The following is a 57671-nucleotide window of genomic DNA, read 5'->3' as shown; positions in this document are numbered from 1 at the left end:
CCTGCCCGCCGTGCTGACGAGGCCGCCGTGGTCCCGGCCCCGCACCCCGGTGAAGGAAGTGGTCGTGACGGGTCCTGCCGCCGTGTCCGAGCCCTCGCTGGAGTGGCTGCCCGAGGAGCGGGCCGCATGGGCGGCCACCTCCTCCTGGTACACGGCCGCCCGCGGCCGCGACGACTGGGAGAAGGACACCGCGGCCCTGCGCCACGAAGTGAGCATGGGCGATCTGCGGCCGGCCCGGATCTTCGTCCACGGGCCCGAGGAGGTGGTCGCCCCGCTCCTGCCCGCCTGGGATCCGACCGACCTCTGGGACGGCCTGGACACCCTCAAGCCGGTCGCCGCACGGTTCGGCCTCGCCGCGTTGCCGCTGCTGTTGCGCGCCGTGCCCCGGCAGCCCAGCGCGCTCGCCCCGCTGCTGCTCCCGTTCGTCGACGTGCAGGTCGCCCGGCACATGGCGGACTGGGCGGTACGGCTCAAGTCCACCGCCACGACGGTTCGTTCCTGGTTCACCCGGCACGGTGCCGCGGCCGCCCCGCTCCTGGTGCCGGACGCCGTGGGCAGGAAGGGCGCCGCGCGGCGCGCCGCCGAGCAGGCACTGACGCTGATCGCCACGGTGCACGGCGACGCCGTGGTGCGCGACGCCGCACGGGTGTACGGGGCCCAGGCGGAGGCCGCGGTGGAGGTGCTGCTGTCCGTGGACCCGCTGGAGCGGGGACTGCCGGCCAGAATGCCGGTGCTGCCGGGCTGGGCGGAACCCGCCGTGCTGCCCCAGATCACGGTCCGGTCCGGCGGTGCGCTGCCGGTGCAGTCGGTGCGCCATGTCCTGACGATGCTGGCGTTGTCGAAGCCCGGCGAGGTGTACCCGGGGATCGCCCGACTCGTGGAGACGGCCGATGCCGCCTCGCTCGCCGATTTCGCCTGGGCCGTGTTCGAGCAGTGGCAGCTGGCCAGTCTGCCCGCGAAGGAGTCGTGGGCGCTGCACGCGCTGGGACTGCTGGGCGATGACGGAACGGTCCGCCGGCTCACCCCCGTGATCCGGTCCTGGCCCGGCGATGGCGCGCACCACCGGGCCGTGGAGGGACTCGATGTGCTGGCGTCCATCGGCACCGATGTCGCTCTCCTGCATCTGCACGGCATCTCGCAGCGGGTGAAGTTCAAGGCGCTGAAGGCACGGGCCCAGGAGAAGATCGCCGAGGTCGCCGCGGGGCTGGGGCTGACCGGGGAGCAGCTCTCCGACCGTCTGGTGCCGGACCTCGGCCTTGACGAGGACGGTTCGACGGTCGTGGACTACGGCACCCGTTCGTTCACGGTCGGCTTCGACGAGCAGTTGCGGCCCTATGTGCTGGACGCTGACGGCAAGCGTCGCAAGGATGTGCCGCAGCCGGGTGTCCGGGACGACGCGGAGCTCGCCCCGGCCGAGCGCAAGCGATTCATGGCGCTCAAGAAGGACGTCCGGACGATCGCCTCCGACCAGGTGCGCAGGCTGGAGGCCGCGATGGTGTCCGGACGTCCCTGGACGGCCCGGGAGTTCCAGGAGTTGTTCGTCGGTCATCCGCTGCTGTGGCATCTGGTGCGCCGGCTGGTATGGCTCAGCGAGGCCGACGACGGTGTGCGCACCGCCTTCCGGGTCGCCGAGGACCGTACGTTCGCCGACGCCCGGGACGATGCCTTCGCCCTGGCCGACGACACGACCGTGCGGCTCGCGCACCCGCTGGATCTCGGTGACGAACTGACCGTCTGGTCGGAGGTGTTCGCCGACCACGAGATCCTGCAGCCGTTCGCGCAGCTGGGGCGCGCCGTGTACGAGCTGTCCGAGGAGGAGGGCGCGGGTTACCGGCTCACCCGGTTCGAGGGGCTCAAGGTGCCGACCGGAAAGGTCCTCGGGCTGCAGCGGCGCGGCTGGGAGCGCGGGGCACCGCAGGACGCCGGAGTGGAACGCTGGATCTCCAAGCGGCTGGCCGACGACTGTTATCTGGTGATCGCGCTGCACGAGGGCATCGCGGTCGGGGTGGTCGACATGTTCCCCGAGCAGCTCCTCGAAACGGTCTGGCTCGACGCCCGGCCCAATGATCACTGGGCCGGCCACACCCACCCGCACCGATTCACCGATCTGGACACGGTGACCGTGTCCGAGCTCCTCGCCGACCTGGAGGAACTCACCGAGGGCGTCGCCTCATGACCGTACGGAACGAAACACGTGCCGGGACGCCGGACGGCGGCCCGGCCGCGGTGCAGCGGCCACCGGCCGAGGTGCGGTACGCCGAGGAGCTGGCCGCGCTGCGGTCCGACGACCGCGATCCGCGACCGCCGGGCTGGGAGCTGAGCCTGCGCGCGGCCCGCCGTTTCGTCATCGGCGACACGGAAGCGGGGGTCGGCCGGAAGTTCGTCGGCAACCCCTCGCTGGTGGACCGGGCGCCGGTGACGCTGGCGACGAACCGCGGGCTGATGCTGGTCGGGGAGCCGGGCACCGCCAAGTCGCTGCTCTCGGAACTGATCGCGGCCGCCGTCAGCGGCGACTCGACGCTGACGGTGCAGGGCGGCGCGGCCACCGCCGAGGACCAGATCAAGTACGGCTGGAACTACGCGCTGCTGGTCGCCGAGGGGCCCTCCACCCGGTCGCTGGTCCCGGCGCCGATGCTGCGCGGCATGGCCGAGGGCAGGCTCGTACGGTTCGAGGAGATCACCCGCTGTCCGCTGGAGGTGCAGGACTCGCTGCTGTCGCTGCTCTCCGCACGGGTGGTGGCCGTCTCCGAGCTCGCCGGACGGGACGGCATGGTCTTCGCTCGGCAGGGCTTCAACGTCATCGCCACGGCCAACACCCGCGACCGGGGAGTCAACGAGATGAGCGCGGCGCTCAAGCTGCGGTTCAATTTCGAGACGGTGTTCCCGATCCCCGACCTGGACACCGAACTGGCGCTCGTCGAGGCGGAGGTGACGGCCCTGCTGCAACGATCGGGGGTGGAACCGCCGCCGGACCGGGATGTGCTGGAGGTCCTGGTCGCTACGTTCCGGGAGCTCCGCGCGGGGGCCGGTGAGAAGGGCGGGCCGGGTGGCGGCTCGGGCGTTTCCTCGGCGGTGATGAGCACCGCGGAGGCGGTCTCGGTCGCCCATGCCGTGGGTGTGCGCGGCTGGTTCCTGCGTGGCGAGCCGGGCAGTGCCGCACTACCAGCCCGCCGAACGCCGTCTTCTCATCGAGCGCGCCCACTTCCACTCCCGTACGCAGCGCCATGTGACGCAGTGGCAGCTGATCCTGCTGGTCGACCAGTCGGGTTCGATGGCCGGATCGGTCATCCACTCCGCGGTGACCGCCGCGTGTCTGTGGGGCCTGCCCGGTCTCAAGACGCACCTGGTCGCCTTCGACACCCAGGTGGTGGACCTGACCTCGGAGGTGACCGGCCCGGTGGAGCTGCTGATGCGGGGGCAACTGGGCGGCGGCACCGACATCGCGCGGGCCGTGGAGTACGGCGCGGGCCTGGTGGAGAATCCGCAGCGCACGATCGTCGCGCTGGTCACCGACTTCTACGAGGGCGGTGACCCCTAACGGCTGCTGCGCACGGTACGGGGGCTGGTGGAGCAGGGCAGCACCGTGCTGGGGCTGGCCGTGCTCGACGAGGACGCCAACCCCGACTACGACCGTCAGCTGGCCGGGCGGCTCGCCGCGGCCGGCGCGCACATCGGGGCGATGACACCCGGTCACCTCGCCGAGTTCGTCGCCGAGAGGCTGGGCCGATGACCGGGACGCCGGGCGGCGTCGCACGCCCCGACCTGCTCGCCCTGACCCCGGACACGCTCGCGGCACTGGCCAACCGGGGACTGGTCAAGCGAGCCACGAAGGAATTGGACACGGGCACGGCGCCCGCTCTCACCACGGACCCGATCCGCTGTCCGCGGTGCTGGACGAGGCGATGTCCGCCATGTCGGCCGTGCCGCACTCCGGGCTGCGCCATCTGACGGCCCCTGCCCGCTCCCGTATCGACGAGGCGGCGACGGCGCTCTCGCGCACCGGTCCGACCCGTGCGGCCACGTTGTTGCGCGTCTTCGTCGACACCCTGGAGGGCAAAGCCGCGCTGGACAGGGACGGCCTCGCCGCCCTTTCCGGCGCCCGGCTCGACGCCCAGCTCCACCTCCTGGTCAGCAGCGAAGTGCGGTCCTCCCGGACCGACTTCACGAACGGCCCTCAGGCCCGGTTCAGGTAGGCGAGGCCGGGATGCACCTTCAGGTACCCGTCGAGGAGGCGCCCGGCCACCGTCACGGAGTCGACCAGCGGATGGAGCGCGAAGGCCTTCACGGCGGCGGCGCGCGAGCCGCTTTCCGCCGCGTCCAGCACCGCGCGTTCGACGGCCTTGACCGCGGTGACCAGTCCGACGGCATGGTACGGAAGGGGGTCGACGGCGACGGGTCGGGCGCCGTTGGCGTCGACCAGGCACGGCACCTCGATGACGGCGTCCGCGTCGAGCACGGAAAGCGTCGTGCGGTTGCGGACGTTGAGGATGAGCGAGGTCCGTTCGTTCCGGGCCACGGCCCGCATGAGGGCGAGCGCCACCTTCTCGTAGCCACCGGATTCCAGATCGCTCTCGTCCCGTTCGCCGACCCCGGCGACCTCCCGGTTCTCCGACATGTAGGTGGCTTCGCGTTCGGCGCGGGTGCGGTCCCAGGACTGCAGGGCGGGCGCGGCCGGGTCCTTCATCCGGGTGTAGAAACCCTCCTGCTGCTCGTGGAGGAAGGCGCCGCGGGTCTGCTCGGCCTCCTGGTAGGCGCGTACGGCTTCCCGGTTGAAGTAGTAGTAGTGCAGGTACTCGTTGGGGATGGCGCCCAGCGACCGCAGCCAGTCGGCTCCGAAGAGCCGGCCTTCCTCGAAGGAGCCGAGCAGGGCCGGGTCCGCCAGCAGGCGCGGGAGTTCGTCCCGGCCGTCGACGTACAGTGCGCGGACCCAGCCCAGGTGGTTGAGGCCGACGTAGTCGATCCGGGCCCGGTCGGGGTCGGCGCCCAGCACTCCGGCGATACGGCGGCCGAGGCCCACCGGGGAGTCGCAGATGCCGATGACCCGGTCGCCCAGGTGGCGGGACATGGCCTCGGTGACCAGGCCGGCCGGGTTGGTGAAGTTGATGACCCAGGCCCGCGGGGCGAGCCGGGCGATGCGCTGTGCGAGGTCGACGGCGACGGGTACGGTGCGCAGCCCGTACGCGATGCCGCCCGCCCCGACCGTCTCCTGGCCGAGCACACCTTCGTCGAGGGCGACCCGTTCGTCGACGGCCCGGCCTTCGAGACCGCCGACGCGGATCGCCGAGAAGACGAAGTCGGCGCCGCGCAGTGCCTCGTCGAGATCGGTGGTGGCGGTGACGGCGGGGGCGTCCGGCACGTTCTCGGCCTGTTCGCCGAGCACGCGGGCGACGGCGGTGAGCCGGTCGGCGTCGGTGTCGTAGAGGGTGACCGCGGACACGCGGCCCTCGGCGTGATCGGCGAGCAGTGCTCCGTACACGAGGGGAACCCGGAATCCGCCGCCGCCCAGAATTGTCAGCTTCACGCTTCCGCATGGTACGGGGACCGGCCGGGACGGGGTTCGAGCGACTCCGCACGGCCGGTCCCGCCGGCGTCCGGCCGGCCCGGTGGCGTGGGCCGTCGGGCCACGGCCGATGGGCCGCCGGCCGGTCGCGTCCTCGCGCCGACGGGCGAGTCGGATCAGTCGCCGCTCCACCAGCGCGAGACGACACGCCACAGCCTCGCGGGCGCGGTTCTGCCGCGCTGCTGCGGGATCCGGCCGACGGCGGGCGGATCGGCGGGCGTTCCCCGGGACTCCTCGGTGGCCGTCGCCATGGACATCGCGCCGGTCGTGGCGGGGGCCGGGGCCGGACCGGGCGCGCGTCCGGGCGTGGGGGCGGTGTGCCGGACCGTCGACTGCACGTCCCGGTCCTGGCGCTGCGGGTTCGGCCTCCCCATGGACGGCGGTTCCTTGTCGTCCTGCGGCAGGCGCGCGGCGAAGTCCGCCGGGAGCTGCACCAGATGCCGGCTCATGATGTTTCCGATCCAGCTCAGTTCGCTCTCGTCGACGGCGAGTTCGAGGTCGGGCAGCCGCATCAGCAGGGCATCGACGCCGACGTCCGCGATGGCGCGTCCGATGTCCTGCCCGGGGCATTCATGGGGGCCGCCGCTGAAGGCGAGGTGGGCCCGGTTGCCCGCCATGTCGGCGCCCAGGTCGGGCCGTACGACCGGATCGCTGTTGGCCGGCGCGATGCCCACGATCAGGGCGTCACCCGCCTTGATCTGCTTGCCGCCCAGTTCCGTGTCGCCGACCGCCCAGCGTCCGAAGACCGCGGTGAACGGCGGCTCGTCCCACAGCGTCTGCTCGACCGCCTCCGGCACCGTCATATGGCCGCCGCTGAGCCTGGCCCGGAAGCGGGGGTCGGTGAGCACCATGCGCAGGACGTTGGCGATCAGGTTGGCGGTCGACTCGTAGGCGGCGATGAGGAGCAGCCTCAGGTGCTCACTGACTTCCTGGTCGTTCAACGCCGCGGGATGCTCGACGAGCCAGGTGGCGAAGTCGTCCGCCGGTTCGCGGCGGCGGCGGCAGACGAGCCGGGTCAGCGCTTCGAGGACATAGGCGTTGCTCGCGACGGCGGTCGCCGTGCCCCGGGTCATGTCGCGGGCGGCCTGGACCATCCGGTCGTTGTACTCCTCCGGCATGCCGAGGATCGCGCACATCACCATCATCGGCAGCCGCTCGGCGAACTGGCTGACCAGGTCGACGCGGCCTTCCTGGCAGAAGTCGTTGACGAGCCGGTTGCTGTAGCGGTTGACGTGGCGGCGCACCCCGCGGGTGTCGATGCGGGCCATGCTGTCGGTGACCGCGCCGCGCTGGCGTTCATGGGTGGCGCCGTCGGCGAAGACACAGATCGGCTGCCAGGTGAAGATCGGTGCCAGGGGGTGGTCGGGGGCGACGGTGCCGTCCTGCAGGGCCCACCACCGCCGGGAGTCGCGGGAGAACTGCGAGGGGGTACGGGTCATGTGCAGGTTCTCGCTGTGCCCGAGGACCAGCCAGGCGGGTACGTCGCCGTGCAGCAGTACGGGAGCCACGGTGCCGTGCTCGGCACGCAGTTTGTCGTACAGCCCGTGGGGGTCGCGCTCGGCCTCCGGGCCGTAGAAGCGGCGCACGCCGCCGGGGCCGGTACCGAGACCGTGGGCCGGGCACTCGGGGGGCGGAACCGGCCCCCGGGCCGCTGCGGACTCGTAGGGGAATGGGGTTGTCATGATCGCTCCAGGATGAGGATTCCAAGGACCAGACGGATGGGACGCGCGGGGGGGGTGTGTACTGCGGTCAGGCGAGCGGCAGGGCCAGACTGTGCAGATAGCGCATCAGGGTCATCAGTACGTCGCGGCTGGAGGCGCGCAGCCGGGCGTCGCAGTCGATCATCGGAACCTCTTCGGGGAGGTCCAGGGCGCTCCGGAGCGCCTCGACAGGGTGTTTCGGTGCGCCGGGAAAGGTGTTGACGGCGACGACGAACGGCACGCCGCGCTCCTCCAGCCGCCCGATGACGTCGAAGCTGACTTCGAGGCGGCGGGTGTCGATGAGGACCACCGCGCCGAGGGCGCCTTCGAACAGGCCGTTCCACAGGAACCAGAACCGCTCCTGGCCCGGGGTGCCGAACAGATAGAGGATCAGTTCCTCACTGACGGAGATCCGGCCGAAGTCCATGGCGACGGTGGTGGCGGTCTTGCTCTCCACCCCGAAGTTGTCGTCCACGCCGACACCGGCCTGGGTCATGGTCTCTTCGGTGGTCAGCGGCCGGATCTCGCTGACGGAACCGACCATGGTCGTCTTGCCGACCCCGAAGCCACCGACGATCACGACCTTCACCGCGGCGGTCGCCGTGGTGGGCAGGACGTCCTCGCGCCGGGGGCCGGTGATCGTGTCAGAGTTTCTGAAGTCCATGCATCACCGCTTCGAGAAGGGACCTGTCCGGAAGAGTGGCGCGGGCGACGGGCGCGCGCGATTCGATGAGTTCGGTCACGAGGAGTTCCGTGAGGAGCGACGTCACCACGCTGAAGGGCAGACCCAGGTACGCCGAGATCTCGGCGACGGATAACGGCGCCTGGCAGAGCCTCAGGATCACTGCCTGCTCGGGCTGGACCGTCGGCGACGGCTGGGCCTTCGCGACGACCATGGTCACCAGGTCGAGCGGCGCCCGCTCGCTGCCGTCGGGATCGCCGGTGATCACGTACAGCCGTTCCGGATCGTTCGGCGCCGGATCGGCTTCTCGGCGTTCTCGTCGGGGAGAGTTCATCCGGCCTGCCCGTCGTGGCGGGGCGGACTCGTCAGATGGGCGCCGATCCTGACGACCATGTCCCGCATCCGTGACCCGACGAGCCCCGCGTCGACCGTCTCACCGGCCAGGACCGCGAGGTAGGCGCCGGTTCCGGCGGCCATCAAGTAGAAGAACCCGCCGGTGACTTCGATGACGACCAGCCGCATGAGGCCGTCGCTGTACGGGATCTCGGAGGCGACGGCGGCGGCCAGGCTCTGCAGTCCGGCACAGGCCGCCGCGAGACGGTCGGCGACATCGGGGTCGCCGCCGTGCCGGGCGATGCGCAGACCGTCGGCGGAAAGCACCACGATCTGATGGATGTCCGGCACGTCGTCGGCCAGTTCCTTGAGCATCCAGTCCATGTTTCCCCGCTGCTGGATCACTTCAGGTCTCCCTTGTCCCACGCGTCATCAGAGTCTTCGTCGGTCTTCGGCTCCTGCGGCACCCCGTTGACGGCGTTGGTGAAGGCCTCCAGCCAGAGACCCGGGGGCTGCTCCTTTCCGCTGTCGTGCCCCTGGCCGTGGCCGACGGGGTGGCCGTTGGTGTAGCCGTTGCGCTGTCCCGCGGCGGGGGCGGCGGGCTGTGCGGGAAGGTTGTGCGATCCCAGGGGCGCGCGGCCGCGGCTGCGGCGTTGCGGGAGCCCGCCCGCGGTCCACTCGGTCACCACGGGGACGTCGTCCTCCATGGCTGCGGTGGGGAGTACCGGCCGGGTGACGGGTGCGACCGGTCCGGTGGCGGGGCGCTCGGCCACGGGGCGGGGCTTGCGGCGTGCGGGCACGACGTGCTTCATCGCCTCCTGGTCGATGTCGCTGGTGGGCCTCGACGTGGCGCCGATGCCGTGGGCGATGCCGGGAGCGGGTCCGGTGGTGATCATGGCGCGGGGCACGATGAGTACGGCACGGACGCCGCCGTACGCGGACTGCCGCAGCGAGACCTGGAGGTCGTACATCCGCGAGAGCCGTCCGACGACGGCCATGCCCAGACGCGGGGACTCGCCGAGGTCGTTCATGCTGGAGCCGGCCTGGGCCCTGGCCAGCATGTTCTCGGCCCGTGCGCGAGCCTCCTCGCTGAGCGAGACGCCGCCGTCCTCGATCTCGATGGCGATGCCGGTCTGCACCTCGACGGCGGTGACGTGCACCCGGGTCTGCGGCGGGGAGTAGCGCGTGGCGTTGTCGAGGAGTTCGGCGCAGGCGTGGATGAGCGGTTCGACGGCCGTGCCGATGATGGCGACCTTGGCGATCGAGTGCAGATCGACCCGCGGGTACTCCAGGATCCGCGACATGGCGCCGCGCAGGACGCTGAACAGCGGTACGGGCTTAGGCCACTGGCGACTGGGCCGGGCGCCGCCGAGTACCGCGATGGAGTCGGCGAGCCGGCCGATCAGCGCGGTTCCGTGGTCGATGCGGAGCAGGTCGTCGAAGACGTCGGGGTTGCGCCCGTGGTGCTCCTCCATCTCCCGCAGTTCGCTCGCCTGTCGGTGGACGATCGCCTGGACGCGCCGGGCGACGTTGACGAAGGCGCGTTGCGCGGAGTCACGCATCGCCTCTTCGTTGTCGATGATGTTCAGCACGGTGTAGACGAGGGTGCGCTGGGCGTCCGGCAGGTCGCGGTACATCTCGTCCGCGTCCACCACGTCCCGGAGCACCTCTTCGGGCGAATTGCCGACGCGCAGCCGGTGGATGGCGGCAGGCAGGAGCTCCTTGCTGATCCGCACGGTCTCGTCGTCGTGCGTGGCGATGCGCCGTTCCAGGTCGGCGAAGCGCCGCTCGTACACCGTGCGCTGGGTGCGCAGATGGCGGGCCCTGCGGGCGAGTTGAACGGTGAGCGCGACGACCACGACGCTGGTGAGGGCGCCGCACCAGACGACTGGTATCCGCGCGGCCGGGGAGACCAGTGCCACCGCGGCTGCGGTCGCTCCGCCCGTCAGCAGCACGGGCAGCAACATGGCGCGAACGACGGGGATTCCTCGTTCGATCGGCGGTGATTCAACACGAACCATCTAGAACCTCTGGCGGTTGATTCGGGAGGTATACGCGTGTACGAGACACTCGGGAACAAGCGCTCGAATTCATATCAACTCGACTGCTCTGCGCGTGAGCTTAGTCAGATCGAATCAGTGCTTCGGCACATTCACCCAACCCCCTGCGCGAGCGATCCCACGGATATACACTCACGAGTTTTTGCACGCACCGCCTCCAAACGTGCACAAGGAGTGACGATCAAGGGGAATGGGCGACCGGAACCCTCTCACGTACCGCAGAGAGGTACACGACCACAGCCACCGAGACGGGCACGCCTCACTCCCGCCGCTCGAAGAAAGCCTTGGCCCAAGCAGGATCTGACAGATCAACACCAAGCGATACGTGTTCCATTCAGCAGAACGTCCCTCAGAATGGAACACGCGCACATGTGATCGAAGCGGATCGAAAGGTGCACATTCATGACTGAAGGGCGGGTGTACGGCGTGGTCACGTCGGTGACGCGGCACGGCTCATCGCCCCTGGTGCCACCGCGGACCCGCGCATCGGGGCCGCCCACGTCGTCGTCGGCAGCCGACGACGGTCCTGACCGTCACCCCGGATCATGTCCGGGTACGTCCCGTCGTGGGGCGCACCGGAAGCACGGAAGACGAGGAACGGACACTCCATGGGGCCGACGCGGGACTACACCATCGAATCGCTGGACACCGGGCTCCGGATGATGCAGCTGTTCCTCACCCATGACGCGCTGACGGTCTCCCGGGCCGCCGAGCTTCTCTCCGTCGGCCGGTCCACCGCCCACCGGGTGCTCAGCACCCTGGAGGGGCGCGGCTTCGCGACCCGGGACTCCACCGGCCGCGGCTATGCGGCCGGTCCCGAGCTGGTCCGGCTCGGCCGCCCGGCGGGTTTCGGCACGGCCGTCCGCGAACGGCTCGGGGCCGTACTGGACGACGCGGTGCGCCGCACCGGCGAGACCGTGCAGAGTGCCGCGCTGATCGGTGACCGGATCATCGTCACCGACGGCCGGGAATCGCCTCATCCGGTGCGGGTCGCGCTGGAGACGTGTCGCACGTACCCCGTCCACGCCACCTCGGGCGGCAAGCTGCTGCTCTCCCGCATGACGGCGGAACAGGTCCACGCCCTGTGCCCGCAGGAGGAGCTGTCGGCGCTCACGCCGAACACCCTCACCTCACGGTCCGCCCTGCTCGCGGAGCTCGACGTGATCCGTGCGCGCGGATACGCGCTCAGCCGAGGGGAGTCGGTCCCGGGCATGAACACCGTCGCCGTCCCGCTGGCCGGGGCGAGCTGGCGGGACCGGCTCACCTTGATGGCATCCTCACCCGCCGACCGCGGCAACGACGCCGAACTCGTCAGCCTCGCCGATGAACTGTGCCGCTCCGCCGCACTGCTGGACGCGGTCCGGGCTCACTGACCCCTCGAAGGGTTCAGCCCTTCCGCAGATGCGGCGCGAGTGCTGTCGTCCACGAGGCGCGTACGGCCTTCCACTCCTCGGAGCACCCCTTCGCCCGCTCGACGGGAAGGGTGTCCGGGCCCACCAGACCCGGGTGGCGGCCGGCAGCGGCGCCGTAGACGTAGCAGCGGTGGTTGACCGCACGCCGGCCGTCCGAGGAGTGCTCGTCGGGCCCTTCGTCGACATTCTCGTTCGTGACCTCGGACACCTGCCAGGCCTCGGCGGCCGCGAGCAACTGCGCTTCACCGACGGCGCCCTTGCGCAGCAGCATCAGGGCGGCGAACTGGTCGGCGAAATCCTCTTCCCGGCCCTGCACGCGCAGTTCGAGGACGTCCACGAGGGCGTGCGCCGTCTCGTGGAACAGCGTTTCCAGCATGACGGCCGCCACGTCGTCGTCCGCCCGCCGGGGCCCGGCCCGCCCGAAAAGCTCCCGCGTTTCGGAGACTTCGTCGTAGCAGACCTCCACGTGGGTCAGCTCGGGATCGTAGGAGGACCCTTCGCCGTCGCACGAGACCACGCCGACGGAAATCGGCCGGTCCACCTCGACCAGAGCGGCGACCGCCGACACGGCCTCCTCCACCACCTTCCGCCTGCGCAGGAACGCGGCGTCGTCCCGGTCGGAGCCCGTCGGCTTCTCGTAGCGGATCACGATGCCCGAGCCGGCCGCATCGGTACGGGAGGCATCCGGCTTCTGGCAGCCGGACGCGCCGGCGACCGCTGCCAGCACCATCCCCCCGAGGCACCCTGCGAACCGGCCCGCCGACCGCATCACCCCCACCCGCTTCCCCGCATATCGCCGCCACCGCCGTCCTGCCCCGGCGTCGGGGACCAACGGAACAGCCGCTGTCTACCCCATCTCCGATTTCGGTGCAAATCACCTCCGCCTTCCCGGATATCGGTCCTGGCCGGCGTGGGAAGGCCCCTCATACAGGCGGAATTCCATGTTTACGGGCGGCGGCCAGGGCGGCGAAGGCGAACGACGATCATCCCGGTCCCGGCGCCGATCAGGACGGCGGCCGGTACCGGTTCGGCGACACCGGGCAGGATGGCGACGGCCGGGCCGCACCGGTCCGGGCAGGTCCCGCGGACAGGCCGGGCCGCGCCCGGACCGTCCCGCCGGGGCCCCGGTCCCGGTTCAGTGCCGGGCGCCGCCGATACGTCCCTCCAGCTGCACCAGCAACTCGCTGAGCTGAGCGCTGAGTCGCGTGCGGGACTGCTCGTCGAGGCCGGACAGCACCGCGCGTTCGTACGCCAGCTGCCTCGGCAGCAGCCGGTCGACCAGCTCACGCCCCTCCTCGGTCAGGCGGACATGGGCGACACGACGGTCGCGGTCGTCGCTGCGGCGGTCGACCAGACCGCGTTCCTGAAGGACCCGCAGGCGCTTGGTGACGGCGGCACCGGAGGAGAAGGTCTCCCTGGCCAGCTCGCCCGGGGTGAGCTCGCGGTCGGTGCGGCGCACGGCACCGAGCAGATCGAACTCGGCGCGGGTCAGGCCGGCGGCTCGCAGGGGTGCGTCCTCCGCCTGCTGGAGCAGGGCCGCGCAGCGGTTGATGCGGCCGATGAGTTCCATCGGGCCGGTGTCCAGCTCCGGGTTGACGGCCTGCCACTGCCGTACCACCGAGGCGACGATGTCGTCGGTCACACCGCTCCGTTCTCCTGGGCGGAGGCGATCAGCCCCTGCCGTTTCGCTGTCGCCGCGAGCGTACGGTGTCCGGCCTGCTCGGCCGCGAGGACCTGCTCCTGGGGCAGGGCGCGCTGCCACCATTCGCCCGCCGCGGTGTCATCGGCCTCGCGCAGCTCGACGAGCGATCCCGTCAGCCTGCGACGCGCGGCGTCGAGGGCGGCGGGGGTGGGCTGCGGTGCGGCGAGCGCGTGTACGGCGTGGGCGCGGGCCCGGTCGGTGGCGTCCAGGGCCTTTTCGAGGCGTCCGGCGGCCCGCCGGTTGGTGACCAGCATGGCGGCGAGCATGCCCACGCCGGCGCCGATGAGGGTGTCCAGGACGCGGTCACCGATGAGTTCACCGGCCGGATGGGTGCCGCCGAACTCCAGGACCAGCAGGGCCATCGGGGTGACCGCGATCGAGCCGAGCCAGTAGTTGCGGGTGATCAGGGCCTCGGCCGCGAAACCGAAGAACAGACAGAAGCCGATCAGGGCCAGTGGCCCGGTACGGCTGACCGGAAGGACCGCGGCGAAGACGAGGACGCCGATCAGATTGCCCAGGGTGCGCTGGAGAGCCCGGTTCCAGGACAGGGTCACATTGGCCTGGTAGAGGGAGGCCGCGGTGACGATCGCCCAGTAGGGGCGGCCGACGCCGACCGCCTGGGAGGCGTATCCGGCCAGGGCGCAGCCGATGAGGGCGCGGGCGCCGATGGGCAGGAGCGGGGAGCCGGGGGTGAGGCCGCGCAGGAGTGCGCGGCGGCCGTCGCGACGGCTCACCGCGCGCCGGGCGGCCCGTTCGGCGTCGATGCCGAACAGTTCGTCGGACGTGCCCGGGGCGGGCGGCGGGGTGGGTACGGGGCCGCGGGCACGGGCCTGCCGGGCCCAGGCACGCAGCCGTTCGGGCTCGGCGGCACAGGCGGCCGAAGAGGTACCGGGGGCGCCCCCGGCAAGGACGGCTTCGGCGTGGACGACGAGGCGTTCGAGCGCCGCCCGTGCGGGGGTGGGGCGCCCCGCGGCGAGCAGGGTCTGCCAGGCCGCGTGCACGGCGGCGACCGCGGCGTGCCGGGTGCGGTGACCGGGGGCGTCGGCGTAGGCCGCGGCCGCGTCGAGCGCGCGGGCCGTCGCCCGGCGCTCGGGGCCCTCCCTGCGGATCACCGCGGGACCGACCGTGACCAGCCAGGAGATCGCGCCCGCTGCCAGCGTCAGCGCGAGATGGCCGGGCACCTGACCGAGGTGCTGCGGGGCGAAGAGCGCGGCCGAGGTGACGAACGTGAAGATCACCGGTCCGGGCGGGCCGATGCGGGTGGCGTCGCACAGCGTCTTCTGCACCGCGGCGAGCAGGGCGCCCACCGCGATCAGAACGGCGGTCGAGCCGGTGAGCGAGGCCGCGACCAGGGATGCCGCCATTCCGATGACCATGGAGACGACGACTCCGGCGACAGCTCGGGCCCGGCGCACGTAGGGCAGATTGTGGCCGTACAGCGCGCAGAGCGAACCGGCCATCGTGTACATCACGAGGTCCAGCCGGTCCATGGCGAACAGCACGAGATCCGGTATCGCGGTGGCGACGACGACGCTCAGTGCCGGCTTGAACCACATGTCCGAGGGCCGGGCGAGGCGCAGGGGCGCTGCCAGCGGGAGTCTGCGGACGGAGGGCTGCCTGGACAGGATGGTTGTATCGCTCACTCAAATACTTTAGCAGGTATTACACCTGTAAAACAGTTCCTCTCCGCCCACACCCTCGTCGCGGCACGGATGGCCGCCCCGGCCACGAGGACATAGCGTGCGACTGCACGAGGACGCACCGACCGACGGACAGACATGCGCCCACGTGCCCCCGCGTCCACGGAGGAAACCGAATGAAGCTCACCGAACCGGTGCCCAGCGGTCCCTGCTGGATCGAACTGAGCACCCTCGACATTCCGGCCGCCAAATCGTTCTACGCGGCGCTCTTCGGCTGGCGCTCCGAGACCGATCCGCGAGAGGAGGCGGGCGGCTACACCATGGCGCACCTCGGCGACGCCCGCGTGGCCGCGCTCAGTCCGATCTACCAGCCGGGCCGGCCGCCCGCCTGGACGGTCTCGTTCGCCAGCACGGACACGGACGCGACGGTCGAGAAGGTGAAGTCGGCGGGCGGATCGCTCCTGATCGGGCCGATGGACGTGTTCGACCAGGGCAGGTTCGCGGTGGTCGCGGATCCTTCGGGTGCGGTGTTCTCGCTGTGGCAGGGGCGCGCCTTCGCCGGTGCGGAGCGGCTGAACGAACCGGGCGCGCTCGGCTGGGTCGAACTCGTCACCCGCGAGGCCGATCCCGCGCTCGCTTTCTACCCCGCGGTCTTCGGGTGGACGGTGAACGCCGTGTCGGAGAGCTACACGCAGTGGGGCGTGGCGGGCGAGGACTTCGGCGGCATGCTGATCATGGACGAGAAGTTCCCGCCGGACGCGCCGCCGAACTGGCTGCCGTACTTCGCCGTGACGGACGTGGACGCGACGGCGGCCACCGCGCAGGGGGCGGGGGGTGAACTGCTGATGCCGCCGACGAGCATTCCGGACGGGCCGCGTATCGCGGTGGTACGTGATCCGCAGGGCGCGGTGTTCGGCATCCACCGGGCGGCCGACGAGGGCTAGTGCTGTGACCGGAAGGGTGCACCGGCTCGTGGCGTCCGGTGCGGCACCTCGCCGCGTTGTCGCATCACCCGAGCGTGTCCGGCGCGAGGGCGGTCCTACGCCTCGCGACGCAGCGCACCGGACGCCGCGAGCCTCCCACCAGACCTTTCCGGTCACAGCACCGGCGCTCGTCCGGATCACACCGATCGCGACACCCACGAGCCCGGCGTGCCCAGTGTTTCGACAGCCGCCCGCAGGGGGACGGCGAACGGTCTTCCTGGAGTTCAGCTGATGTACGAGAGCGATGCCGGACTGCTCGCCCCCGGGCGGGCAGGCTCCCCCGCCGAGACGGCCGGCGGCGACAGCGCCTTTCTGCAGGCGATGCTCGACGCCGAAGCCGCGCTGACCCGTGCCCAGTCGGGCTGCGGGCTCGCCCCCGCCGGGGCCGGGCGGGCGGTGACCGCGTCGGCCGATGCGCGCCGATTCGACGTACGGGACCTGGCGCTGCGCGCACGCGCGAGCGGCAATCCGGTCACCCCGTTGGTCTCCGACCTGGCCGCCCTCGTGGAACCGGACGCCCGGCCCTATGTCCACCGGGGCGCCACCAGCCAGGACATCCTCGACACCGCCGCCATGCTGGTCGCCGCGCGGACCCTGGCCCCGGTGCTCGACGACCTGGTGCGGGCCGCGGACGCGGTGGCACGGCTCGCCGTCGCGCATCGCAGCACCCCGATGGCCGGCCGCACACTCACCCAGCACGCCGTGCCGATCACCTTCGGACTGAAGGCAGCGGGCTGGCGGGCGCTCATCCTCGACGCACGGGACCGGCTGTCGGCCGTACGGGAGTCGCTGCCCGTACAACTCGGCGGCGCGGCGGGGACGCTGGCCGCCTTCAACGCCTTGACCCCGGTCGACGAGGCCGACGCGGCCGACGACTCCGTCGCCGGCATCGACGGCGACCGCCGTGGACTGGCCGTGCTCCAGGCGTTCGCGAACGAACTGGGTCTGGCCGAACCTCTGTTGCCGTGGCTCAGCCTGCGTACCCCGGTCGCCGACCTGGCGGGTGCACTGGCCTTCACCGCGGGCGCGCTCGGCAAGCTGGCCGCCGATGTGCTCATTCTGTCCCGCACCGAGATCGGCGAGGTCACCGAGGGCCAGGGCGGCGGTTCGTCCACCATGCCGCAGAAGGCCAACCCGGTGCGCGCCACGCTGATCGCGGCGGCGGCCCGTCGCGCCCCCGGCCTGGCGGCGACGCTGTACGGCTCGCTCGCCGCCGGGGACGAGCGGCCGGCCGGGGCGTGGCACGCCGAGTGGGAGCCGCTGCGTGAACTGCTGCGGCTCGTCGGCGGGGCCGCGCGCGATGCCGCCGAACTCACCGAGGGACTGCGCGTCGTCCCGTACGCCATGCGGGAGAACCTCCAGCTCACGGACGGGCTGATCGTCTCGGAACGGCTCGCCGCCGTGTTCGCCGAGCGGATCGGTCGCAAGCGTGCCAAGGAGGTCCTGGTGAACGCGGCCGCTCGGGCCCGTGCGGAGACCACGGATCTGGCCGACGTACTCGCCGATGTGCTCGACGAGGAGCCCGAACTCTCCGGCCTCGATCTGTCCGAGCTGACCGAGCCCGCCCGGTACACCGGCTGTGCGGGCCCCCTCACCGACCGAGCGCTGGACCGCGGATGACCTCACGCGCGGCCCGTGACGCGGTGGCGCCGCGCCTCCGCCGCGCTGGGTCCGGGCCGCTCGGGGACGAATGCGGAACGGGTCCGTCCGTCGGGCGTCACCGGCCTCTACGGTGGAGAGTCGGGCATCACCGGCCCCGACGGTGTCGGGCATCACGGGCCCCGACGGTGGAGAAAAGGGGCGGGCGGAGGTGGGAACGGCCTGCCGCGACCGGGGTCACCCCTGTGCGCCGTCCCCGCGGATCCGGGCATGGACGTGCATGTCGTGCCAGCCGTCGGCGTGCAGGTGTCCCCGGCGCAGGGTGCCCTCCAGGGTGAAGCCCGCCTTGGCCGCCACCCGGCAGGACGCCTCGTTCAGCACGGAGTGGTGGAGTTCGAGGCGCTCGAACCCGATCTCGTCGAAGGACCAGCGTGTCAGCGTCGAGAGGGCCCGGGGCGCGATGCCCCGTCCCCGGGCCGCCGGCAGCATCCAGTAGGCGCATTCGGCCTGACCGATGGCCGGTGTCAGCGAACGGAGCGAGATCCGGCCGAGCAGCTCCTCGGCACCGTCGGCCGTGTCCCCGGGGCGGACGACGGCCCAATGGGCCCCGGTCTCGCAGTACCAGGCGTTGCGCCACTGATCGATCCAGTCGCGTGCCTCGTCCTCGGTGTCCGCGCGGCGCAGATGCCAGCGCTGGATGGCCGGGTCGGCGAAGGCCGCGAGAACGGCCGGCGCGTCCCCGTACCGCCACGGTCGCAGGAGCAGGTCCTCGGCGACGGGAAGGGCCGGTTGCACGGAGTCCGCGAGGCGCCCGGGAGGAATATGGGGCGGCACCAGGTACGGCATGGGCGCATCATCGCACGGTGCGGGGAGCCGCCCCGCCCTTGGCCGCGGCGTGCGAGTGCCGTCCGCCGACCGGGGTGGCGCACTCCCCCGTCCGGAACCCTCCCACCCCTCATTGAAACTTCACACACCACGTACGATGGCGGGATGAACACGCCGAGCGAAGGGACGCGCCGACGACGGCAGGGCGCCCACGCGTCGGCCGTTCTCGGATGGCTGTTCGTACTGCTGGCCATGGTCTCGTGCTGCTCGATGGAGGCCCTGGGCTCGACGGCCCACGGGGCCGGCACACACGCCGCGGCCGCCGCCCGGGGCATGACACCGATCCATCCGGTGACCGTTCAGGCCGTGATCGCCCATGCCCCGGACGACCGGGGCACGGGCAGTACCTGCCACGGGACCTCCGAGCACACGACACCGGTCGTACTGCCCGGCCAGAGCGCACCCGTGGCCCTTCCCCGCACGACCGCCACCGCCCCCCTCGCCCCGCTCACCGGCGCCGCCGCGATCCGCGGTCCGTCCAACGACGCCGTACGGGAAGTCGACCATCTCCGTCTGCAGGTTCAACGGATCTAGAGGCAGGGCCCGTTCCTCGGGACTCCGAGGACGTACTCCCGCATGCCCTCGACCCCATCGATCACGTCGAACCGAAGGACTTCCATGGCTACCGCCAAGAAGCAGAACACCCCTGCCGCCGCGCGCCGCGCCAAGCTGGAGGAGGCCCGCCGCAAGGAGCGGGCCCGCGAGCGGCGCAGCCGCGTCATCGTCCTCACCGCCTCCGTCGCCGTGGTGGCCGCACTGGTCGCAGGCGGCGGCTATCTCATGTCCGCCGCCGACAAGAAGGAGAAGGCCGACGCCGAGGCCAAGTCCTCGCCCGTGAGCGGCGAGCGGACCTGGGACAAGCTTTCGCAGAACCACGTCGAGAAGAAGGTCGACTACCCCATGAACCCGCCGGTCGGCGGCGATCACAATCCGGTGTGGATGAACTGCGACGCCGATGTCTACACCAAGGCGATACCGAAGGAGAACGCCGTCCACTCCCTCGAACACGGCGCGGTCTGGGTCACGTACACGAGCAAGGCGAAGCCTGCCGACGTCGAGAAGTTCGGTGAGCGGGTCAGGACGACGCCCTACTCGCTGATGAGCCCGGTCGAGGACCAGGCCGCCCCGCTGATGCTCAGCGCGTGGGGCAAGCAGGTGACGGTGACGAGTGCCGCCGACCCACGCGTGGCGCAGTTCTTCACCAAGTACGTGCAGGGGCCGCAGACCCCCGAGCCGGGCGCGGCCTGCACCGGCGGGGTCGCCCAGTGACGTCCGCGACCCGCTCCTCGCGCGCGATGGTGGCGGCGGGCGGGGTGGTGCTGCTACTGGCCCTGGGCCTGGTCGCGCTGATGCTCGTACGGCCGTCCTCGTCCGCGGGCTCCGCCTCACCCGCGTCCGCCCCCTCGGACGCGTCGGTCGACGTCGGGTTCGCCCGCGACATGTCGATCCACCATCAGCAGGCGGTCGAGATGTCGTTCGTCGTGCGGGACCGTACGTCCGACGTGGAGGTGCGCCGGCTCGCGTACGACATCATCAACACGCAGGCCAACCAGCGCGGCATGATGCTCGGCTGGCTGGAGATGTGGGGCCGGGCGAAGTCGTCCGGTGCTCCCCCCATGAAGTGGATGGGGCACGCCTTCACGCCCAGGGGTGACGGTTCACTGATGCCGGGCATGGCGACCGACACCGAACTGGACGCGTTGCGGGCGGCGAAGGGCAAGGCCGCCGAGGTGCTGTACCTGAAGCTGATGACCGCCCATCACCGCGCCGGTGCGGAGATGGCGCAGGCGGCGGCCGACGCGGCCGGCACCGACGAGATCAGGAATCTGGCCGCGGGCATGGTCCGGGGCCAGCAGTCGGAGATCGGGCTGATGGCGGACATGCTCAAGGAGCGTGGTTCGACGACCTGAGCATCCGGCGTTCCGACGACCCGTGCGGCCATGTGCGCTCACGGGGTCGGCGGCGGCCCGTTCGCGGTGGTTTCCCGCCACCGCGGGCGGGCCGTCCCCGGTCGGGGGACGCGGCGGGCGGCCGCCGGGACCGGAGCCCGGAGGCGCACCGGCTCACCGGACGGACCGCACGGCCCATCGCATAGGCTCGGATCCGATATGAAGAGCAACCTCACTCCGCTGGGGCCCAAGGCCGACAAGGACACCGTGCGTCGGAGCAATCTCAGCCTGGTGCTGCGGGCCGTCCGCGACGAGGGCGAGGGCGAGGCGACCAGGGCCGGGGTCGCCGCGCGAGTGGGGCTGACCCGGGCCGCGGTGTCCTCGCTCGTCGAGCAGCTCCTCGACATCGGATTCCTCACCGAGTCCGGCAAGACCTTCAGTGGACAGGCGGGGCGCCCCGGGACCGCGCTCAAGGTGGCGCGCACGGGGCCCGCCGGGCTCGGCGTGGAGGTCAACATCGACTACGTGTCGGTGTGTGTCGTCGATCTGGCGGGCACCGGCCGGGTGCGGCTCACCGAGCACCTGGACAATCGCGGCGCGCCCCCCGCCGAGGTGCTGGCGCGGGCGGCCGAAATCGCCGCGCGCACCCTGGAGTCGGCACGCGAGCAGGAACTGTTCCCGGTCGGAGTGGTCCTCGCGCTTCCCGGTCTGGTCTCCGGCGGTACCGTGCGCCAGGCACCCAACCTGGGCTGGAACCGGGTTCCGGCCCAGGAGCTCTTCGCCGCGTCGCTCGCCGCCGAACGCCCCGGTCACCGGGCACTGCCGGTGGGTTCGGAGAACGAGGCGAATCTGGCGGCGCTGGCCGAGCTCTGGTTCGGCGGGCTCGACGCCGTCCGCAGCTTCCTCTATCTGACGGGCGAGATCGGTGTCGGTGGCGCACTGGTCATCGACGGTGAACTCCTGCGTGGGGCACACGGATTCGCCGGGGAGATCGGGCACGTGGTGGTGGACGCGGCGGGTCCGGAGTGCCGGTGCGGCTCGCGCGGCTGTTTGGAACAGTACGCGGGGCAGGCGGCGCTCCTGCGGGCCTCCGGGGTCGCGGAGTCCGGCAAGGGGGGCGGCGTCGCCGAGCTGGAGCGACGCGCCCGCGCCGGGGACGAGCGGGCGGTGGCCGCTGTCGCGGGGGCCGGCCGGATGCTGGGGCGGGTGCTGTCCGGGGCGGTGAATCTGCTCGACCCGGACGCGGTGGTGCTCGGCGGTGTCTACCGGAACCTGATGCCGTGGCTGTCACCGCCCGCCGACGAGGAGCTGACCGGTCGTGTGGTGTCGGGGCTCTGGTCCCGCGGGAGCGGCCGGCTGCGCGCCTCGTCCGTCGCGGGCGACGCCGCGCGGGGCGCTGCGGCGCTGGTGATGACGGAGGTTCTGGCCGACCCGGTGGCGCACGCGAGGAGCCGGGAACGCGGCTGATACGCCTTCGACCGCGGGCGCTCGGCGCGTACGGCCGGCCACCGAGCGGACGGGCGACCGGCCGGCCCGGCCCGATGGGCGTCGAGCGGCCGACCTCCCGGGCCGCCCGGGTCTCGACGGGACGGGCACCTGGCCGACCCGTCCCCCCTTCCCCGATCGGCGGCCGGACGACCGGTCCGACCGCCCCTGCGTCCCGGCCGGCCGTGCCATGGGGGTGGGCCGGACATCCGGCCCACCCCCATGGACCCGCGCCGCTGCGGCGGAGCTCAGCGGACCCCGAGCAGGTGGTCCATCGCCAGCTGGTCCAGGGCCTCGAACGCCATCCCTCGTTCCGCCGCCGCGTTCACGTCGAACTCCTCGAACGCCGTCCGGTCGGCCAGCAGCCCGGCCACGCCGTCCTCCGCGGTCGGACGGGCCAACTCGTCGAGCCGGGACGTGCGCAGCGCCTCCCGCACCTCGGGGTCGGCCCGGAAGGCGGCGGCACGCTCCTTGAGGATCAGGTAGTTGCGCATGCAGCCCGCGGCGGACGCCCAGACACCGTCGTTGTCCTCGGTCCGCGGAGGCTTGAAGTCGAAGTGCCGCGGTCCCTGGTATCCGGCCGTCTCCAGCAGGTCGACCAGCCAGAACGCCTGGCGCAGATCGCCCGCGCCGAAGCGCAGGTCCTGGTCGTACTTGATGCCGGACTGGCCGTTCAGGTCGATGTGGAAGAGCTTTCCCGCCCAGAGCGCCTGCGCGATGCCGTGCGGGAAGTTCAGCCCGGCCATCTGCTCATGCCCGGTCTCCGGGTTGACGCCGACCAGCTCCGGGCGCTCGAGACGCTCGATGAAGGCGAGGGCGTGTCCGATGGTCGGCAGCAGGATGTCGCCGCGCGGCTCGTTCGGCTTGGGCTCGATGGCGAACCTCAGGTCGTACCCCTGCTCGGTGACGTAGTCGCCGAGCAGGTCGAAGGCTTCCTTCATACGGTCGAGAGCGACCCGGATGTCCTTGGCGGCGCCGGATTCGGAGCCCTCGCGGCCGCCCCAGGCCACATAGGTGGTCGCGCCGAGCTCGACGGCGAGGTCGATGTTGCGCAGGGTCTTGCGCAGGGCGTAGCGGCGCACGTCCCGGTCGTTGGCGGTGAACGCGCCGTCCTTGAACACCGGGTGGGTGAAGAGGTTCGTCGTCGCCATGGGGACGACGAGTCCGGCCGCGTCCAGCGCCTGCCGGAACCGCTTCACGATCCCTTCGCGCTCGGTGTCCGTGGAGCCGAACGGAATCAGGTCGTCGTCGTGGAATGTCACACCGTACGCACCGAGCTCCGCGAGCCGCCGGACGGAGTCGACCGGGTCGATCGCCGTACGGGTCGCGTCACCGAAGGGGTCACGACCCTGCCAGCCCACGGTCCACAGTCCGAAGGTGAACTTGTCGTCGGGGGTGGGCGTGAAGCGTTCCGTCATCGTCTCCGCCTTCGGTGCCGAGGGGTTCCATGGCTGGTCGAGGCGACCAGACCCTATTTGTTCATTCTCATGACTAATCATGCACGCGACCCGTTCGACACGTAAACCCCTCATCGGCGAAATCGCCGATCGACCACTGTTCCGGCCACTGTTTCCGGCGGGACCGATCGCGTAATTTGTTTTCCGTACGATCAAATCAGGGGGTGGGCTTCTGCAGCCGTCCCCGAAGCGATGCACCCGCCGCAGCCGTCTCCCCCGCGCCCCGTCACCCGCAGCCCTGGAATGAGGTCGCCCATGCCGCCCCGCACCGTCGTCATCGGCGTGGACAGCTCCACGCAGTCCACCAAAGCCGCCTTCGTCGACTCCGGGACCGGCCGGCTGCTCTCCGTCGGCCGCGCACCGCATGTCGTCACCGGCGAGGCGGGGGCCCGGGAGAGCGACCCGGAGATGTGGTGGCGGGCGATGTGCGACGCGATCGCCGCCGGCCTGAAGGAGTCCGGCGTCGCCGCCTCCGCCGTGACCGGCATCGCGGTCGCCGGACAACAGCACGGCCTTGTGGTCCTCGGCCCCGGCGGACGCCCCCTGCGCCCCGCCATGCTCTGGAACGACACCCGCTCCGCCCCGCAGGCCACCGCCCTCACCGCGGCACTGGGCGGGGCCGCGGCCTGGACCGCACGGACCGGGTCGGTACCGGTGGCCGCCATCACCGCGTCCAAGTGGCAGTGGCTGCGGGAGAACGAGCCGAAGAACGCCGCCGCGACCGTGGCCGTCCGTCTCCCCCACGACTTCCTGACCGAACGGCTCGCGGGCGCCGCCGTCACCGACCCCGGTGACGCCTCGGGCACCGGCTGGTACTCCACGGCGATCGGCGCCTACGACCCCGGGCTGCTCGAACTCCTCGGCCTGGACGCCTCATTGCTGCCCGAGGTGGCACAGACGGGAGCGACCCGCATCGGCTCGCTGACGGCCGAGGCCGCCGAAGCGCTCGGCCTGCCCGCCTCGATCGCCGTGGCAGCGGGCACCGGGGACAACATGAGTGCCGCCGTCGGCCTCGGACTCGGCGGCGCCGGACTGCTGGACCATCCCGTCCTCAGCCTCGGCACCTCGGGAACGGTCTTCGCCGCCTCCCGGACCCGGCCCGCCTCGACGGCGCTCTCCGGCTTCGCCGCCACCGACGGTACGTATCTCCCGCTGGCCTGCACCCTCAACTGCACTCTCGCCGTGGACAAGATCGCCGCGCTGCTCGGCCTGGACCGCGAGGACGCGGCCCCCGGCGGCGAAGCGGTGCTCCTCCCCTACCTCGACGGCGAACGGACCCCCGATCTGCCCACCGCCGCCGGCCTGCTCACCGGACTCCGGCACGACACCACCCCGCAGCAACTCCTCGGCGCCGCCTACGAGGGCGCGGTGGTCACCGTGCTGCGGGCCCTCGACGAACTCCTCCGGGCCTGCGGTCTCGACCCCGCCGATCCCGAGACCGCGGTCCGGCCGCTGCGCCTGATCGGCGGCGGCGCTCGCGGGCGCGCCTGGGTGGAGACGGTACGGCGGCTCTCCGGGCGCCCGGTGATCGTGCCGGGCAGCGGCGAACTGGTGGCCCTGGGCGCGGCCGCACTCGCCGCCGCCACGGCCACCGGTGACGACCCGGTCGCGATCGCCACCGGCTGGGACACCGGCAAGGAGGTTCAACTCCCCGTCATGCAAAGGGACTCGGCCACCTGGGAGCGGGTCGGATCGGTTCTGGATCGGGCCATGACCCCCTTGCTGGGCGGAGCCTGACTCCCGTACACCCGACACACCCGGCACGGTGCGCTGACCAGTTGTCACTTCGTCCGAGCCGCCCGGGCGGCGGCCCCGCGGTCACCGTCGGACCGGTTTGGGGAAGCGAAGCGATCTTCAATAGTATCCGGCGATGATCATAAGAAGAAGGCTGACGGTCGGGGTGGGTATTCTGCTCGCCACCCTGACCGCCGGGCTCGGTACGGCACTTCCCGCCGCAGCCGATGAGACCCCCACCAAAGCCGCTCCCAAGGTCGAGCTGGTGCTCGACGTCAGTGGTTCGATGCGGACCCGTGACATCGACGGCCAGTCCCGGATGGCCGCGGCGAAGCACGCGTTCAACGAGGTCCTGGACGCGGTGCCCGAGCCGGTGGAGCTCGGTATCCGGACGCTCGGCGCCGACTACCCGGGCAATGACCGGAAGGTCGGTTGCAAGGACACCAAGCAGCTGTACCCGGTCGGCCCGCTGGACCGCACCGAGGCGAAGACCGCGGTCGCCACCCTGGCACCCACCGGCTGGACCCCGATCGGCCCGGCCCTGCTGGGCGCTGCCGACGACCTCAAAGGCGGTGACTCCACCCGCCGGATCGTGCTGATCACCGACGGCGAGGACACCTGCGGCCCGCTCGACCCGTGCGAGGTGGCACGTGACATCGCGGCCCGCGGCATCCACCTCGTCATCGACACGCTGGGCCTGGTGCCGAACGCGAAGATCCGTGAGCAGCTGACCTGCATCGCCGAGGCCACCGGCGGCACCTACACCGCCGTCCAGCACAGCGATGAACTCTCCGGGCGCGTCAAGCAGTTGGTCGACCGGGCGGCCGAGCCCGTCGTCACGCCGGTGGCGACCGAGGGAGCGGACCGCTGCTCCAAGGCTCCCGAGCTCAAGGCCGGCCTGTACACCGACCGGGAGAAGATCGGCGAGCACCGCTGGTACCGGGTGGACGTGCGCCCCGGTCAGGAGCTGCGCGCCTCGGTCAGCGTCTCGGCGGACCGTGCCGTGAACGACGACTACGGTGTGCTGCTGCGCGCGCTGACCGTGCACGGGCGGGAGATCGTCCGGGGCTCGGAGTCGGGCACCGGCCGCACCGACGCCATATCCTCCGGCCTGCGTTACCCGAAGCCGGAACAGGACGCCGCGGACGACGGCACCGAACCTCCCGCCGAGACCGTGTGCCTCCAGCTGAGCAACTCCTTCTCGGCACCGGCCTCGGTGAAGACCGAGCCCGGCATGCCGGTCGAGCTGACCGTGGACCTGGTGGACGCCCCGGACGAAGCGGCCGATGTCGCCGCGTTCGGTCTCGGCCACGGCTGGTGGCTGCTCGGCGTACTGGTGCTCACCGGGCTGGTCGCGGGCCTGCTGACCGGCTGGATCTCGCGCTGGCGCATCGCCGTCTGGAGGACCAACTGATGATGCGTACGACACGTGTGCTCGCGGGCGCGCTGCTGACCGGCCTCGCCCTGCTGACGTCGGCGGGCGCCGCCTCGGCCGACGATCCGTCGGCGAGCCCGGACCCGAGCGCCTCCGACAGCGCGTCCGGCCCCACCGAGGCCGGCACCACTTTCCGCACGGCCACGGCGGTCCAGCAGAACCAGCGCGCCACCGCCGGTGCCTCCACGGGCGACTACCTGTACTGGGTGTTCCCCGCCGACGCGGGCCAGCGCGCCACCGTCAAGGCCAAGATCACCCTGCCGGAGACCGCCACCCGGCACGGCGCGTCGACCTGGCAGGTCGATGTGTACGACGGGCTGCGGCGCCGTCAGGCCTGCATGTACGGCCGTCAGACCGGGAAGGCGGCCGCCGACGCGTCGACCGTCGAGCTGACCTGTGTGCTGCGGACCGTCCGCGCCTGGTCCGAGCCGTGGGCCGACGACCCGCTGCCGGGCAGCTACTACGTGCGCCTCACGGTCGTCGATCTGCCCTCCGCGGACCTCGGTCTCCCGGTGCAGACCGAGGTCGAGGTCACGTCGGCCGACAAGGGCGGCGCCGCGGACGTCGACGGCATGCTCGCCCGGCCGCTGGTCCCCGGTACGTCCGTCGTCTCACCGGCCTCGGACGCGTCGGAGTCACCGGCCACCGGTGGTGAGGACACGTCGGCCAAGGTCTCGCTCGGCAGCGAGCCCGAGGACGGCTGGGCCTCCGGCTGGTGGACCGACCGCTGGCTGTGGACGGTCGGCGGCGGCGTCCTGGGGGCGTTCGCGGCGGTCTTCGGCTACTCCCTCACCCGCGGCAGCGGCCGCCCGTCCCGGGTTCCGCCGGGCGTCTGACCCACGTCGCGGGTCGGGCTCCGGGCCGGGAGCCCTCCGACAGGTGTCGCCGGACGGGCTCGGGAACCGAGCCCGTCCGGCGACGGCTTACAGATCCCCCTCCGCTGCCCCGCCACCCGCGCGCTCCGGGCACCACGACGGCTACCCTCGACAACTCACGTACCGCACAAGGCCGATGAAACCTTCCACGCCGTGCGATACAGCTGACGTCAGGTCGCTGCGCACCCCGCCGGGTGCGTCACAAGGGAGCGGAGACTTTCATGTCCACGGAGACCGGCCCGGCCGTCGGCGCCGAACCGCGAGGCCACACGATCGCGCCCGGCCCGAAGGGGTTACCGTTCCTCGGCAGCCTGCCGTGGTTCGCGAAGAACCCCCTCGCCTTCTTCGAGCGGCTGCGCGGTCACGGGGACATGGTCGGCTGGCGATTCGGCCCCAACTCGTGCGTGTACATAGCCGATCCCGAGTGCATCGGCGAACTGCTCACCGAGACGGAACGCACCTTCGACCAGCCCGCACTCGGCATCGCGTTCCGCACGGTGATGGGCAACGGCGTGGTGGTGGCCCGCGGTACGGACTGGCGGCGGAAGCGGTCGCTGGTGCAGCCCTCCGTACGGCCCAAGCAGGTGCGCTCGTACGCGGCGACGATGGCGAGCAGCGCGGTGGAGCTGGCGGACACCTGGTCCGTCGGTGAACGCGTGGACGTCAAGCGGGAGATGGCGGCGCTGACGCAGCGGATCGCGGTCCGCACGATCTTCGGCGTGGACACCCCGGCCGACGCCGAGGCGATGGGCCGGGCCATGGATGTGGCACAGCAGGAGATCGGCAAGGAGTTCGCAGGTATCGGCGCGCTGCTGCCGGACTGGGTGCCGACTCCGGGCCGGGCCAGGATCAGGAGGGCCGCCGCGGTCATCGACGCCGAGGTGGGCCGGGTGGTCGCCCGGCACCGCGACGGCGGGGACGACCGCCCCGACCTGTTGAGCCGGCTCCTGACCGCGGTGGACGAGACGGGCGCGCACCTCACGGACCAGGAGATACGCGACGAGACGGTCACCTTGTACATCGGCGGACACGAGACGACCAGTTCCACGCTGGTGTGGGCCTGGTATCTGCTGTCCCGCGATCCCCGGGCGCGCGCCGCGCTCGACGAGGAACTGGACCGGGTCCTCGGCGACCGGGAGCCGGAGTTCGACGACTACGCCCGGCTGACGTACACCCAGTGCGTGGTCAAGGAGACCCTGCGTCTCTACCCGACGATCTGGCTGGTCACCGGCGTCGCCAAGGAGGGCGCGCGGATCGGCGGTGTCCCGATGCCGCGCGGCACCAGGGTGTGGACGAGCCAGTGGGCGACGCACCGTGATGAGCGCTGGTTTCCCGAGCCGGAGGAGTTCCGCCCCGAGCGTTGGGATCCGGAGGCGGGCGACGAGACGGCGGAGTACGCCTGGTTCCCGTTCGGGGGCGGCCCCAGGGTCTGTCTGGGGACGCGGTTCGCGATGGTCGAGGCGGTGCTGATCCTGGCCGTGCTGGCCCGCCGGTTCCGACTGGACGTGGACCCGGGCGTCGTCAACCCCGTACCGGCACTGACGCTCCAGCCCGACCGCGAGGTGAGAGCGACGCTCCGGGCACGATAGCGGCGCACGAGGCAGGGCGGCCGGGGAGGGCGCGGGCTCCGAGATCGGCTCCACAGCCGACATCCAGACAGCAACCGATCCAGATATATCGAACCGATATGTCCGATCTGTCGCGAGATTTGAGAGACGCAGGTCACACTGTCCATGGCGGCCCACCCGGCCGTCGGGCCGTCCGGCCGTATCCGCAGGCTGTCGATCCCGCAGGAGAAACACCATGCGCCTCCGCCCCTCCCCCGCTCCCGCACTCGCCGTCGCGGCCGCCCTGACACTGACCGCCGCCGCGGCGTCGGCCACGACCGGTGCGGCCCCCGCCCAGGCCGTCAGTCGTCCCGGGACCTGCCCCGAGCGAGCCCTGGAGGTGCGTGCCGCGCCCGGCGGACAGCGGAATGTCGCCCGTATCAGCGTCACCAACCGCGGCGACCGGACCTGCGTCGTGGACCGGATCCCGACGGTCACCTTCAGAAGCCTGGACGGTTCCGCCGAGCCCGTGCCACCCGTCGGGAGCGGCGCCTACACACTCTCCGCGGGCGAGCATGCGTACGCCGCCGTACGCACGGCGGACCCCGAGGCCACCGAAGGACATGTCGTCGACAGCCTGTCCGTGGCGGCCGACCCCTCCCACCGGGGCGTCACCTTCCGCGCGACCACCGTGGGCATGCCCGCGGGAGTCCATGTATGGATCCCGGTCACCACCCTGTGGCACGAGTCGCGCGCAGCGGCGGACAAGGCATTGGCGGACGCGCCGGGCTGACGGGCGGGAGAAACGGCCGCCGGGCCGGACGGAGCAAGCGAGCGGACCACGATCCGGATGGAGCAAGCGGGCAGGCCACCGGCTGGACGGAGCAAGCGGGCAGGCCACGGTCCGGACGACAGCACGACGTCCACTACGCACGGCGGCCGGGCCGAAGGCGTGCGGGGTGAGGCCGCCGAGCCAGTCGTGAAGCGTTGACATGTACCAGCCGAAGGTGAATTCTGATGCGCGAATCTCCAGCGTTCCAAGCATGTCTGCGCAGGCATCACCTATTTCACTGTTCGGTACGAACGGAGAACACTCCTTGCGGATCCTTCAGAACCGTCCCGGCCAGGCGGCGGTCGGCACGCTCTCGGTGATCGTCCTCGCGCTCACCGCGTTGACCGTGCCCGCCCCGGACGCTCAGGCCGCGGCCACGCCGTCCGGCACCCTCGACAGCACCACGAAGAATGTGACATGGCAGAGCCCGGTCTACGCCAAGGGGACCGTCGACTCGCCCACCAAGTGCGGTGCACCCGACGACGACCCGGACAATGCCGTCTGCGCCCGCTTCGACCTGACCGTGAACCCGCCCGCGGGGCAGTGGGACGACAACCCCGAGGGCGGTGTCCCCGTCTCCATCCAATGGGAGACGCCCACGGACGACTTCGACCTGTACATCTATGACTCGGCCGGCAAACAGGTGGCGTCCAGCGCGGGCACGGCCGACCCCGAGTCCACGGTGATCCCGAAGGCCTCCGGTACGTATCACGTGGTCGTCGTCCCCTACGACGTGCACAACAATTCCTTCAGCGGAAAGGCGTACCTCCCCGAGGCCACCGACGCCGGAGATCTCACCGGCTTCAGCGGCTCGGACGGCAGGTACGAGATCGAGGCGGGCGCTCTCAAGGCCCGCGCCGAGTTCTTCACCGACAGCACGCTGCGGCTGCAGGCATCCCCGGACGGCGTCCTCGCCGACCCCGAGGACAGCCACATGATCCGGCAGCGGCCCACGGCCCAACGGCACACCAAGTCCTTCGACGCGGGCACCTATTACGGCATCCGCTCCGGGAACGTGGTGATGCGCGTCTACAAGAGTCCGCTGCGCTTCGGCCTCTACAAGGCCGACAACCGCACGGCCATCTGGCAGGAGGCCGATCCACTGCGCTGGACCGGCGGCGGCATGCGGCAGAGTCTGGAGCGCCGTGCCACCGAGCAGTTCTTCGGCGGCGGTGAGCAGAACGGCAGCTTCTCGCACCGTGATCAGGTCAGACACGTCGGCAACAACACCAACTGGAACGAGGGCGGTTACAACAACTCCCAGCCGTTCTACATCTCCACCGCCGGATACGGCGTCTTCCGCAACACCATGACCCCCGGCACCTATGACTTCGGCTCACCCGTACGGACCGGACTGCAGGAACGACGGCTGGACGCCTACTACTTCACCGGTGACACCAAGACGGTCATCGGCAAGTACACCTCCCTGGTGGGCAAGCCGTTCATGCCGCCGGTGTACGGGCTGGAGCCCGGATCCGCCGACTGCTACCTCCACAACGCCAACCGGGGCGAGCGCCACACCCTGGACGCGCTGAAGGTCTCCGACGGCTATGTGCAGAACCAGATGCCGCTCGGCTGGATGCTCGTCAACGACGGCTACGGCTGCGGTTACGAGAAGCTTGTCGAGACGGGCGCGGGTCTCAACAAGAACCACGCCCAGCTCGGTCTCTGGACACAGAACGGTCTGCCGGACCAGGCCGAGGAGGCCAAGGCCGGCGTACGCGTCCGCAAGCTGGACGTGGCCTGGGTCGGTGGTGGCTACGGCTTCGCGCTGGACGCCTGTGACCGGGCCAAGGCCGGAATCGAGGACAACAGCGACGCCCGCGGCTTCGTGTGGCTGCCCGTCTCCTGGGCCGGAGCGCAGCGCTGCGGTGTGCTGTGGAGCGGTGACCAGAGTCTGTCCTGGGACTACATCCGCTGGCAGATTCCGACTTACGCCGGTGCGACCCTGTCCGGCATCGCGTACAACACGGGTGACGTCGGCAGCATCTACCGGCACGACGCCAAGATGTACACCCGTGACCTGCAGTGGAAGGCGTTCCTCCCGGCCATCATGACCATGGACGGCTGGGCGAGCGACCTCACCACCAAGAAGCCGCACGACCAGCAGCCGTGGCTGGACGGCGAGCCGTACACCTCCATCAACCGCAAGTACCTGCAGCTGAAGGAGCGGCTGCTGCCGTACATGTACACGCTGTCGAAGGACGCCACGAGGACCGGTGTCGGCGCGGTCCGGCCGCTCTCGCTGGAGTACCCCGACGACCCGGCGGCACTGGGCCCGAACGCGAAGTACGAGTTCCTGGCCGGACCGGACTTCCTGGTCGCACCGGTGTACAGCGACACGGACGTGCGTGACGGCATCTACCTGCCGAAGGGCACCTGGACCGATTACTGGACAGGCAGGACGTACCAGGGCCCGACCACGGTCAACGGCTACAAGGCACCGCTCGACACCCTGCCGCTGTTCGTCAAGGGCGGGTCGATCGTACCGATGTGGCCCAAGGGCACCCTGTCCTGGCAGTCGCGGGACAGGAACCGGCTCGACTACGACATCTACCCGCAGGGCACCACGGAGTACACGCTCTACGAGGACGACGGTGTGACGAGAAAGTTCGCCGAGGGCGCCTCGGCCACCCAGCAGGTGCGGGTGCGGGCACCCCTTCACGGCGACTCCGGCGACACCACCATCAAGGTCGGTGCGAGCGTGGGCAGTTACGAGGGCAAGCCGTCAGCCCGCTCGTACCGCTTCACGGTTCATGGCAAGGACACACCGACGCAGGTGGTCATGGGCGGTGACCGTCTGCGCCGCGTGGCCTCCTCGGACGCCCTGGCATCGGCCACGTCCGGTTGGTACACGGACCCGGCAACCGGAATCACGGAGATCAGGACATCGCCCGTGTCCACCGATCGCGGGTTCACCCTCGCTCTGCGCCGCCGATAGCACCGGGCACAGGACGACGAGTGCGGGAGTGGGGACCGTCTGCGAACGGTCCCCACGTCCGTCGTTCGGGCCGGCTCCGTTGCCGGCGGCTTCACCGACCGGCTGCGAGGGTGTCGAGGAGGGCGGCGGCGAACTCCTCGGGTCTGTCGATGTGGACGGCGTGGCCGGCGTCGGGGACGACGGTTTCGCGGACGGGGCCGCCGGCGGCGGCGTAGCGATCGAGTGCGTGGCGGGTCTGGGCGACCATGGGCTGGGCGGGGCAGTGCTCGGCGCCGGGCCAGCCGGGGACGGCGCCGAGGGCACCGAGGTGCGCGAGGTCGAAGAGGGAGGTGTCGGAGACGATCAGGTCGTCGCTGCCGCGGATCCAGCCGATGGGCGGTTTGGGGTCGATCCCGTGCAGGTCGTCGATGCGGAAGTGGGTGGGGGCCATGGCGTTGAGGACACCTCGGGAGCCGGGGGCGGTGCCGGGCCAGTGGTCGCTGGGACGGGTGTCGCCGGGGTAGTGGTCGTCTCCGGTGCGGGTGGAGAGCATGGCGTCGACGAAGGTGTCCTCAAGTGCGGGGCGGAGCGGCGGTTTGACGTAGCTGGAGCCGAGGACGGAGCGGGGGGAGAGCGGCGAGTCCTCGCTGCGGTCGCCTTCGGTGAGGCGCTGGACGAATTCGGTGTTGACGGTGCCTGCGCCGGAGCCGGCGCCGTCCCGGTTGTTGAGCCGGCCGTCCGGACCGTGGGTGCCGCCGAAGCCGTAGGGGGAGACGGGGTTGACGAGGGTGAGGCTGCGCACGGCAGTGGGCTGATCGCGCAGGTACTGGAGGGCGATGCCGCCCCCCATGCTCCAGCCGACGAGGTGGACGCGGTCGAGCGCGAGGGTGTCACGCAGCGCGCTGAGGTCGTCGCTGTAGTCCCGCAGGCCGCGGGTGGCGTCGACGGGGAGGGGATCGGTGTCGCCGAAGCCGCGGAGGTCGACGGCGAGGGGCCGGTAGGCGTGGGGAAGGTCGAGCATGGTCTGCTGCCAGAAGGTGGCGGCGGAGACGTTGCCGTGGACGAAGAGGACGGGTTCGCCGGTCCGGTCCCCGAGTTCGAGGAGATTGACCGTGAGCCGGGGGGTGGTGATGCGTCGGGCGTGGATGCCGGGGAGGAGTGCGGGCGGGGTCATGGTACGTCCTTCGGTGGGGCGGGGTCAGCCGAGCCAGGCGGCGATCTGGGCGCAGGCGGAGGAGTGCCAGCCGAGTTGGAGGTGGTTGGCGGTGGAGATGAGGGCGGTGCCGGCGACATTGGCGATGCCGGTACGGTCGAGTGCGCTGTCGACGAAGACCACGCCGTCGCTGGGTCCCCGGTTCTCGTTGTAGATGCCGAGGACGCTGGGAGAGCCACCGGCGAGAAGGTAGGTGGCGACGGTCCCGGGGATGCCTGCCTTGTGGAGGGGGGCGATCAGGGAACCGGCGTCGATCGCGGTCTGGATACCGGTGCCGGAGGTGTAGAAGCCCTGGCCGCCATGGTAGGTGGTGTACCAGTCCTGTTGGGTCATGTCGATGCCGTAGGTGGCGTCGAAGCGGGCGAGCATCTGGCGCTGTCCCGGATAGACGTCGTAGCCGTCGGTGGGGGTGAAGGCGAATTCGGGGTGGGCGGTGTAGGTGCCGTAGCAGGTCATGTAGAGGTGGGGCGAGGGTGCGTTGACGCTGCCGCCGCACTGCGGCCAGATGCTGAAGTCGTGGGCCCAGCCGTGGGCGAAGGGGTAGTCGTAGCCGCCGTTGGGGCCGCCGAGGGTGATGAGGCGGCGTACGTCTCCGGCGTAGGGGCGTCCCCAGGCCGGGCGCAGCGAGGAGACGTAGGCGCGGGTGGACATCTCCCCCTTGCTCCAGCCGACGAGGTCCACCTGACTGACGCCGAGCCGGTCCTTGATGACGGCGATGGCGTCGCCGACCTGCTGGGCCTGCATCAGGTTGTCGCCCTGCTTGTGGGCGAAGTTGACGGCGAAGACTCGGTATCCGCGGGCGGCGAGGTACTGCATGAGTCCGGTGCTGGGGCAGGAGACGGTACCGCAGCCGTAGCCACCGGCTTCACCGGGGTTGGCCCAGGCCCGGTCGGCGTTGTCGTTGGCGCCGTGGACGAGGAGGACGGGCGTCGATCGACTGCCGCTGTTCCAGCCGGGGGCGGAGTAGAGGAGGAAGCGGCCGGAGTAGGGCTGCTTGACGCCGCCGAAGAAGGTGCGTCGCTGACCGTCCTGGTCGCCACGGCCGTCCTGGGGGTACTGCTCGGCATGGAAGCCGCTGGTGGTGTCGAGGTAGCGGTCGACACGGTCCCAGCCGTTGGCGACCGTGGTGTAAGTGGCTTCGAGGCTGAGGTAGCCGGGTGGGGCGGCCTGGGCCGGTGTGGTGGCTGCTCCGAGGCTCAGCAGTGTGAGGAGCATGCCGAGCAAGGTGCTCGTTGCTCTGCGCATCGCGGCTCTCCCGTCCGGGGTGGGCTCGGTGGTCAAGATCCGCCACGGTAGGACGGTGCGGCGGACCTTCCCATGGGGTGGGCAGCCATAGGCACGGGGCACAGGGGTGTGTCGTGTCGCCATGTGCCGGCTCTCGGAACTCGGGTGTCGAGATCCGCGTTGCCGCACCTGCCCTCCTCGCTCCTTCGTGGACACGCACCAGGATCCTCGGCCGGGTCCTGAGCTTCGTTACCGGGGCGGCGGGACACGGGAGTCCAGCCGCAACGGCAGCCAGGGCGACGGCCGCGTGGAGGCCGCTGTCGCCGATCAGGCCGTCCATGTCCGGGACTCCGGAGACGTGAGCCGCCCGGCGTTCGCGGTCGGATGCGAGGGCCGGCGCCGGTTCGTACGGTATGCGGCGGAGGCCCGACGATGCGTGGGACCGGCCCGGTCCGAGCGCGGGCCGGGCCGGTCGGCATCGGGTCTCAGGTCAGAGTGTTACGCAGATGGGGGCCGAGGTATCCGACGTACACCAGGCCGGTCTGGGGCCCGTCGTCGTAGAAGTGCAGCCGGGGCGCGATGGTGTTGCCGGAGCCGATACGCAGGTGCGCCTGCATGAAGACCACCTTGTCGGGATGTACCTCCTTGGGCACGGGAAGCATGCGCTCGCGCCGGAGTCTGTCCTTGCGGGCTACGGTGTCCGACTCCCGCATCGCCACCTTGGCCGCCGGGAAGGGGTGGTCACGCGATTCCTCCCCCTTGCACCAGCTGAGAAAGTCGCCGCCGGCCGAACCGTTCGCAGACGCCTCGGCGAAGCAGTTCAGGGCGCGCAGAGCGTCCCATGCCACGCGAAGCCAGCTGTCCACGGACTGGCTGTCCAGATCACGGGTGATCTTCGCCTTGCCGGTGAAGGAGAGGTGCGGCAGCTCGCCGAGCCGGTCGAGCAGGTCGGAGAAGGTCCCCGGATAGTCGAGGTCAAGAGTCTCGGGGGTGGAGTAGGCGGCGTCGTACTGTCCGGCTTCCGCAAGCTTGTCCTGGAGGAACCGGACCTGGCGCTGCGCGGACCGGAACTGTTCGTACAGCTCCTCGTTCTCACCGCGAAGCTCGTGCGCGGTACGGTCCGCCTTGCCCAGGTCCGATTTGAGTTCGCTGATCTTCTGCGCCTGCGCACTCTCCGTCTCCTCGGCCTCGGCAAGCATCGCGTTCAGGGTCGCGTTCTCGCCGGTGAGCTTCTCGACGTTCGTGCCGTGCTCCTGCGGGCGCGGCCTCGTCCGCTGGATGGGCAGCGAATCCAGGGCACCCGGCAACGGCTGGTACAGGGCCAGCCGTTGCGGGAGCGAGGCGAGCGTGGAGGCGGCTCGGCGTACATCGGCCTCAATGGTCCGCCGGGACATCACCGGGTGCCGCTGTGCGTCGGGTTTCCAGGCGGGGTCGATTCCCGGGACGTACGTGCGGATGCCACCGCCGAACACCGGGTGGAACTCCAGGGCTTGGTTGAAGGCGGGTTGGGCCTCGGGAGACAGGACGTACAGCACGGCGAGACCGGAGAGACGACCGTACGCCTTCTCCACCGTCGAATCGGCCCAGACGTCGGGGTCGGCGCCGTAGGGAACGCTGGCGACGACGATCGGCAGCCGGCGCTCCGCGTCGCAGAGTTCCTCGATGACCTCGGGGACGTCCTCGGGTTCGATGAAGGCGGGCTTGGCCTTCACCTCGGCGAGGCCGTCCCGGGCGTCGAGCGAGTCCAGAAGCAGACGCGCGATACCGGGGGTCTTCGCACGTGTGGGCTGCTGGTCCGCGGCAGTGGGCCGGTGCTCGACATCGACCTGGATCCAGGTGCGGCGCTCGTCGTCCTGTGGGTCGTCCCGGACGACGAGAGTGGACTGCCACGTACCGATCTGCGGCGAGGGTGTCTCGCGCATACGCCAACGGGTGTACGCACCGTGCCGGCCGGACGACGAATCCCGGTCCAGGGTGACGTTGGGGGCGATGTCGTTGCGGCCCTCGTCCAGCGCCGAGGCGTCGTAGCGCTTCTGCCTCTCGAGCCAGGTGTAGAGCTGGCGCTCGGCGTGGGCGGAGGTGGTGACGAAGTCCTGCCGGGTCGATATCACCATGCGGTAGCCGCGAGGCTCCATCGGCAATCCTTTCATGGCGGCCGATCGCCTTCGACGGGCCGCCTGGGCTCTGAGCTGTGAGGGTCGGTGGGTCGGTTCTCGGGGGGTGGCGGGCGCCGGGGCCGGGGCGGTGAGGATGCGGATCCGGGACCTCTCGTTCGGACCGTGCCGGGCTCGGTCCGTACGAAACACCCTGGTTCTCACCGTCGGCCAGGGGGTTGTCCAGGGTAAGCCCGGCGGCAGCCGTGCGTCGTACTCGACGAGGATCAAGTCCCTTGTGCCGTAGGTGACTTACGCCTCGGTGTCCTGGTCGCGAGTGGCATCGCAGGTGGGCCGCGGGACAAGTCCGGGCAGGGACTCGCGGATGGAGCGGTGCTCCTCCGCGTCCGGACGGCGGCGGGCCGGGCGCAGCGGGCGTTGTGCCCGGCGGTCGCACCGGTTGACTATCGTGATACCGGGAGCGGGCCGGGCGGGCAGGGAGTGGACGGATGGGGTACGGACGGGCGGAGTGGGTGCGCGTGCCGGTGGGGGACGACGCGGCGCGATGGGCCACCCGGGCCGCGTGCCTGCGGGTCCTCGTCGTCGTGCACAACGTGACTGCCGCGACCCGGTTGCTCGATGTGCTTCCGCTGTTCGACGACGACCTGCGTGTCCAGCTGCTGGTGACCTGTACGGGCTCCTCGGCGTTCGCGGCCGGCACGGCCGAGTTGCTGGCCGACACCGGGGTGCCGGTCCTGCCGTGGGAACAGGCAGTCGAGACTCCGGTGGATCTCGCCGTCTCCGCGAGCTTCGGCGGTCAACTGGAGTCGTTTTCCGGGAGGTTGGCCATTCTCTCGCACGGCGTTGGATACACTAAGAGGCTGGCAGCACCGGACACCGGACACCGGACACCGGACACCGGACACCGGGTCGGGGTCGGGGTCGGCCGCGGCGCCCGCGCCCGTCTTCGGGCTTGCGCCGGAGTGGCTGCTGTCGCGGGGCAATCCCGTCGCGGACGCGCTCGTCCTCTCCCACCCCGAGCAGTACGAACGCTTGAGCGCCGCGTGCCCCGAGGCGGCACCGACCGCCGTTCTCGCGGGGGACCCCTGCTTCGACCGGATGCTCGCCGCGCGGCCCTACCGCGAGCGCTTCCGCCGTGCGCTGGCCGTGCGACCGGGACAGCGGCTCGTCCTGCTCAATTCGACCTGGAACTCCGATTCGCTTCTCGGTGACGGCGGAGCGGACAGGGGCGGCAACGGGAGCGATGCCGTGGCTGCGCTACTGGATCGCGTGGCTGCCGAGTTCCCCGTGGACGAGTATCGATTCGCCGCCGTACTGCACCCCAATGTCTGGCACGGCCACGGGCCCGGTCAGATCCGCGCCTGGCTCGATCGCGCGCGGCGCGGCGGGCTGACGCTGATCGATCCGCTGAAGGGGTGGCGGCAGGCCTTGCTGGCGGCCGATGCCGTGATCGGGGACCATGGTTCCGTCACGTACTACGCGGCCGCCCTCGGCACCCCTGTGCTCCTGGGAGCGGCGCCGCTCGACGCCCTCGATCCCGATGCGCCGATCTCCGCGTTCATGCGGGAGGCACCGCGACTCGACCCCACTGCCTCGCTGGCGGCACAGATCGAGCAACTCATCAGCCGCCACCGGCCGTCGGCGGGGCCTGCCGTGTTCACCACCTCCGTGCCGGGCGAATCCGCAGTCCGGTTGCGCAGACTCTTCTACTCGATGATGGGCGCGCCCGAACCCGGCCGGCCGGCCTCGCTCAAGCCGCTCCCGCTTCCCGATTACGAGCCCGGCACGGTCACCGTCCCCCTGCACGTCCTGACGCAGGTGCTCGGGCCGGGAAGGATCGCGCTCGGCCGCTGGACGGAGCCGCCGGGAGTGCGCTCGGACGAGGGCGGGGAAGCGCATGTCGCCGTGCACGAGGACACCCGTGACGTGGACCAGCTGGATCTGGCCGATGTCATCTTCCGGGACGGGGCACCCGACGATCCACGTTTCGGGTCCCCGTCGGTCTGGACCGCCGAGGTGCTCCGCCGCCATCACGGCTGTTCCCTGGCGGCCTACGTGACCGGGCCGTCCGAGTGTGTGGTCCGGGTGCGTGGTGAGGAGCCGCTCCGATTGGTGGCCGTGCCCGCCGCCGGTACGGAAGGGGTGTCCGGTGCGGACCCCGCCGCCGGTACGGAAGGCGTGTCCGGTGCGGACCCCGCCGCCTTCGCCTCCGCCCTGTACGCGTGGCTCGCCACCGGCAGCCATGACACCGTCGCGGCCGACGAGCGGCTCGCACGGGCGGTGGCCGACGGGCTCCGCGTGCGGACGGGCAGCCGCCTGCACGACGTGCGGGTCGCTCCTCTGCCCCCTCCGGAGTCTGTGGGGTGAGGGAGCCGGAACGGCGCCGAGCACGAGGCCCTTGGCACGGTGTTCAACCTCGTGGGGCGAGGCAGCGCTCCCGCATGCGCAGCAGGTGCGACAGGTGGTAGTCCGCACGCTGGCCGTCGAGCGTGGCGATCGCCTCGTCGATCAGGGGCAGCGCCGCCTCGGTGTCCTCACCGTCCAGCCAGGTCTCGGCCAGATCGGTGAGCGTGCGGGCCGTGTTGTACGTGTCGCCGCTCGCCCGGAAGTGACGCAGTGCGGTCCCCAGCCTCCCCCGGGCCTCCTCCAGCTCACCCAGCCCGCGGAGGGCCCGCCCGCGATGGCGTTGCAACAGCGCCCGGGCGCGGGGCAGGTCGGCGGTCCCGTCCTCGTGTGCGCCCATGGTGTTCAGGATGCCGTCCGCTTCGTCGAAGCACTCGTAAGCCTCCCGGTATCGCCACTGCCGCAGCCTGAGCAGACCCAGGAACTCCACGGCCGAGGCGTGGCCTCGTGTGTGGCCCGCCGACTCCTCGGCCCGCGCCGCCGCGAGGGACTCCGCATCCGCTTCTTCCCAGTTCCCCAACTCCGTCAAGGAGTGCGCCAATTGGGCGTGGAGCGCTCCGGCGTCGCTGCTTCCCGGACGATGAGCGTCGGCGAGACGGACCCCGATGCGGAGCGCCGGCACCAGCATCTCGTGGTGCCCCGCCTTGAGCTGCAACGGCCACAGGGAACGGCACAGGCGCAGGGCGATGTCGGGGTCGCCCGACTCCTCGGCGCAGCGAACGGCCTCGACGAGGTTGCCGGACTCCGCGAGCAGCGCCTCCAGGGCCGCGCCCCGGCCCTCGTAGCTCTGTCCGGTGCGGTCGTCGGCGGGTGCCGGGACGCGCCAGCTCTCCGGGAGCGCCTGATGCGCCGCCGAAGTCGCCAGGTCCGCGTAGGCGAGCAGGGTGCGGGCGAGAGCCGCGGAGCAGGCCGCGATTCCGTCCTCCCGGATCGCTGTCGTCTCGGCGTGTGCGCGGACGGCGGGGCGGTAGTGGTAGCGCCCGTCGCCGGTCCCGTCACCGCCGCGTTCCAGGAGCATCAGGTCGGCGAGGTCCGCGAGGAGCCCGGCGACGACCGACGGGTCCTGGCCCGTGGTCCGCCCGGCCGTCGCGGCGTCGAAGGCGGGCCAGCCGCGCAGCGCCATCAGCCGGTACAGCCTGGCGGTTTCCGGCTCCAGGAGCCGGTAGTTGTCCTCCGCCGCCCCGCGTACCGGGTCGTTCTCCGCCCCGGTCCGGTGGAGCGCGGGCGTCGGGGCGGACAGCCGGTCCGCCGCTGCGCGCAGGGCATACGGCGATCCGCCACAGCGTGCGAGCAGCGACGGCAGCGCGGCACGGGCCGCGGCAACGGTTGATTTGTCGGTGATGTCGGTGAGCAGACGCACCGCGTCCCGGTCCGCGAGCGGCCCGACCGGGACCCGTACGGCGTCGAGACCGGGGAACGGGGTCCGGGCGACGACGATGGTGAACACCCCCGGCGCCGACGTGAGGAACGGCCTCACCTGGGCTGCCGAATGCGCGTGGTCGAGCACGACCAGGAGCCGACGGTCCGACACGCACTGCCGGAAGAACTCGACGAGGCGGTCGGTGGCGGGCGGCATCTCCTCGTCCCGCACTCCGAGTTGGCGGAGCAGGGCCCGGAGCGAGGTTCCGGCGTCGCGTGCGCTCCCGGCGCCCCGACCGCCGAGGTCGGCGTAGATCCGGCCGTCGGGGAAGAGACGGGTCGGCGTGGATCCGAAGTGCACGGCGAGGCTGCTGGAACCCATGCCGTCAGGGCCGTGCACCAGTGCCAGCCGGGGCCGCCCGTCCGGGCGCCGGGATGCCTCGCGCCGCAGCCGCCTCATCGCCTCCCTGCGATCCGTGAAGAACCTGATGGAGGCGGGGAGGTGTGACTGCGCGGCTCGGGCCGGAACCGGTCCGCCTGGCAATCGTGCCGCGAAGGCACGCCAGGATTGCGCCAGTTGGGGGTCGGCACGGAGCCGTTCGTGGATCATGCGGGCCACGGCGTCCTGTTCACCCGGACCGACGGGCGCGGGGACCTCCCGGCCGATGATGCGCCGCACGACACCGCCGGTCGATTCCCAGGCCCACTTGCCGGCCTCGTTGGCCATTCCTGAACCAACCGCGCCGAGTACCGCCGAAATGGCCGCCACCGAAGTGGGATCCAGCATGTCGCGCACTCCTCGTTCCCGGTGTTCCGCGCGGTGCGCCCTCCCCGGCACCGCCGCTGCCACCGTGCGGATCAACGTTAGCGTCCGACAGGTCAATATCCCCTGAACACGGGGAGGATGACCGTCTCGATCCGACACGGGAATCCACGCCGGCACCGGCCGTCGCCCTCGCCGACGGCATCAGCGGACCACCGCTCCCCCGGCACAGCCGCGGCCCGGTGCCGTCGTCCGTGACCACGGCCCTCGGCAGCCGAGGAGTCCCGCCCCTGCCCGTGCAGCACCGCGCGAAGCGCAAGTGGGCGGCGCCCCGTGCGGCGGGCACATCCGTCGAACCTCTCGGCCGGGGGCCCGGGTGCCCATGACATGGCCGACCGCATTGAGATGGTCCGGCGGAGTGACTATCTTCGTGGGGTGAGTGAGCGCGTGATGCAAGAGCCCACCGTGATGGTGTTGACAGCCCTCGCGGACGCACCCCGGCACGGCTATGCCATCGCACAGGAGGTCAAGGCGATGACCGGCGGCCGTGTCGTGCTGCGCACGGGCGCCCTCTACGGAGCCCTGGACCGCCTGCTGGCCGACGGCCTGATCGACGTCGAACGCGAGGAGGTCGTCGATGGCCGGGCCCGGCGGGTCTTCACCTTGTCCTCGTCGGGGCGGGAGCGACTGACGGCGGAGGCCGAGCGCCTGGCCGCGACGGCAAGGGAGGCCACCCGCCGGCTGTCCGTCACGCGGCCGTCCGCGGCCGCCACATGATCGAGCACGTGCTGCGGCTGTATCCCGCCGCCTACCGACGGGCCCACGGCGGGGAGATCACTGCGACCTACCGCGAAATGACCGCGGGCGAGCCGCTGAGCGCGCGGCTGCAAGAAGGCGCAGGTCTGGCGGCGCACGCGATGAGGATGCGGATCGGGCTGGGGTCGGCCGCTCCTGTCTCGCAGGTTCTCGCTGCGGCGTATCCCTTCGCCCTGGCCGTCTCGGCCGCCGCTTGCGGCCTGCACCTCCTGCGCTGGTACGTCAGCCTTGTTTCCTCACCCACCCCGTTGGGGGTGCAGCTCGGAGTCGACCTGTCGGGGGCGTGGGGCGTGTTGCTCGTCTCGTCGCTGATCGTGTGCGCGGGAGCGGCGTCGGCACTGTCCGGCCGGTGGCGCGTGGGGGTGCCCTGCACGGTGGCCGGGCTGCTCTCCTTCGCGGCGGCCGCGGTGGTCAGCGGGCCGGCGTTCGGCGACCCGGTCGTCACCCCGGCCGCGATGGCGCTGGCGGCGGTCGTGGTCCTCGCATGCCCGCCGGACCGGCGCCTGGAGAGCATCGCGGCGGGGCGGGCACGGCCGGTGCCGTGATCGCGCTCGTGGTCGTGCCACGGGCGGCCATCGACGCGCACGCGGTGCCGTGGGTCAGCACCGACTACGGGTGCTGGCCGCTGCTCGTCCTCGCCGCGACCGGTGCCGCGCTGACCTGGCGCAGCGGATCACGAGGCGTCCGCGAGTGGGGGGCAATGATCCTGGCATCCCCGCCTCTGCTCGCCCACACCTACACCACGGCGCGGGGCGAGACGGCCGTTGTCGCGTGTCTGGCAGCCGTATCGACGGCCACCGCTGCGATCACCTTTCTCGCCCGTCACCTGGGGCGAACCGGACGCACCTTCCTCTGAGCGGCCCACCACGGCCGAACGTCCAAGCGGGGCGCATCGACGTCCATCGCCCGCTCATTAGTCCGTTTGACGTAGCATTCCGTTCGACGGACTATCGGGTTCGTGCGAGAGGATGCTCATGCCGTTCACCCTGTCCCACCCCGCGGCCGTACTGCCGTTGATGCGACGGCCCTTCGGCCGGGCCGCGCTGGTCGCCGGAGCCGTCGCACCGGACATGCCGTACTTCGTCGTGACCACGGGACTGCCCGTCAGCGCCCAGTCCTGGTACGAACCGTTCGTCAACGCCACGACCTCGCACACCGCTCCCGGCGCTGTCACCGTCGCCCTGCCGTACGCCCTCACGCTGTGGGGAATGTTCCGGGTCGGCCGTCGCCCGCTGGCGTCCCTGCTGCCCGTACCCGCCGCCCCGTCGCCGCCCCGGACGGCCGGCACGCTGATACGGCGAGCCGGGTGGATCACGCTCTCCGCCCTGATCGGCATCGCGACGCATCTGGTCTGGGATGCCTTCACCCACCACGACGGCTTCGTGGTCACCCGTGCGCCCTGGCTCGACTCCGCACCGGCGGGCGGTCTCACCTGGGCACGGGCACTGCAGCACACGAGCACGATCGGCGGCCTGGCCGCCACCGCGGTGTACGTACGGCGCAGGCGCACCCGCCTCCTTGCCGGCAAGGGCCGCACCGGACCCAGCAGCGCCACGCGGCGCCGTGTCCTTCTCTCGATGGCCCTGTTCACGGCCGTCGGAGCCGTTGCCCATGCCTGGTGGTGGCTCGCAGGCCCGGAAGCGGCGACCACCGGGCTGCCGTTGAGCGTGGTGATCGAAGGGGTGCTGTCCGACGCGGCGAAAGGCGCGGGCGCCGGCCTGATCGCCACCCTGGCCCTGTACGTCATCGTGTGGTGGGCCTGGCGCGCCGTCACGGCAACCCGCCCCCGCGGGAGCGGAGCCGGCGCCGCGCACGACGATGTCCCGCAGGCCGGCACCACCGCCTGACGCGCCACCATCGAGGCCCCGGGCCGCTGCACCCAGGGCCTCGTTGTCATCCTGGAGCCCCGGACACCCGCGGCTCCGACACAGCTTCTCAGGGCGCCTTGAAGAGCCTCGGGAAGCGCGGGGCGAGCCAGGGCTTGCGGCCCCAGGCGAGGACATGGCCGCGGGCCATGGCTCCCCAGGGATCATTGCGGCCAAGTGCCATCAGGAGGAAGGCGACCGGCTCGGTGAGGATGGTGCAGTCCGGGCGGGTCGGCGGCTGCGGGGAGACGGTTGCCGCGCCCTCGGCGAACGTGACGCCGAAGCGGGCGCCGCCCCGCAGACGGACCGTGTAGCGGGCGGTCAGCCGGGCGGCGGCTGCGGCATCGACCACCCGCGGCATCGCGGTGATCAGGAAGGGGAGCGAGAGCTCGACGCGGGTGCGGTCGACCATGTGCGGGCGGCCCAGCGCACGGGCCAGGTCGTAACCGTGACCGAGCATGTGTGTCAGCAGGTACGAGCCCAGCACCGCCCGGCTCATCGGACCCAACGGGGTGACCACGCTCCCGTCGCCGTCCGTCGTGCACCGGTCCACCGCCGAGAGGTACGCCTTCGCGTGCGTCACGATCAACCCGGCCAGCGGATCTGCGTCCCGTTCCCCGAAGGCGGCGAGCGCGCGCTCGTTGGCCGCGGCCAGACTCTGCGGCGTTCCGTCGCCGTAGCTGCGCTCCTGCCCGGCCGCGATGTCCGCCATCAGCTCGTTGGCCTGCGCCAGATGTGCCGCCGCCTGCCCGACGGTCCACTCCGAACGGGGCACGGGAACGCTCGTGTCGGCAACCCCGCGCAGCAGTGCGGCGATGTCCTCGGCGGTGCCGCGTATCGCCTCGCCGAGCCCCTCGGGCAGCGTGCCCCGTGCATCGTGTCCGGTCACCGACTCACCACTTCTCCCCCGCCGGGACCGCGTCTGCGCGCCGGCCACCGGTGGACCTCGTTGTCACGGACACCCCACGGCGCCCGCGGTACACAAGACCAGTCGGCGGGGCCCACGGCAAGATCGGGGCCACCGGGATCCACCGCGTCTCCACAGCCCGGACGGCGGCGGACCCGGAACCGGACGCGCCCCGGACGACGGCGCCCCTCGTCCTCGGCGAGGCAGTCGTCGCTCACCCGTGTTCCCTCTCCGATCCGGTGTCCGCGGCTCCAGCCCATGGGCCGGTGGTCCGTTCCACGGTGAACCCGGCGGTCCGGCGCCACGAGTGGCGCGCGCGGCCTCCTCTACGATCGTCCGCGTGTGCGCAAACGTCATAGTCGCCGAAGACGACGAGAAACAGGCCGAACTCGTACGCCGTTACCTCGAACACGAGGGTCACACGGTCACGGTCGTCGGGGACGGCCTCGCGGTTCTCGCCGAGGTCCGGCACCGGGAGCCCGATCTGCTGGTGCTCGATGTGATGATGCCGCGGGCCGACGGGCTGGACGTGATACGGGTGCTGCGTGCCGAGCGGCGGGAGGTACCGGTGCTGATGCTGACGGCCCGCAGCACCGAGGACGATCTGCTGCTCGGTCTGGATCTGGGCGCGGACGACTACATGACGAAGCCGTACAGTCCGCGCGAGTTGATGGCGCGTGTCCGGACGCTGCTGCGCCGCACCCGGCGGGTCGCGACCGCCGAACCTGCCGAGGACCAGGCGCTGAGGGTCGGCGCGTTGACGGTCGACCCGGTACGGCACGAGGTGGCGGTCGGCGGCCGGTCCGTGGAGTGCACCCCCGGTGAGTTCCGCATTCTCGCCGCCATGGCGGCCGAGCCGGAGCGGGTCTTCACGCGGCAGCGGCTGCTGGAGGAGCTGCACGGCTTCGACCGGTATGTCAGTTTCCGCACCGTCGACGTACACATCATGAACCTGCGGAAGAAGATCGAGCCCGCGCCGCGTCGGCCCGCCCTGCTCCTCACTGTCTTCGGTGTGGGCTACAAACTGACGGACCCGGCGAGGAACGCCGCGCGTGCGTCGTCGTAGCGGAGTGCACGGGGTGGACGTGTCCCCTCGCCGTGAACGGCGGGCACGGCTTGGCGGTGAGCACCGGACCGGTCGTCGGGAGCGGGCCCGACTGCCGCTCCGCAGGAGCCTGTTCGGCCGTCTGCTCGCGGTGTCGGCGCTGGTGGCGGCATGTTCGGTGGCCGCGACCGCCTGGCTCGCCGTGCAGACCACCTCCGGCGCCATCAAGCAGGAGCAGGGGCAGAATCTCACCGCCGACGCCCGGATCTACAACACACTGCTCGGATACGCGGCAACCCATCCCACCTGGGACGGCGTCGACAGCACCGTGCGCGATCTGGCGCGGCGGTCCGGCCGTCGGATCGCCCTCACCACCGAGCAGCGGCGGCCCCTCGCCGATTCCGCTGACCGGCCGTCCCCGCCCGCACCCGCGCTGCCGCCGCAGGCGTCGGCGATCGTCGATCCGCTGTCCATGGACACGGCCCTGTCCCAGACGGTGGGCCGCACGGGTGCGACGGCCGACCGTGTCGACCCGCGCGCGGTCGGTCCGTTCCGGCTGCCCGCGGCCGAACGCAAGGCGTTGCGGCGTGCCGCCCAGCAGAGTGTGGCGTGTCTGAGCCGGTCCGGGGTGGCGGCGGACGCGGTCGAGGGACCGAGCGGTCGCCCACGCATCGAAGTCGTCGGCAACGATCCCGACCGGATGGACGGCACCCGGTGCGCGGGCGACGACCTGGCCCTACCGACCGCGACCGAGCGCAAGGCGCTGAAGGCACTCAACCAACTGGCCAACGCCTGCCTGAAACGACAGGGCCGCGCGGGCGTGCAGCTCAATCTGGACCTGTCCTGGGGTACGGGTACGCACTCCGAACCGGCGCCGGCCGCACCTGGGAATGCCCGGGTGGTCACCCCCGTACCGAGCGTCCGGACCGGCGACGACGACCGGGCCACCGCCTCCTGCGTGGGCACGGCCCGTCGCGAACAGCTCAGTTCCTATGTCGCCTCGCCCGCGCTGCTGTTCATCGGCGACGAGAGCAGTACGACCGTGCCCGGCTTCGATCTCTCCCCGGCGAACACCGCGAAGATCGCGGGTGCCGCGGCGCTCGTCCTGGCGCTCACGGTCGGGGCCACGGTGCTGGCCGGGGCCCGGCTGGTGCGGCCGCTGCACGCCCTCACCGGTGCGGCACAGCGGATGCGGGACGGGGACGACTCCGCGCCCGTGCGGGTCACCGACGACAGCGAGATCGGGCGGCTCGCCGCGGCCTTCAACGACATGGCCGCCCACCGTGCCCGTCTCGAAGGGCAGCGCAAGGACATGGTCAGCGATGTCGCCCATGAACTGCGCACCCCGCTGAGCAACATCCGCGGCTGGCTGGAGGCGGCGCAGGACGGACTGGCGGAACCCGACCCGGCGTTCATCTCGTCGCTGCACACGGAGGCCGTGCAGTTGCAGCACATCATCGACGACCTCCAGGATCTGGCCGCGGCCGACGCGGGTGCGTTGCGACTGCATCCCGAGCCGGTGCGTGCCGAGGAGGTGCTGGGCCAGGTCGCCGCGGCCCACCAGGCGCGGGCCGAGACCGCGGGGGTCACGCTGACGGTCCTCACGCCGGAGGCCGGCGCGCCCACTGCCGAGCTGACGGCCGACCCGGTCCGGCTGCGCCAGGCCATCGGCAATCTGGTCTCCAACGCGATACGTCACACCCCGGCGGGTGGAAATGTCACGTTGCACGCCTACGTCGCCGGATCCGCGACGGGCGAGGTGACGGCGCGTGAAGTCGCAGCGGGCGGAGTCGTAGCAGGCGGAGTCGTAGCGGCGGACGGTGCGGTGAGCGACGCGATGACCGGCGACGTGATCGTGGACGTCACCGACACGGGCAGCGGCATCTCGGCCGATGATCTGCCCCATGTGTTCGACCGCTTCTGGCGTGCCGAGAAGTCCCGCAGCCGCCGCACCGGTGGCAGCGGGCTGGGCCTGGCGATCGTACGGAAACTGGTCGAGGCGCATGGCGGCTCGGTGAGCGCGGCGAGCGTCGAGGGCCGGGGCTCGGTGTTCACACTGCGGCTGCCGATGAGTCCCGTGCGTACGGGGCCGGAAGAGTTCGGCTCGGCAACCGTGTCGAGGGGCACCGCGGAGCGCGGGCCGGGGCCGGACCTGATGCGATGACCACAGCGTTCTGACAGCTTCTTCATAACTTCACGCCAGCCTGTCGGCATGCCTCGCGCCCGGTGCGAACCGATGACCGGGCACCTCCGAGGCCGACCTGGAATGGAGCCATCCCATGTCCCACCGCCTGTCCCTGCGTACCGCAGTCCTCGCCGCCGTGGCGGCCGGCGCGGTACTCGTCCCGTCCGCCGCGGCCTTCGCCGACAGCACTCCTGTGCCGTCCCCGTCCGTCGACCGGTCCGCCCCGGCCGCGCAGGCGGCTCAGCCGTCGGCGGTACCCCGTGGCGGCGTCGCCGCGGGCGACCGTCCCACTCCGGTGCCGAGCGTCGAGCGAGCCGGCGCCGCCAGGGGTTCGGCCGCCGTCACTCCGCGCGGTGGCGTCGCCGCGGGCGAGCGGCCGGCCGGTACCTCGGGCGACAGCACCACCGCCCTCGCCGGTTCGGCCGCCGCCGCTCTGCTCGTCGCGGGAGCGGGCACGGTGGTGCTGCGCCGACGCTCCGCCGCGCAGCGCAACGGCTGAAACCGCCCGTGCCACAGCAGCCTTCACGGCAACCGACCGCGAAGCACGACGGTTGACGACGTGCGGTTGACGACGTGCGGCAGTTGACCACACGTCAATCGGCCGCACATCGATCGACCGTCGGCAACGGCCGCACCTCCCCCTGGTGGCGCCGCCCCTGCCGGGCGGCGCCACTGCCGATCTCCGTCCCGATCTGGAGCCCTCATGTCCCCCACGCCTCCCCCGTTCTGGCGCGCCGCACTTTTGGTGGTCGTCTGTCTCGTCCTCACCGGTTGCTCCTCCGACGCCGTGGACGCAGCGTCCGACACACCGGGCACCAGGGCGAGTGCTCCTCGCGACTCCTCGAAGGACACCGGTCCCGACGAGACCGGCAGGCCCGCAGGGTCCGAGCCCGCAGCGGCCCCCGTCCAGCTCAGCATTGCTTCGATCGGGGTGAACAGCCCGCTGATGCGACTGGGTCTGAACAAGGACGGCACCGTCGAGGTCCCACCCGCCGAGAAGGGCATGACGGCCGGCTGGTACACCGGTGGCGCCGCCCCGGGCGAGCGTGGCGCCGCGGTCGTCATCGGACACAACGACACCCGTTTCGGCAAAGCCGTCTTCCACGACCTGAAGAAGATCCGCAAGGGTGCGGACATCGCGATCCGCAACGACCGGGGAGCGGAACTCCACTTCCGGGTCACCGGCACCGAGACCGTCAGCAAGAAGACCTTCCCGACGGAGAAGGTCTACGGCGCCACCGACGAACGCGTGCTGCGTCTCATCACCTGCGACGGCGCCTTCGACGCGCAGGGCCACCCTGTCGACAACCTCATCGTGTACGCCGCACGGAGCTGACCGCGACCGGCACCGGGAGATGGCCGAGCGCAAGACCATCGTGACCGCCCTCGCGCGGTCCACGGACACCGGAGCCCGTCAGCTGTCTGCTCCGAACTCCTCAATGACGTTGATGCGTTGATCGCTTGAGCGCGCCAAGGCTTCTCGAAGCCCGGCAGCCCAGCGAACAGATAATCGGTTGCTTGTCGGCGATGGTGGTGGATGCAATGTCCGGCATGGTCGCCCGGGTGCGCCCGCCACGGCGGGACGAGATGAACGCGTACCACCGGGCCTTGCCACTCCGCTGTACGGGCAGAGTGCAACCGAATCGCCACACGGGAGACGCCGACGCATGACTACGCCACCACCACCGCCCGGAGCGGAACGGACTGACGGATCATCCGTCCGGATCGGCGCTCTCGTTCCGCTGACCCGGCCCGGCTGGGTCGAGGCCGGCCAACACTTGCTCGCTGGACTCGAACTGGCCGTGCGCGAAGTGAACGACGCCGGCGGGATCGTCGGAAGACCGCTTGAGCTGGTGGTCCGGGACACCGCGGCTGACCCACGAAGGGCCGCGGCGGCCGTGGATGAATTGGCTCGCCTCGGCGTGGCCGCCTTGGCGGGTGAGTATCACAGCGTCGTCGCTCGCACCGCCGCCACCAGGGCCGACGCCCTGGGCCTGCCGTTCCTCTGCTCGTCAGCGGTTCTCGACACGCTCACCGAACAGCCGACGGAATGGGTCGCGCGCCTCGCCCCGGCGCAGTCCCACGGCTGGCGGATCTACGCGGACTTCCTCCTCGGCGCGGGCCACAGCCGAATCGCCGTGGCAGCGGATTCGAGTGTCTACTGGACATCCGGGGCCCGCATTCTGCGGGACCGTCTCGCTCCGCGCGGCGGCACCGTCATCGAACTCGACATGCGCGCGCTCACCCCCGCGGCCGTGTGCGACGCACTCGTCGACAGCCGCGCGACAGCCCTCCTTCTTCTGGTCGGCCACCCGGAGCCGGCAGTGTCGATCGTCAAGTCCGTCCGCCACGACCGGCGCCTCGCCGAAATCACGATCGGTGCTCCGGCCGGACAACCGGAGTTCGCCGAATGGGCAACGCTGCTGGGCGACGACAGCGCCGCGATCCCGTTCTTGCGCTACCTGCCCGAGCGCCTCAGCCCACTCGGTGCACGAGTCGAGACGGCCCTCCGCGAACGGCTGGCCCAAGCGCCCTCCTTCGTCGCCTTCGAGGGCTACGACACGATCGCCGTCCTCGCCGATGTGCTGCGTTCCCGCGGCGAGGACCGGGCGCGCACGGCCGAGTCCTGGCCGCACGTTGCGGTCGAGGGCACCCGCGGGCGAATCCAGTTCTCCCGCACGCCGGGCATCAACGTGTGGCAATGGGCTTGGCCGCCGGTCCAAGTCGTTGATCGAGACCCGGCGGAACCCGATCGCTTTCGGATCCTTCACGCCGGCTGAGAGAGCACGAAGGTCCGACTACCCGGATCTGCCCGGATGTGTCCGAACCTGACGCTGCCCACCTGTCCACCTGTCCACCTGTCCACGTGTCAATACGGGCTCCCGGCTTCGCGGCCGGAGCCCGACCACATTCTCGGAATGCCGCGCGGCAGCCGAGCGGCGCCTGACCTGAGGACTCAACGGGTGTCCACGGCACGGCATCGCGAGCCGGTCCTCGCCCAGGAACCGGCCGACGTAGCGGACCGTGCAGATCCGCACCGCCATGCCCGGCCGGTGCGCGTCGGTACGCCTCAGCGCGATCGGATCACGGTCGTCGTCGATCAGTCTCACCAGGATTTCCTGCACCTCACCTATTCACACCCGGGGCCGCCCCGCCCGGTGACCCGTCGGCGGCGGCCGGCACCGCGATGTCCCGGCCCATCGGCCGCCCCGGCCACCAGAAGGCGGGGCCCACGTCGAGGGCGAGGGCCGGGACGAGGACCGAGCGGACCAGGAAGGTGTCGATCAGCACGCCGATCGCCACCACGACGCCGATCTCGACGAAAGCCACCTGCGGGGCGGTGGTGAGGGCGGCGAACGTCGCCGCGAGGACCGCGCCCGCGCCGGTGATGACCCCGCCCGTGGCGGTGAGTCCGGACAGGACGCCGGCTCGGTGGCCGTGATGCCCCACGTCCTCACGGATGCGATGGACGAGAAAGATGTTGTAGTCGACACCGAGGGCGACCAGGAACAGGAAGCCGATCAGCATGACCTGGACGTCGACGGCGGGAAAGCCCAGGACGTGCTGGAACAGCTGCCAACTGATGCCGAGTGCGGCGAAGTAGGAGAGCACCACGGTCAGCATCAGGAGTACCGGGGCCACCACAGCCCTGAGCAGTGCGATCAGGACGACGAAGACCACGACGAGCACCAGCGGGATGACCACCCTGCGGTCGTGTGCCTGCGCCTGGGCCTTCTCCCGGGCCAGGGCGGTGGGACCACCGACCCGTGCCTCGGCTTCGGGGATGCCATGGACAGCGACCCGGATCCGATCCACGGTGCGAGCGGCGGCCACGCTGTCCGCGTCCGCCGACAACACGACTTTCGTCTCGGCGAGTTCGCCGTCGGTGGAGACGGTGGCGGGCGTGACCTCGGCGATCCCGTCGACGTGCTTCAGGGCCTCGGCGACCGCCGGCGCCGCCTCGGCCCTGCTGATCACCTCGGCCGGCCGGCTCTGCCCGGCCGGATAGTGGGCGGCGAGCAGTTCCTGTCCCGCGATCGAGCCGGGCCTGCCGATGACCAGGTGCTCGTCGTCCAGCCCGGTCCGCAGGCCCAGGCAGCCGAGGGCCAGCACGGCAAGGACGAGAGCGGAGCCGAGCCACACCAACCGCGGGCGTCGGGCGATCCGGCCGCCGACCCGGTCCCACGGGCGGCGGTCCGCCTTCTGCGGGACGACCCCGGCCCGCGGTACCCGGGGCCAGAACACCCAGCGGCCCAGCAGGACGAGCACGGCCGGGAACAGCGTGGTCATCGCCGCGAGTCCGCAGACGATCGCGACGGCGCCGCTCGGCCCCAGCGTGTGGTTGAACCCGACATCGGCCCGGGTGAGGCAGAGCAGGCCGGCGCATACGGTCGCGGCCGAGGCGGCGATGGCCGGTACGGCCCCACGCAGCGCGGACCGCATGGCGCGGTGCCGGTCCTCGTGGACGCGCAGTTCCTCGCGGTAGCGGGCGAGCAGCAGCATCGCGTAATCGGTGCCCACACCGAAGAGCAGGGCCGTGACGACGATCTCGTTCCCACCACCGACAGTCAGGCCGAACCCCTTGGCGAGCAGGACGGAGACCGCCTGGGTGGTGACGAAGGAGACACCCACCACGAGGAGGGGAACCAGCCACAGGATCGCGCTGCGGTACGCGATGAGCAGCAGCGCGGCGACCATGACGACAGTGATGAGCGTGAGCGCGCGACCGGTGGACTTCCGGGCGTCGGCGGCGTCGAGGGAGTTGCCCGCGGGGCCGGTCAGCCGGACTTCCAGGCCGTCGGGCCGGTTGCGGGTGGCCCGGTCGCGCACGTTCTCGGCATTGTCCGCCAGTGTGTTGCTGTTCCGCTTGTCGAGGGGGACGAACGCGGTCAGGGCCTTGCCGTCCTTCGAGGGGCGGGCCGGTTCGACGCCTCCTGCCGCCAGGGTGGCGAACTCGGCGACGTCGGAGGCGACTTTGGCCCGGTCCTGTGCGGTGATTCCGCTGTCGCGGACGTAGACGACGATGCCGAGCGAGATCCTGCCCTCGTCGAAGCGGTCGGCGAGCCCGGCCACCTCGGTGGACTCGGCGCCGCGGGGCAGTTCGACGGTGAGGCTGTCCTTCTCGATCTCCGACAGCTGTCCGGCGAGCGGCACCGAAGCCATCACGACGATCAGCCAGACGACGAGCGTCAGCCACTTGCCCCTTCGTCCGCCGGTCGGTCTCAGAAGCCGGTCGGCTCGTTCGCGCGGTCCTGGCATGGGGGACTCCTCGTCCATGAGAGGGAAAGGTGACATGTGCTGTCGCCGGATGCGGGCATGACTCATCGGGCGCGGGAAGCCCGTCGAGGCGTCGCGGCACCTGTGCGGAGCTTCTGGTGGCGTCCGTACCGGGCCTGTGCGCCGCCGTGCGGCGAATGCCGGGTACGTGGCGTGCCGGCCCGGCGGAGAGCGGCCGTGCCCTCGGCCGACGGCCGCCCCTCGATGCCGGTGGCCGCCCCTCGATGCCGCCGGCAGGCCTCAGGTGTTCAGATAGGCGAGTACGGCGAGTACCCGGCGGTTGTCGTCGTCCGACGGCGCGAGATCGAGTTTGGCGAAGACGCTCGACGTGTGTTTGGTGACGACTTTCTCGCTCACGCCGAGCCGGCCGGCGATGGCGGCGTTGGAACGTCCTTCCGCCACAAGTCCGAGAACCTCGCGCTCCCGTGGGGTGAGCCGGGTGAGCGGTTCGTCGCGTGCATTGCTCCTGAGCAGTTTCGCGACCACTTCGGGGTCCATCGCACTGCCGCCCGCAGCGACCCGGCGGACCGCGTCGACGAAGTGGCCGCTGTCGAAGACCCGGTCCTTGAGCAGATAGCCGACACCGCCCGTGCCGTCCGCCAGCAGCTCACGGGCGTACAGCTGCTCGACGTACTGCGAGAGAACCAGAACCGGGAGTGCGGGCATCCGGCGTCGTGCCTCGATCGCGGCGCGCAGCCCCTCGTCGGTGAAGGTGGGCGGGAGCCGCACATCCACCAGCGCGATGTCGGGCCGGTGCTCGACCAGTGCGTCGAGGAGTTCCCGTCCGTCGTCCACGGCGGCTGCGATCTCGAACCCATGGGCCGTCAGAAGCCGGACGAGCCCGTCTCTCAGCAGGAAGAGGTCTTCGGCGAGAACAATGCGCACGGGATCTCCATCGTCGCCATGGTCGGTCCGCCCTGAGGGCTGCTGACGGAAAGCACGCCGTCGAACGCGGCGATGCGCCTCTCGATTCCACCGAGCCCGGTTCCCGCCGCCACCGACGCGCCACCGCAGCCGTCATCGCCCACGCTGATGCGCAGAGCCTCGCGTTCGTGGCGGACGTCGATCCAGACATGCTCCGCCCCGGCGTGCTTCGCCACGTTGGTGAGCAGTTCACCGACGGCGAAGTAGGCGGCCGATTCCACGGGGGCGTCGAGCCCGCCCGGCAGTTCGACCGCGACGTCGACCGGCAGTGGGCTGTCCAGCGCCAGGGCGCGCACGGCGTCGCCGAGCCCGCGGTCGGAGAGAACCGGCGGGTGGATTCCCCTTACCAGATCACGGAGTTCACCAAGCGCCTTGGAGGAGGAGTCCCTGGTCTCCAGGAGCAGCGCGCGGGCGGCTTCGGGATCGGTGTCCAGCAGTCGGCCGACGGTGCTCAGGTTCATTCCCATCGCGACCAGCCTGGCCTGCGCGCCATCGTGCAGATCACGTTCGATCCTGCGGAGTTCCGCGACTTGACTGTCCATCACCTCTCCTCGGGTGCGGGTCAGATGGCCTACGCGTGACGCGAGTCGTTCGTCGATCCGCGGGCCGAGCAGCTTGCGGGTGAAGCGGGCGTGGACGGTGAGGAGCAGGGGTCCCGTCCGGAGTCCGAGCCAGATGAAGCCGGCGCCGAGCAGAGGCATCAGCCAGGTGCGCACCCCTCGTTCGCCGCTCACATCGATCAGTCCGGCGTAGTGGTCGTGGTACCCGGCGGAGACGAGGGGGTCCCAGACGAACGGGAGAACGAGACCTTCAAGTCCGTACACCAGCAGCGCGGCGGGCAACAGCGCGAGGACGGTGCCGATCACCGGGTCGGTGATCGTCCACAGCGTGTCCCGCAGGGTCGCCGGGTCCTGGAGCAGCCGCAGGCAGTGACCCCAGCGTCCCGCGAGGCCCGGCTCCGGCTCCGGCAGTTCACGGTAGGGCCGCGCGATCGTGACCCCGGACCAGTCGCGGGCCAGCCGACGGGAGCGGTCGGCCAGCCGGCGGACGGCCGTCACGACGACGGGCAGGAGCAGAACACCCACACCGAGACCCAGGGAGGCCGACGAGAACACCATGAGCACGAAGAGGGCCACCTGAGGCACCTTCTGCGCGACCAGGGCGAGCCCCCGCAACGGAGCCTGCCGCACTGCGAGTGATGCGCGCCATTTCATTCCGGCCTCCTCCTGCGGGCTCCCTCGATCCCGTCGGAGAAGAGTCTGCGCGAGGTCGCCCTGGCAGGCATTGGGCCTGCCACCCCGATTCCAGGGGGGACCTAGACCCCCTCCCCGGTCCTCCGCCGGGGAGACGGTGGCCCGGCCCGGGGCACGGGGTGCGCGGATCGACGCTGTGCTGGATCGCACCGTCAGGTGGCGTACAGGATTCTGATTCCCCACCGTTGGTACGCGCGCCCAGAACCAGGTCAGGTCCTCCATGGACACGATCAGCGCGTCCAGTTGCCGTGCCACGTTCAGGACCGCCTGGGGCAAGGTCGGTGGAACCGCCAGGACGTCTCCCTCGGTCGTCATTCATTCGACGATGCCCTGTTCCTCGTGGTCAACGACGTCGACCAGGTCGCTGCCGAGTACGACTACCACGCGCCGGTCCGGTTATCGACGTCTGATCTCCTGCATGGCCGAACCGAGGAGTCGCATACTCGGTGGGCGCACCGAGACATCCGCGCGTCCGGCGATCACGATGCCGCGCCCATCCACCACAAGCCTCGGGCTGCTCTCCCCCTCACCGGGATCCGGGCACGACAGTGGCGAGTTCGCCGCCGCGCACTTCGCCGCGAAGGAGAAGCGGCCGGTTCGCCGGCCAAGTGAGAACAGCTGCACGCCAAGTTCTTCCCGTTGCTGTCTCCTGCCGTCGGCCAGTTCACGCTGCTCCTAGAGGGCGAGGAGGACGACGACGTGGAGACCGCCGAGAACTTCCGCCCCGATCTGAGCGACTACGTGCGCAAGTACGGGTTCCTCGCACGACCGTTCCCTGCTGCGACGCCGCGCTGGAACGGCTGCACCTCTGTGGCCGATACCTCCTGAATCGGCTTCCGCGCCGCGCCGATGGTGGAGTCGACATACGCGAGATCGACCTCAGCCACCTGCGGGGGAAGGGACCGGCGAGCACGAGAAGTCGCTCACCTCCAAGGGCCCGGCAGAACTCAAGGGGTTCGGAGGGGGTACGGGTGGCGCCGCGGAGGCCGAGAAGTCACTGCAGTCCGAGCTGATCGAGAAGTTCAACGCCAAGTTCGGCACCGACTTCACGGAGCAGGACGTCATCCAGCCCTTCAACGAGGCCAAGGCCGACAAGAAGGTCCGGTCGGCAGCCGTCGCCAACGACGACGTGGACAACTTCGGCAAGGCCTTCGCCGACAAGGTGGCCGACCACATCGACACGATTGCCGGCATGGGCAGGCAGTACTTCGGCCCCGACAAGGGGCTCAAGTCCGGACTGGACCGCAGCGCGCCGTGCGGCGTGGCGGATGATCCGCAGCAAGGAGGGCGTGGGCGAGTAGTCCCGCAACACACACGGGGACGGTCCCGCCGCGACGCCGGTTCGGCGTGCGGCGGGACCTTCCCGCGTACGTTGCTCAGTCGGCGATGAGCCCGACGAACCCGGCCCTATCAATCATGCCGGGGGCGCCAGCGCCTCGACTCCCGGACCGCGCTGAGGGCTGCCAGGCTCGCCACGGTCACCGCCAGCACGCACAGCACCGCCACTGCCGCGGTCAGCATCTGCGGCGGCAGCTCCCCGTTCCGCGGCGGGGTGGTGTAGGGCAGGGTGACCCAGACCGCGCTGAGCGCACC

General features: G+C 71.3%; 45 protein-coding genes and 4 pseudogenes (2 of these 49 only partly in view). 29 read left to right on the top strand and 20 right to left on the bottom strand.

Annotated features, from left to right (window positions below; all coding sequences use genetic code 11):
* From ACIQCZ_RS30930 to ACIQCZ_RS30915, 4 genes and pseudogenes are all read left to right on the top strand, one after another.
* Positions 1-2176, top strand: the 3' portion of a protein-coding gene (locus ACIQCZ_RS30930; protein ID WP_402287032.1) for a DUF4132 domain-containing protein. It extends 1451 nt beyond the left edge of the window; the window shows 2176 of its 3627 coding nt (coding positions 1452-3627); the start codon falls outside the window, past its left edge; the stop codon is at positions 2174-2176.
* Positions 2173-2805: pseudogene (locus tag ACIQCZ_RS30925) on the top strand (AAA family ATPase); the annotation flags it as partial. The gene ACIQCZ_RS30930 and the pseudogene ACIQCZ_RS30925, both read left to right, overlap by 4 nt.
* Before the next feature lie 301 nt (positions 2806-3106).
* A pseudogene (locus tag ACIQCZ_RS30920) lies at positions 3107-3730 on the top strand (VWA domain-containing protein).
* 157 nt (positions 3731-3887) lie between these two features.
* Positions 3888-4193 (top strand): hypothetical protein, encoded by a 306-nt coding sequence (locus tag ACIQCZ_RS30915; protein ID WP_402287030.1) that lies wholly within the window; start codon positions 3888-3890, stop codon positions 4191-4193.
* Here ACIQCZ_RS30915 and ACIQCZ_RS30910 read toward each other — a convergent pair.
* From ACIQCZ_RS30910 to ACIQCZ_RS30885, 6 genes are all read right to left on the bottom strand, one after another.
* A complete protein-coding gene (locus ACIQCZ_RS30910; protein WP_402287028.1) occupies positions 4175-5521 on the bottom strand; it encodes a 6-phospho-beta-glucosidase in 1347 nt (448 codons plus the stop codon). The genes ACIQCZ_RS30915 and ACIQCZ_RS30910 overlap by 19 nt on opposite strands.
* Positions 5522-5676: 155 nt before the next feature.
* On the bottom strand, positions 5677-7242 hold the full coding sequence (locus ACIQCZ_RS30905; RefSeq protein WP_402287026.1) for a cytochrome P450: 1566 nt from the start codon (positions 7240-7242) through the stop codon (positions 5677-5679).
* Between the two features lie 67 nt (positions 7243-7309).
* Positions 7310-7924 carry a GTP-binding protein gene (locus ACIQCZ_RS30900; protein WP_402287024.1) on the bottom strand — a complete coding sequence of 205 codons (615 nt, stop codon included), beginning with the start codon at positions 7922-7924 and terminating at the stop codon, positions 7310-7312.
* Entirely contained in the window at positions 7905-8276 is a 372-nt protein-coding gene (locus ACIQCZ_RS30895) for a DUF742 domain-containing protein (protein ID WP_402287022.1), read from the bottom strand. The genes ACIQCZ_RS30900 and ACIQCZ_RS30895 overlap by 20 nt, the downstream gene beginning before the upstream one ends.
* Positions 8273-8680, bottom strand: a complete 408-nt coding sequence (locus ACIQCZ_RS30890; protein WP_093896207.1) for a roadblock/LC7 domain-containing protein — start codon at positions 8678-8680, stop codon at positions 8273-8275. Before ACIQCZ_RS30890 ends, ACIQCZ_RS30895 begins: the two co-directional genes overlap by 4 nt.
* Positions 8677-10296: an ATP-binding protein gene (locus ACIQCZ_RS30885; RefSeq protein WP_402287020.1), complete on the bottom strand. Its 1620-nt coding sequence runs from the start codon at positions 10294-10296 to the stop codon at positions 8677-8679. Before ACIQCZ_RS30885 ends, ACIQCZ_RS30890 begins: the two co-directional genes overlap by 4 nt.
* Positions 10297-10943: 647 nt before the next feature.
* On the opposite strand from ACIQCZ_RS30885, the gene ACIQCZ_RS30880 reads away from it, so the two are divergent.
* The gene (locus tag ACIQCZ_RS30880) at positions 10944-11708 is read left to right on the top strand and encodes an IclR family transcriptional regulator (RefSeq protein ID WP_402287017.1); all 765 of its coding nucleotides are present in this window, start codon (positions 10944-10946) and stop codon (positions 11706-11708) included.
* Between the two features lie 13 nt (positions 11709-11721).
* Here ACIQCZ_RS30880 and ACIQCZ_RS30875 read toward each other — a convergent pair whose 3' ends face one another.
* The 3 genes from ACIQCZ_RS30875 to ACIQCZ_RS30865 form a co-directional block, all read right to left on the bottom strand.
* A complete protein-coding gene (locus ACIQCZ_RS30875; protein WP_402287015.1) occupies positions 11722-12477 on the bottom strand; it encodes a DUF4344 domain-containing metallopeptidase in 756 nt (251 codons plus the stop codon).
* Positions 12478-12882: 405 nt separating this feature from the next.
* Positions 12883-13389 (bottom strand): MarR family transcriptional regulator, encoded by a 507-nt coding sequence (locus ACIQCZ_RS30870; protein ID WP_351085938.1) that lies wholly within the window; start codon positions 13387-13389, stop codon positions 12883-12885.
* Positions 13386-15092 carry an FUSC family protein gene (locus ACIQCZ_RS30865; protein ID WP_402287012.1) on the bottom strand — a complete coding sequence of 569 codons (1707 nt, stop codon included), beginning with the start codon at positions 15090-15092 and terminating at the stop codon, positions 13386-13388. The genes ACIQCZ_RS30870 and ACIQCZ_RS30865 overlap by 4 nt, the downstream gene beginning before the upstream one ends.
* 173 nt (positions 15093-15265) lie before the next feature.
* On the opposite strand from ACIQCZ_RS30865, the gene ACIQCZ_RS30860 reads away from it, so the two are divergent.
* Both ACIQCZ_RS30860 and pcaB read left to right on the top strand, forming a co-directional pair.
* Complete coding sequence (locus ACIQCZ_RS30860) at positions 15266-16033, top strand: VOC family protein (protein ID WP_402287010.1); 768 nt, start codon at positions 15266-15268, stop codon at positions 16031-16033.
* 270 nt (positions 16034-16303) lie between these two features.
* Positions 16304-17692, top strand: coding sequence for a 3-carboxy-cis,cis-muconate cycloisomerase (pcaB, locus tag ACIQCZ_RS30855; protein WP_402287007.1), 1389 nt, complete (start codon positions 16304-16306; stop codon positions 17690-17692).
* 216 nt (positions 17693-17908) lie between these two features.
* On the opposite strand, the gene ACIQCZ_RS30850 is transcribed toward pcaB, so the two are convergent.
* Complete coding sequence (locus tag ACIQCZ_RS30850) at positions 17909-18517, bottom strand: GNAT family N-acetyltransferase (protein ID WP_402287004.1); 609 nt, start codon at positions 18515-18517, stop codon at positions 17909-17911.
* 144 nt (positions 18518-18661) lie between these two features.
* On the opposite strand from ACIQCZ_RS30850, the gene ACIQCZ_RS30845 reads away from it, so the two are divergent.
* From ACIQCZ_RS30845 to ACIQCZ_RS30830, 4 genes are all read left to right on the top strand, one after another.
* The gene (locus ACIQCZ_RS30845; RefSeq protein WP_402287001.1) at positions 18662-19090 is read left to right on the top strand and encodes a hypothetical protein; all 429 of its coding nucleotides are present in this window, start codon (positions 18662-18664) and stop codon (positions 19088-19090) included.
* 84 nt (positions 19091-19174) lie between these two features.
* Entirely contained in the window at positions 19175-19825 is a 651-nt protein-coding gene (locus tag ACIQCZ_RS30840) for a DUF3105 domain-containing protein (protein ID WP_402287000.1), read from the top strand.
* Complete coding sequence (locus ACIQCZ_RS30835) at positions 19822-20466, top strand: DUF305 domain-containing protein (RefSeq protein WP_402286998.1); 645 nt, start codon at positions 19822-19824, stop codon at positions 20464-20466. Before ACIQCZ_RS30840 ends, ACIQCZ_RS30835 begins: the two co-directional genes overlap by 4 nt.
* Before the next feature lie 198 nt (positions 20467-20664).
* Positions 20665-21912, top strand: a complete 1248-nt coding sequence (locus tag ACIQCZ_RS30830) for an ROK family protein (protein WP_402286995.1) — start codon at positions 20665-20667, stop codon at positions 21910-21912.
* A gap of 266 nt (positions 21913-22178) precedes the next feature.
* On the opposite strand, the gene xylA is transcribed toward ACIQCZ_RS30830, so the two are convergent.
* Positions 22179-23348: a xylose isomerase gene (gene xylA / locus ACIQCZ_RS30825; protein ID WP_402286993.1), complete on the bottom strand. Its 1170-nt coding sequence runs from the start codon at positions 23346-23348 to the stop codon at positions 22179-22181.
* Positions 23349-23642: 294 nt separating this feature from the next.
* Here xylA and xylB point away from each other — a divergent pair, with 294 nt between their 5' ends.
* From xylB to ACIQCZ_RS30795, 6 genes are all read left to right on the top strand, one after another.
* Positions 23643-25124 carry a xylulokinase gene (gene xylB, locus ACIQCZ_RS30820; protein WP_402286991.1) on the top strand — a complete coding sequence of 494 codons (1482 nt, stop codon included), beginning with the start codon at positions 23643-23645 and terminating at the stop codon, positions 25122-25124.
* Positions 25125-25257: 133 nt separating this feature from the next.
* Positions 25258-26535, top strand: a complete 1278-nt coding sequence (locus tag ACIQCZ_RS30815; protein WP_402286988.1) for a VWA domain-containing protein — start codon at positions 25258-25260, stop codon at positions 26533-26535.
* A 2-nt stretch (positions 26536-26537) separates the two neighbouring features.
* Positions 26538-27392 (top strand): hypothetical protein, encoded by an 855-nt coding sequence (locus ACIQCZ_RS30810; RefSeq protein WP_402287239.1) that lies wholly within the window; start codon positions 26538-26540, stop codon positions 27390-27392.
* Between the two features lie 260 nt (positions 27393-27652).
* Positions 27653-29020: a cytochrome P450 gene (locus ACIQCZ_RS30805; protein WP_402286986.1), complete on the top strand. Its 1368-nt coding sequence runs from the start codon at positions 27653-27655 to the stop codon at positions 29018-29020.
* A 214-nt stretch (positions 29021-29234) separates the two neighbouring features.
* Positions 29235-29771, top strand: a complete 537-nt coding sequence (locus tag ACIQCZ_RS30800) for a DUF4232 domain-containing protein (RefSeq protein WP_402286984.1) — start codon at positions 29235-29237, stop codon at positions 29769-29771.
* Positions 29772-30021: 250 nt separating this feature from the next.
* Entirely contained in the window at positions 30022-32751 is a 2730-nt protein-coding gene (locus tag ACIQCZ_RS30795; RefSeq protein ID WP_402286982.1) for a TIM-barrel domain-containing protein, read from the top strand.
* Positions 32752-32842: 91 nt separating this feature from the next.
* Here ACIQCZ_RS30795 and ACIQCZ_RS30790 read toward each other — a convergent pair whose 3' ends face one another.
* Both ACIQCZ_RS30790 and ACIQCZ_RS30785 read right to left on the bottom strand, forming a co-directional pair.
* Positions 32843-33904 (bottom strand): alpha/beta fold hydrolase, encoded by a 1062-nt coding sequence (locus ACIQCZ_RS30790; RefSeq protein WP_402286979.1) that lies wholly within the window; start codon positions 33902-33904, stop codon positions 32843-32845.
* Positions 33905-33928: 24 nt separating this feature from the next.
* Positions 33929-35224, bottom strand: a complete 1296-nt coding sequence (locus ACIQCZ_RS30785) for an esterase/lipase family protein (RefSeq protein ID WP_402286976.1) — start codon at positions 35222-35224, stop codon at positions 33929-33931.
* Positions 35225-35309: 85 nt separating this feature from the next.
* On the opposite strand from ACIQCZ_RS30785, the pseudogene ACIQCZ_RS30780 reads away from it, so the two are divergent.
* Positions 35310-35570: pseudogene (locus ACIQCZ_RS30780) on the top strand (hypothetical protein); the annotation flags it as partial.
* Between the two features lie 82 nt (positions 35571-35652).
* Here the strand turns inward: ACIQCZ_RS30780 and ACIQCZ_RS30775 are convergent.
* Positions 35653-37302 (bottom strand): hypothetical protein, encoded by a 1650-nt coding sequence (locus tag ACIQCZ_RS30775; protein WP_402286973.1) that lies wholly within the window; start codon positions 37300-37302, stop codon positions 35653-35655.
* Positions 37303-38124: 822 nt separating this feature from the next.
* Here ACIQCZ_RS30775 and ACIQCZ_RS30770 point away from each other — a divergent pair.
* Positions 38125-39648 (top strand): hypothetical protein, encoded by a 1524-nt coding sequence (locus ACIQCZ_RS30770; protein ID WP_402286970.1) that lies wholly within the window; start codon positions 38125-38127, stop codon positions 39646-39648.
* 43 nt (positions 39649-39691) lie between these two features.
* Here ACIQCZ_RS30770 and ACIQCZ_RS30765 read toward each other — a convergent pair whose 3' ends face one another.
* A complete protein-coding gene (locus ACIQCZ_RS30765) occupies positions 39692-41830 on the bottom strand; it encodes a tetratricopeptide repeat protein (protein WP_402286967.1) in 2139 nt (712 codons plus the stop codon).
* Positions 41831-42241: 411 nt separating this feature from the next.
* On the opposite strand from ACIQCZ_RS30765, the gene ACIQCZ_RS30760 reads away from it, so the two are divergent.
* The 4 genes from ACIQCZ_RS30760 to ACIQCZ_RS30745 all read left to right on the top strand — a co-directional run bounded on the left by ACIQCZ_RS30760 (position 42242) and on the right by ACIQCZ_RS30745 (position 44469).
* On the top strand, positions 42242-42583 hold the full coding sequence (locus ACIQCZ_RS30760) for a PadR family transcriptional regulator (protein WP_402286964.1): 342 nt from the start codon (positions 42242-42244) through the stop codon (positions 42581-42583).
* Positions 42584-42591: 8 nt separating this feature from the next.
* Positions 42592-43167 carry a hypothetical protein gene (locus ACIQCZ_RS30755; RefSeq protein ID WP_402286962.1) on the top strand — a complete coding sequence of 192 codons (576 nt, stop codon included), beginning with the start codon at positions 42592-42594 and terminating at the stop codon, positions 43165-43167.
* Entirely contained in the window at positions 43164-43478 is a 315-nt protein-coding gene (locus tag ACIQCZ_RS30750; protein ID WP_402286959.1) for a hypothetical protein, read from the top strand. The genes ACIQCZ_RS30755 and ACIQCZ_RS30750 overlap by 4 nt, the downstream gene beginning before the upstream one ends.
* Positions 43479-43596: 118 nt before the next feature.
* Positions 43597-44469, top strand: a complete 873-nt coding sequence (locus ACIQCZ_RS30745) for a DUF4184 family protein (RefSeq protein ID WP_402286956.1) — start codon at positions 43597-43599, stop codon at positions 44467-44469.
* Between the two features lie 88 nt (positions 44470-44557).
* Here ACIQCZ_RS30745 and ACIQCZ_RS30740 read toward each other — a convergent pair whose 3' ends face one another.
* Complete coding sequence (locus tag ACIQCZ_RS30740) at positions 44558-45376, bottom strand: maleylpyruvate isomerase family mycothiol-dependent enzyme (RefSeq protein WP_402286953.1); 819 nt, start codon at positions 45374-45376, stop codon at positions 44558-44560.
* A 358-nt stretch (positions 45377-45734) separates the two neighbouring features.
* Here ACIQCZ_RS30740 and ACIQCZ_RS30735 point away from each other — a divergent pair, with 358 nt between their 5' ends.
* The 5 genes from ACIQCZ_RS30735 to ACIQCZ_RS30715 all read left to right on the top strand — a co-directional run bounded on the left by ACIQCZ_RS30735 (position 45735) and on the right by ACIQCZ_RS30715 (position 51404).
* The gene (locus ACIQCZ_RS30735; protein WP_402286950.1) at positions 45735-46460 is read left to right on the top strand and encodes a response regulator transcription factor; all 726 of its coding nucleotides are present in this window, start codon (positions 45735-45737) and stop codon (positions 46458-46460) included.
* Between the two features lie 13 nt (positions 46461-46473).
* Positions 46474-48603, top strand: a complete 2130-nt coding sequence (locus ACIQCZ_RS30730; RefSeq protein ID WP_402286948.1) for a sensor histidine kinase — start codon at positions 46474-46476, stop codon at positions 48601-48603.
* A gap of 115 nt (positions 48604-48718) precedes the next feature.
* The gene (locus ACIQCZ_RS30725) at positions 48719-49123 is read left to right on the top strand and encodes a hypothetical protein (protein ID WP_376466022.1); all 405 of its coding nucleotides are present in this window, start codon (positions 48719-48721) and stop codon (positions 49121-49123) included.
* 204 nt (positions 49124-49327) lie between these two features.
* A complete protein-coding gene (locus ACIQCZ_RS30720; RefSeq protein ID WP_402286945.1) occupies positions 49328-49960 on the top strand; it encodes a class F sortase in 633 nt (210 codons plus the stop codon).
* 331 nt (positions 49961-50291) lie between these two features.
* The gene (locus tag ACIQCZ_RS30715; RefSeq protein ID WP_402286943.1) at positions 50292-51404 is read left to right on the top strand and encodes an ABC transporter substrate-binding protein; all 1113 of its coding nucleotides are present in this window, start codon (positions 50292-50294) and stop codon (positions 51402-51404) included.
* Positions 51405-51750: 346 nt separating this feature from the next.
* Here the strand turns inward: ACIQCZ_RS30715 and ACIQCZ_RS30710 are convergent, their stop codons facing one another.
* From ACIQCZ_RS30710 to ACIQCZ_RS30700, 3 genes are all read right to left on the bottom strand, one after another.
* Positions 51751-53883 (bottom strand): MMPL family transporter, encoded by a 2133-nt coding sequence (locus tag ACIQCZ_RS30710; protein ID WP_402286941.1) that lies wholly within the window; start codon positions 53881-53883, stop codon positions 51751-51753.
* Positions 53884-54141: 258 nt separating this feature from the next.
* Positions 54142-54786 carry a LuxR C-terminal-related transcriptional regulator gene (locus tag ACIQCZ_RS30705; RefSeq protein WP_402286939.1) on the bottom strand — a complete coding sequence of 215 codons (645 nt, stop codon included), beginning with the start codon at positions 54784-54786 and terminating at the stop codon, positions 54142-54144.
* The gene (locus ACIQCZ_RS30700; protein ID WP_402286936.1) at positions 54750-56039 is read right to left on the bottom strand and encodes a sensor histidine kinase; all 1290 of its coding nucleotides are present in this window, start codon (positions 56037-56039) and stop codon (positions 54750-54752) included. The genes ACIQCZ_RS30705 and ACIQCZ_RS30700 overlap by 37 nt, the downstream gene beginning before the upstream one ends.
* Before the next feature lie 589 nt (positions 56040-56628).
* On the opposite strand from ACIQCZ_RS30700, the pseudogene ACIQCZ_RS30695 reads away from it, so the two are divergent.
* Positions 56629-57379 (top strand): annotated as a pseudogene (locus ACIQCZ_RS30695) (type I restriction endonuclease subunit R); the annotation flags it as partial.
* Positions 57380-57488: 109 nt separating this feature from the next.
* Here ACIQCZ_RS30695 and ACIQCZ_RS30690 read toward each other — a convergent pair.
* On the bottom strand, positions 57489-57671 hold the end of the coding sequence (locus tag ACIQCZ_RS30690; RefSeq protein WP_402286934.1) for a hypothetical protein. 2058 nt of this gene lie beyond the right edge of the window; only the last 183 of its 2241 coding nucleotides appear in the window; its start codon lies off the right edge, out of view; its stop codon occupies positions 57489-57491.

The sequence above is a fragment of the Streptomyces sp. NPDC093149 genome, assembly GCF_044754145.1.
Taxonomy (GTDB): domain Bacteria; phylum Actinomycetota; class Actinomycetes; order Streptomycetales; family Streptomycetaceae; genus Streptomyces.
This window is presented reverse-complemented; position numbering and strand designations above follow the sequence as displayed.

What these genes read in the sequence shown, in the direction of transcription:
- ACIQCZ_RS30905 (WP_402287026.1), bottom strand. Translation starts at nt 7,242, where the DNA reads ATGACAACCCCATTCCCCTACGAGTCCGCAGCGGCCCGGGGGCCGGTT.
- ACIQCZ_RS30900 (WP_402287024.1), bottom strand. Translation starts at nt 7,924, where the DNA reads ATGGACTTCAGAAACTCTGACACGATCACCGGCCCCCGGCGCGAGGAC.
- ACIQCZ_RS30895 (WP_402287022.1), bottom strand. Translation starts at nt 8,276, where the DNA reads ATGAACTCTCCCCGACGAGAACGCCGAGAAGCCGATCCGGCGCCGAAC.
- ACIQCZ_RS30885 (WP_402287020.1), bottom strand. Translation starts at nt 10,296, where the DNA reads ATGGTTCGTGTTGAATCACCGCCGATCGAACGAGGAATCCCCGTCGTT.
- ACIQCZ_RS30880 (WP_402287017.1), top strand. Translation starts at nt 10,944, where the DNA reads ATGGGGCCGACGCGGGACTACACCATCGAATCGCTGGACACCGGGCTC.
- ACIQCZ_RS30875 (WP_402287015.1), bottom strand. Translation starts at nt 12,477, where the DNA reads ATGGTGCTGGCAGCGGTCGCCGGCGCGTCCGGCTGCCAGAAGCCGGAT.
- ACIQCZ_RS30860 (WP_402287010.1), top strand. Translation starts at nt 15,266, where the DNA reads ATGAAGCTCACCGAACCGGTGCCCAGCGGTCCCTGCTGGATCGAACTG.
- pcaB (WP_402287007.1), top strand. Translation starts at nt 16,304, where the DNA reads ATGTACGAGAGCGATGCCGGACTGCTCGCCCCCGGGCGGGCAGGCTCC.
- ACIQCZ_RS30850 (WP_402287004.1), bottom strand. Translation starts at nt 18,517, where the DNA reads ATGCCGTACCTGGTGCCGCCCCATATTCCTCCCGGGCGCCTCGCGGAC.
- ACIQCZ_RS30845 (WP_402287001.1), top strand. Translation starts at nt 18,662, where the DNA reads ATGAACACGCCGAGCGAAGGGACGCGCCGACGACGGCAGGGCGCCCAC.
- ACIQCZ_RS30840 (WP_402287000.1), top strand. Translation starts at nt 19,175, where the DNA reads ATGGCTACCGCCAAGAAGCAGAACACCCCTGCCGCCGCGCGCCGCGCC.
- ACIQCZ_RS30830 (WP_402286995.1), top strand. Translation starts at nt 20,665, where the DNA reads ATGAAGAGCAACCTCACTCCGCTGGGGCCCAAGGCCGACAAGGACACC.
- xylA (WP_402286993.1), bottom strand. Translation starts at nt 23,348, where the DNA reads ATGACGGAACGCTTCACGCCCACCCCCGACGACAAGTTCACCTTCGGA.
- xylB (WP_402286991.1), top strand. Translation starts at nt 23,643, where the DNA reads ATGCCGCCCCGCACCGTCGTCATCGGCGTGGACAGCTCCACGCAGTCC.
- ACIQCZ_RS30815 (WP_402286988.1), top strand. Translation starts at nt 25,258, where the DNA reads ATGATCATAAGAAGAAGGCTGACGGTCGGGGTGGGTATTCTGCTCGCC.
- ACIQCZ_RS30810 (WP_402287239.1), top strand. Translation starts at nt 26,538, where the DNA reads ATGCGTACGACACGTGTGCTCGCGGGCGCGCTGCTGACCGGCCTCGCC.
- ACIQCZ_RS30805 (WP_402286986.1), top strand. Translation starts at nt 27,653, where the DNA reads ATGTCCACGGAGACCGGCCCGGCCGTCGGCGCCGAACCGCGAGGCCAC.
- ACIQCZ_RS30800 (WP_402286984.1), top strand. Translation starts at nt 29,235, where the DNA reads ATGCGCCTCCGCCCCTCCCCCGCTCCCGCACTCGCCGTCGCGGCCGCC.
- ACIQCZ_RS30795 (WP_402286982.1), top strand. Translation starts at nt 30,022, where the DNA reads ATGTCTGCGCAGGCATCACCTATTTCACTGTTCGGTACGAACGGAGAA.
- ACIQCZ_RS30790 (WP_402286979.1), bottom strand. Translation starts at nt 33,904, where the DNA reads ATGACCCCGCCCGCACTCCTCCCCGGCATCCACGCCCGACGCATCACC.
- ACIQCZ_RS30775 (WP_402286973.1), bottom strand. Translation starts at nt 37,302, where the DNA reads ATGGAGCCTCGCGGCTACCGCATGGTGATATCGACCCGGCAGGACTTC.
- ACIQCZ_RS30765 (WP_402286967.1), bottom strand. Translation starts at nt 41,830, where the DNA reads ATGCTGGATCCCACTTCGGTGGCGGCCATTTCGGCGGTACTCGGCGCG.
- ACIQCZ_RS30745 (WP_402286956.1), top strand. Translation starts at nt 43,597, where the DNA reads ATGCCGTTCACCCTGTCCCACCCCGCGGCCGTACTGCCGTTGATGCGA.
- ACIQCZ_RS30725 (WP_376466022.1), top strand. Translation starts at nt 48,719, where the DNA reads ATGTCCCACCGCCTGTCCCTGCGTACCGCAGTCCTCGCCGCCGTGGCG.
- ACIQCZ_RS30720 (WP_402286945.1), top strand. Translation starts at nt 49,328, where the DNA reads ATGTCCCCCACGCCTCCCCCGTTCTGGCGCGCCGCACTTTTGGTGGTC.
- ACIQCZ_RS30715 (WP_402286943.1), top strand. Translation starts at nt 50,292, where the DNA reads ATGACTACGCCACCACCACCGCCCGGAGCGGAACGGACTGACGGATCA.
- ACIQCZ_RS30710 (WP_402286941.1), bottom strand. Translation starts at nt 53,883, where the DNA reads ATGCCAGGACCGCGCGAACGAGCCGACCGGCTTCTGAGACCGACCGGC.
- ACIQCZ_RS30700 (WP_402286936.1), bottom strand. Translation starts at nt 56,039, where the DNA reads ATGAAATGGCGCGCATCACTCGCAGTGCGGCAGGCTCCGTTGCGGGGG.